We start from the raw sequence: 54,851 nt of genomic DNA, 5'->3' as shown, positions 1-54,851 counted from the left end.
GAGACCAGCTTCTCCTCGCTCTCCTCGGAGAGCTTCTTGGTCTCCTTGATCCCGGTGAGGATCTCGGAGTGGCTGGCCTTCACGTGCTCCAGCAGCTCGGACGAGAAGCGCGAGACGTCCTCGGCGGGAACCGAATCCAGGTGGCCCTGGGTACCGAGGAAGATCTCGATGACCTGGTCCTCGACCGCCAGCGGGCTGTACTGGGCCTGCTTGAGCAGCTCGACCAGGCGGACACCGCGGTCCAGCTGGGCCTTGGAGGCCGCATCCAGGTCCGAGGCGAAGGCCGCGAAGGCCTCCAGCTCGCGGTACTGCGACAGGTCCAGACGCAGTGAGCCGGCGACCTCTTTCATGGCCTTGATCTGCGCGGCGCCACCGACGCGGGACACCGACACACCGACGTTCACGGCCGGGCGCACACCCTGGTTGAACAGGTCGGACTCCAGGAAGCACTGACCGTCGGTGATCGAGATGACGTTGGTCGGGATGTAGGCCGAGATGTCGTTGGCCTTGGTCTCGATGATCGGCAGGCCCGTCATCGAACCACCGCCCAGCTCGTCGGAGAGCTTCGCGCAACGCTCCAGCAGACGCGAGTGCAGGTAGAAGACGTCACCGGGGTATGCCTCGCGGCCCGGCGGGCGACGCAGCAGCAGCGAGATGGCGCGGTAGGCCTCGGCCTGCTTGGTCAGGTCGTCGAAGACGATCAGCACGTGCTTGCCGTCGTACATCCAGTGCTGGCCGATGGCCGAGCCGGTGTACGGCGCCAGCCACTTGAAGCCGGCCGGATCGGAGGCGGGGGCCGCGACGATGGTGGTGTACTCCATCGCGCCGCCCTCTTCCAGCGCGCGCTTCACGCTGGCGATGGTGGTGCCCTTCTGGCCGACGGCGACGTACACGCAGCGCACCTGCTGCTTGGGGTCACCGGTCAGCCAGGCTTCGCGCTGGTTCAAGATGGTGTCGACGCAGACCGCGGTCTTGCCGGTCTTGCGGTCACCGATGATCAGCTGACGCTGTCCGCGGCCGATCGGGGTCATGGCGTCGATGGCCTTGATACCGGTCTGCAGCGGCTCGCCGACGCCCTGGCGCTGAACCACCGAAGGGGCCTGCAGCTCGAGTGCGCGCCGCTCGTCGGCGGCGATGTCACCCTGGCCGTCGATCGGCTGGCCGAGCGGGTTGACGACGCGACCGAGGAACGCGTCGCCGACCGGCACCGAGAGCACCTCGCCGGTCCGCTTGACCTGCTGGCCCTCTTCGATCTTCTCGAACTCACCCAGGATCACGGCGCCGACGCTGTGCTCGTCGAGGTTGAGCGCCACACCCAACACACCGCCCGGGAACTCGAGGAGCTCCTGGGTCATGACCGAGGGCAGGCCCTCGACGTGAGCGATGCCGTCACCGGCGTCGACGACGGTGCCGATCTCTTCGCGCTCGGTGTCGGCGGAAAACGAGGATACGTAGTCCTCGATGGCACCTTCGATATCAGCAGCCGAGATTGTCAACTCTGCCATGGTTTTTCGTCTTCCTACCTTGTTCTTGGGGTGGTTCTGGGGTTGCCAGCGCCGAGGTCAGTCCGGCAGCTGGGTGGCCGCTGCGGCCAGTCGTGACGAGATCGAGCCGTCGATCACTTCGTCTCCGACGGTGATCGACAGACCACCGAGCAGTTCCGGGTCGACGTGCAACTGCACCGACACCGGGTGTCCGTAGATGCGCGTGAGCACCTCCGACAGCCGGGTCCGCTGAGCATCGGTCAGGTCAGCCGCGGCGGTCACGTGAGCGACCACTTCACCGCGGCGGGCGACTGCGAGCTCGGCGAGGTCGATGACGGCCTCATCGGCACGCTCACCGCGCAGCAGCCCCACAGTCTGGGCCAGCAGCGCCGCAGCCGTCCCGTTTCCACTCGCGTTACCGCCGATCACCTTGTCGAGCAAGGCGATTCGACCGTCGACCGGCGCGGTGTAGTCACTGAGCAAGGCCGAGAGCTTGGGCTCGGCGTCGAGCAGGCGGCCGAACCGGAACAACTGGTCCTCCACCTCGTCGACCTCACCGCCGATCTCGGCGCGCTTGAGCAGCGCCAGACGAGCGGTGTGTTCAATCGCGTCGACCAGGTTCGATTCGGTCGACCAACGCTGCGAGACCGCGGTCCGCAGCACATCCAGGGTGGTGTTGCCGACCTGGCCCGACAGCAGGCGATCGACCAGCTCGACCTTGGCGGCGGCGTTGTCGGTCGGCTCGGCCAGATGCCTGGTGAGCACCGACTCCGACAGCAGCACCTTGGCCACCGAGGTCAGCTCCTCGGCCAGGGTGGTCAGGCCGTCGGCGTCCAGACCGCTTGCGATGGAGTCGAACTTGTCGACCACGACCGCCAGCGACTCGCGGCTGGCCGCGCGCAGCTTTGCCGTGGCGGCGGTGTCGATCACCACGGTCGACGGGGCCATCTGGTCCAGCTCGGCGAGGAACCGGTCGACGGTGGCCGCCTGCGCGGCCGGGTCGGCGACGTGCGCCCGGACCAGAGCGTCGGCCTTGGCCACCGACTCCGATCCGAGACCGGTCCGCAGCTGGCGGATGAGCTGCTGGCGCATCAGCTGAACCTGCTGAGCGCCCTGCGCCTTGATCCGCTCGGCCTCGGTGCCGGCCTGCTCGGCCAGCTGAGCGGTGATCCGCTCGGAGTCCTGCGAGGCCTCGTCGGTCACCTTGGTCGATTCGGCCTTGGCGTCGGCGAGTGCCTTGGCATGCATCTCATCGGCATCGGCGAGCTTCTTGGCCGCCTCGGCGCTCTCGGCGAGAGCGACCCGCACGGCTTCCTGCTGCTTCTGCATCAGGTTCCGCACCGGCGGCACCACCCACTTGATGATGATGAATGCGATGACGGCAAAGCCGATCAGCTGCCCGATAAATATCGACATCTACTGCGTCCCACCTGATTTCACGTCGACGCCCAAAATTCGGCTGGCCAGGGTCTGCGACAGCCCGTCCACCGACGACTCCAGCCCCGACCGCACCTCGGCGCTCTGGGCAGCAAGCTGCTCATCGGCCTGGCGCACTGTCGCGGCCACTTCGGTGCCGGCCTCGGCACGCTTGGCGTCGACCACCTCGCGACCCGCGGCGCGGGCCTCGTCACGGATTGCCGATGCCTGGGTACGAGCCCCGGCCATCGCCTCGTTGTAGTCGGCCTGTGCCGCGGCCACCTGCTCGGCCGACTTCCGATTGTCGGCGGCGGTCTTCGCCAGCATCGCTTCGCGCTCTGCCAGCACCTTGCCGACCGGTGGCACAACCCATTTCCAGATCACTGCCAGCGTGATCAAGAAAATGATCAGCACAGCGAAGAAGGTGCCGTTGGGGACCAGGAAGTTGCTCTGGCCCCCTCCGCCTTCCTCCGCTGCCTGGCCGGCAGCCAGGATCGTTGCGCTCAGTTCACCCATGCTGATGGACTACTGCAGGCCCGGGGTGGCGAAGACGAACAGCGCCATGAAGGCCAGGTTGATGAAGTACGCGGCCTCCACCAGACCGACGGTGATGAAGAACGGGGTGAACAGCCGGCCCTGGGCCTCGGGCTGCCGGGCGATACCCGAGATCAGCGCGTTACCCGCGATACCGTCACCGATACCGGCGCCGATGGCGCCGCCGCCCATGATCAAACCGCCACCGATCAGCGCGCCGGCCGTGATGAGGGCGTTGGGGTCGAGTTCCATTCCTTTTATCCTCCTTGATAACTGGTGGCTGTGCCGCCAGAGGTTCGTGTGATGCGGTTGTAGGGGTCAGATATGCGGATCAGTGGGCTTAATGATCATCGTGCTCGAGCTCCATCGACTGGCTGAAGTACAGGATCGTCAGCAGCGAGAAGATGAATGCCTGGATCAGGCCGACGAAGAGGTCGAAGGTCTTCCAGATCGCGTTCGGTGCCCACTGGATGTACCAGGGGAACATCGCGATCAGCGCGACCAGGATGCCGCCGGCGAAGATGTTGCCGAAAAGACGGAGGGCCAGCGAGATCGGCTTGGCGAGTTCCTCGACGATGTTGATCGGCATCAGCGCAGTGACGTGTCCCTTGAGCAACTGCTTCGGGTGGCCGAGGATGCCGCGACGCCAGATGCCGGCCGCGTGGTAGCAGACGAACACGAACAGGGCCAGGGCCAGAACGAAGTTGATGTCAGAGGCCGGCGGCTTGTACCACTCCGCAGCCGCGCCGTCAGCCCCGCCGTACTGGAGCGGAAGAACGGCGAGCCAGTTGGAGATCAGGATGAACGAGAACAGCGCCACAGCCAGGGGCAGCACGAACGGCGCGACCTTCATACCGATCGAGCTCTCGATCTGACTGCGCATCTGGATGGTCAGGGCCTCCCAGAACAGCTGCACCCCGCCGGGCACGCCGGTCGAGGTGACCTTGGCCCGCAGGACGAACGCCAGGGCGATCACGATCACCGCGGTGATCGCGGTGGCCAGGATGGTGTCACCGTTGAACGTCATCCCGAACAGCTCGAACACCATCGTGTGGTGGCCGACGTGGATGGCGGCGCCACCCTCTTCGGCAGCGAGCACGGTCGTCGTCTGAGTCATTTAAGTCAGCTCAACCCTTCGATTCCGTATCCAAGACATCCAGGCCGTTCGAGCGGATCTTCCGCAGCACGGGGATGCTGGTGCTCATCACCAGCAGAGCCTGGAAAATCGCCAGCCCGAACAGCACCGCGATGCCGCCCGAGGTTTTGAAGACAAATGCGATGGCGAGTGCGATCGCAGTGATGACCAGCAGCCGCGTCGCGGAGTTCACGGCCATCTTCTTCTTCAGGGGGTGGTCTTCGGCCGTGATCGCTTCGACGGCCCGGCGCACCAGCAGTGCGTTGACCAAGCCGAGGCCCAGGCCGACACCGAAGAAGACGCCGAAGAGAATGTGTCCGGTGAATCCGGCGGCCAGAATGGCCAGCGCGGTCAGTGCGACGCAAACAATCAGTAGACGCAGTGGCCGGAAAGCCACCGACGGGAACACCAACGGCGCGTTCTGCGCTGGTGTCGTCACTGATTCACCCCAATCCCGCTGTCACGAAACGCTGCACCCTCGGAGATGCCAACGGTTGCTGCCCCCTGGCAAAACCCTGTGTGCGCCCGACGAGAATATCGGAGGGCGGCGGGCGGGCTCGATGCACCCACGGGGTAGCTCCCTTTGTCGGTCGTTGATCGGCACCTGACGGTTCGTCGAACCGAGGGGCCGGGCCGGCAACCCGCGAGGTTTTTCGGGTTCTGGCAGCACCCTAACACATGGTAGGCACCCCTAAACGAGGCCTACTACTTTTTGTCGTACTTCGCTTCGTGCTCGTCTTCGGACACTCCGTTCCCGCGTTGCAACAGGGGTATCAGTGTCACCACGATGGCCACCACAATGGCGGCCGCGACGACCGCTCCGGTGTAGCGCGGATCGAAGAAAATCGTCGCTGCGGCGCCGAAAGCGATGATGCCCACCCACAGGTAGATCAGGAGCACGGCGCGGCGGTGGGAGTGCCCGATCTGCAGCAGGCGGTGATGCAGATGCATCTTGTCGGGACTGAGCGGACTGCGGCCGGCCCGGGTGCGACGCACGATGGCCAGCAACGTATCCAGCGCGGGCACCAGCATCACGGCGATCACCAGCAGGAACGGTGACATCAGCGCGAAGACATCGCGGGCGCCGTAGGCGTTCTGCGAGATCGGTCCGGCGGCCGTGGTCGACGCCGCACCCAGCATCAGGCCGATCAGCATCGACCCGGAGTCGCCCATGAAGATCTTGGCCCGGTGGAAGTTGTGCGGCAGGAAGCCCAGGCAGGCCCCGGCCAGAACCACCGAGATCACCGCGGGCGGATAGAACAGCACGTCGCCGCCGTGGTCACGCAGCAGTCCCACCGAGAACACACAGATGGCCAGGGCGGTGATGAGCCCGAGCCCGGCGGCCAGACCGTCGAGCCCGTCGACGAAGTTCATCGCGTTGACGATCGAGACCGTGAGTGCCAGCGTCAGCAGGATCGAGGACACCTGGTCGAGCACGATGGTGCCCACTCCCCCGAACGGGATGTAGAGCACGCTCCATGCCACGCCCATGGTGACCAGCACGCTGGCCGCGGTGATCTGCCCGGCGAATTTCGTCAGGGCGTCCAGACCCCACCGGTCGTCGATCAGCCCGATCGCCATGATCAGCCCGCCCGCCACCACGACCGCGGGCATGCCGGTGGAGTAGACGAAACCCCGTGTGAGTGCCGGCAATTGGGAGGCCAGCAGCACCGCGGCGGCCACTCCGATGTACATCGCCAGCCCACCCATCCGTGGGGTCGGCTGCACATGGACGTCGCGTTCGCGGGGGTAGGCGACCGCGCCGAGCCGAATGGCCAGCACGCGCACCCAGCCGGTGGCGAAGTAGGTGATGATCGCAGCGGTAAGGCCGACGAGCGCCAGCTCGCGCAGCGGTACACCGGCACCCTGGTCCGACAGGGCGAGAAGCCCGGCCTGACTCGCGGAGATCAATTGGTCGCCGGCCGTCATCACCGATGAACCGTACTGCAGCAAGCTGAGATCACTCCGTAGGTGTTGTTGTGAGCGTGGACGTTTCCACGCCGACGACCCTAGCGATGTCCGCTGCACTGATCGGGCCGGTCCGCAGGATGCGTGGCTGGGGGCCGGTGAGGTCGACGATGGTGGATGCGGCCTGCTGTTCGGCCGGGCCGCCGTCGAGATAGACCTCGACCTTGTCACCGAGTTGCTCGTGCGCCTGGGCTGCGGTCACCGCCGCGGGCCGGCCCGAGACATTGGCACTGGACTGCGCCATAGGCCCGACTTCCCGCAGCAATTCGATGGCCACCGGGTGCAGCGGCATCCGCAGCATGACGCTGCCGTTGGCGTCGCCGAGATCCCACTGCAGGGACGGTGCCTGCGTGACCACCAGGCTCAGTGCGCCCGGCCAAAATGCGCGGATCAATTCGCGCGCGGCCGGCGGCACCGAATAGACCAGCCCGTCGATGGTGTTCCACGACCCGACGAACACACCGACCGGCATGTTGCGGCCCCTGCCCTTGGCGGCCAGCAGCGCCCCCACGGCTTCCGAGTCGAACGCGTCGGCGCCGATACCGTAGACGGTGTCGGTCGGCATCACCACCAGCCGGCCGCCTTTGACCGCGCTGACCGCCGAGGCGATACCGCTCGCACGCTGATCGGCGTCGGTGCAATCGAAGATGGTCATGTCGGCTCCCCGGTCGGTGCGCGCATCAACTCAGCTTCTCCCAATCCGGGCCGCCGTGACAAAGCGGGGTCGTCCGGCGAGGTCACGGCGCGCGGTGACCTCGCCGAAGTGCCCGTCGTCGGCGAAAGCATCGACGACCAGCTCGGAGGTGGTGTCGTCGTGCTCGACACCGCAGGGCGCGCCTGCGCGCAGCCAGCGCGCGGCCAGCGCGACGATCGGCCGGATCACCGACATGCCGTCGGCGCCACCGAACAGCGCCTGTGCGGGATCGTGTTCGGCGACTTCGGGTTCCAGGACCGCGGCCTCGGGGATGTAGGGCGGGTTGGACACCAGCAGGTCCACCCGGTCATCGAGGTCGGGCAGCAGGCCGGGGGCGGTGACATCGGCGTCGATGATCTCCACACGCGTTCCTGCCGCGTTGCTGCGCGCGAATTCCAGGGCAGCGGGCGAGTTCTCCAGTGCCAGCACCCGGGCATCGGGCCACTGCGCGGCCAGCGCCAGAGCCAGAGCGCCCGAGCCTGTGCAGAGGTCCACGATCAGGGGGTTGGACGGAAGTCGTTGCTTGCAAGCCCACTCGAGCAGCGCCTCGGTCTCCGGCCGGGGAATGAACACACCGGGGCCGACCGAGAGTGTCAACGCACCGAACGGCGCGGTGCCGGTCAGGTGCTGCAGGGGAATCCGCCGGGACCGGGCGGCGACGAGTTCGTCATAGGCCCGTTCGAACCCGTCACCGGGGTCATCGAGGAACATCAGCCGACTGCGGTCGACGCCCGCGGCGTGGGCAGCCAGCAATTCGGCGTCGATGCGCGGGGAGGCCACGCCGGCGGCGGCCAGACGTGCCGTTGCGGCCTCGATCGCCTGCCGCACCGGGGTCATGACTGCTGCTGCAGCCGGGCCTGTTTGTCGGCGGCGCCCAGCGCGTCGAGCAGTGCGTCCATGTCCCCGTCCAGCACCTGGTCGAGATTGTGCGCCTTGAAGTTGATGCGGTGATCCGCGATCCGGTTCTCGGGAAAGTTGTATGTGCGGATCCGCTCGCTGCGATCGACCGTGCGGATCTGGCTGGCGCGATCGGCCGATGCGTCAGCCGACGCCTGTTCCTCCGCCAGAGCCTGCAGGCGGGCGGCGAGCACCACCATGGCGCGGGCCTTGTTCTGCAACTGCGAGCGTTCGTTCTGGCAGGTCACGACGATGCCCGTGGGCAGGTGGGTGATGCGCACCGCCGAGTCGGTGGTGTTCACGCCCTGGCCGCCCTTGCCCGAGGACCGGTACACGTCGATGCGCAGATCCGATTCGTCGATCTGTACCTGCTCGACGTCTTCCGGCTCGGGGTAGACCAGGACCCCGGCTGCGGAGGTGTGTACGCGACCCTGCGATTCGGTGACGGGCACCCGCTGCACGCGGTGGACGCCACCCTCGAACTTCATCCGCGACCACACCCCGTCGGCAGAGTCACCCTTGCTCGCGATGGTGATGGTGGCGTCCTTGTAGCCGCCCAGATCCGACCACGTCTCGTCGAGCACGGTGACCGTCCAGCCGCGCCGCTCGGCGTACCGGATGTACATGCGGGCCAGGTCGGCGGCGAACAGTGCCGACTCCTCCCCGCCTTCCCCGGACTTGACCTCCAGCACGATGTCATCGGCGTCGTGCGGGTCGCGGGGTGCCAGCTGATCGGTCAGCTGGGCGTCGAGTTCGGCGACCTTGGCGGTCAGCTCCTCCACCTCGGCGGCGAAGCTGGCGTCGTCGGCGGCGAGTTCGCGGGCGGCTTCCAGGTCACCACGAGCGGCCTCGAGCTTGCGGTAGGTACCCACGACGGGTGAGACCTGGGCGAAGCGGCGGCCCACCTTGCGGGCGGCGGAAGCGTCGGCGTGCAGGCTGGGGTCGGCGAGCTGGCGCTCCAGGTCGGCATGCTCAGCTAGCAGCGCCTCGATCGCAGGTGCGGTATCGGTCACGTCAGCCACATCCTTTCCACCTGTGCCGCCAACTCGTTCCTGGAAACGAGAACAGCGCCCAGATCTGACGCATATGCGACAGATCGGGCGCCGTTGACGTAGCTACTTGTCGGCTGCAGCCGTCTCGCCGGCAGGCTTGCGCTTGCCGTACCGCTTCTCGAAGCGGGCCACGCGGCCGCCGCTGTCGAGGATCTTCTGCTTGCCGGTGTAGAACGGGTGGCACTGCGAGCAGACCTCGACCACGATCTGGCCGCTCTGCTTGGTGCTACGGGTCTGGAAGGTATTGCCGCAACCACAGTGCACCGTGGTCTCGACATACTCAGGGTGAATGCCTGTTTTCATGGGTTCCTCTTCAATCGTTGGCCCGGGTCGCCCGAAATTCAGATGGACGTGAACCGGGACCGAGGGTCGGCGGTCCATTATGCCAGGTCAACCGCCAACCTCCTAAACGCGGCATGACCGGGGCCTATTCCCTGCGTCAGATTTGCGTGTAGACCGTTCCGTCGCGCTTCCACAGCACCCGGCCTGCCGGATCGGCTCCGAGGGCGACCAGTTCACGCTTGAGGATCTTGTTGGTCGCGGTGCTGGGCAGATCCTCGGCGATCCAGACGTAGCGGGGCCACGATTTCGGGGACAGATCCTGCTGCTGCGCCAGGAATGCGCCGAACTCGCCGGACGTGAGCGCCTGGCCGTCGCGCAACACGATGGCGGCCATCACCTGGTCGCCCACGAACTCGTCGGGCACCGGGTAGACCGCCACCCGGCTGATCACCGGCTGCCGCAACAGGATTCGTTCGATGGGAGCCGCGGTGATGTTCTCCCCGTCCACCCTCATCCAGTCCGCGGTACGCCCGGCCAGGTAGATCCAGCCGTCGGCGTCGCGGTAGGCCAGGTCGCCCGACCAGTACATGCCGTGCCGCAGTCGTTCATCGGTGGCGCCCTGATCGTTGTGGTAGCCGCGGAACATCCCGCTGCCGTTGGTGTTGACCAGCTCGCCGGTGGCGGCATCGCCGTTGACCAGGGCCCCGGTGCCGTCGAATTGTGCGACCTCGCACTCGGTGACGGTCTCGGGGTCGTAGATCGCCACGCCGGGGAATCCCTGGCCGACGCTGCCTGCGGGGGTGCCCTCGGAGCGGGTGATGATGATGGCCAGTTCCGTGGAACCGAAGCCGTCCCACACGCTGCACCCGAACCGGCGGCTGAATTCGTCGATGTCGCGGTCGGCCGCTTCGTTGCCGAAGGCCACGCGCAGCGTGTTGTCGTGATCGTCGGGTTGCTCGGCGGTGGCCAGGATGTAGGCCAGCGGCTTGCCGACGTAGTTCATGTACGTCGCGCCGTAGCGACGGACGTCCGGCAGGAAGCCGGACGCGGAGAACTGTGCCGGTGCCATGGCTGCGCCCGAACTGAGCGCTACGCCCCACCCCGCGTACACCCCGTTCGAGTGGAACAGCGGCATGGCCAGGTAGCAGGTGTCCGCCTCGGTGAGGTCGTAACGCTGCACCAGGGCCGCAGCCGAGAACAGCACGATGGAATGGGCGACCTCGACGGCCTTGGGCTCGCCGCTGGTGCCCGACGTGAAGATCATCATGAAGGTGTCGTCGGGCCCGACTTCGCGGTGCGGAGTGAGTTCCTGCGGCGACCAGGCAGTATCCGACACGTCGATGACGGTGACGCCCGGCAGGTCGGCGCCGTCGAGCAGTTGGCGATGCTGGTCGTCGACCAGGACGACCTGACATTCGACCCGGGCGATATCCCGGGCCAGCGCATCGCCGCGACGGGTGTTGTTGATGCCGCACAGCACGTAGCCGCCGAGCGCCGCGGCGGCCAGCGCGGTCAGCATGTCGGGGGTGTTGCCCAGGAGCGTGCCGACATGCAGTGGACGCCCCGGATCGGCCATCGCGATCAACGTGGCCGCCTGAGCCTTCGCGTCTGCGATGTGCTCGCGCCAGGTCCAGGTACGGTCGCCGTACTTGACGGCGACCGTGTCGCCCCCTTCGCGCTCGCGGAGCAACTGCTGCAGCGTTTCGGCCATCCGATGATTCCCCAAGGATTAGTGAACAGATTTAGAAAACTGTCTACCATGGTTGTGGCGCGAGGAGATACACCCTTGGCAGAATCATGTACCTAACACCGTCAGAAGACCAGGAGAAGCCACAGTTGACCAGCACCACGGCACCCCGCAGCGTGCGAGATCGACTGATAGACGCTGCCGAGGAATGCCTGCGGACCAAGGGCATTCGCGCGACCACGGTCTCGGAGGTGGCCGAGGCCGCCGGGGTGTCCCGCGGGTGGCTCTACCGGCACTTTCCCGACAAGGTGACGCTGCTGGGCGCGGTGATCGTCCGGCTCAACGACACGTTCTGGTCAGAGGCCCAGGCCATGCTCGAGCAGATCGACGGCCTGGATCGCCAGATCGCCTGGGGCGTCGGCAACGGTCTGCGGGCGTATGACGATCCCGGCGCGGTGTTGATGAAACTCCGTACCGACGAACCCGAGGAGTTCGCCGCGTGCGCGGGTGCCGGTGTGCAGGGCATGATCCCCGACCTGGCCGAATTCTGGTCTCCGTATCTGGCCGCGGCTCGCGACCGCGGCGAGGTCCGCGCCGACATCGACATCTCCGAGGCATCGGAATGGGTTGCGCGCGTGTTGATCTCGCTGGCGACCGTTCCGGGGAACACGTTGGATCCCAGCGACGGAGACGCGGTGCTCGCGCAGGTTCGACGCTATCTGATGCCCGGGCTGCGTCCGAGCTGACCCGGACCGTCAGGCTGTCCGGAGTCGTCGAACACGAAGTCGTCGAGCCGATCCAGCAGTTCACGCACCCAGGCTGACTGCGAACGGAAAACACCCCGCCACAAGTCCAGCAGGTGTTGGGCGTGCGGCGGAGCGTTGGGATCGGGCCACTGCGGTTTCATCGCATCGAGGTCGATGTCGATGGTCTCGGTGGTGTGCAGTCGCTCGACCAACAACGCACGCACCCGGTCCTTGGGCAGACTGCGCATGAGGGCGATCCCGGCACCGAACTCCTCGATGTCCGGGCTCACCAGCGCCGTTTGAAGGAGCCTGAAGAACTCGGTGTCGCCGGACGCGGTGATGCGGTAGACGACTCGGGCGGGGCCGCGGGGACTCGACTCTGAGCGGACCGCCCGGAGCTTGTCCTCACGCTCAAGTTGCTTGACGGCGTGATAGATGGACGGCGGCTTGATCGCCGTCCAGGTGTCCACCCGCCAGGACATCAGTTCTCGGTGGACGGCATAGCCGTGCGCCTCGGTATGCGCCCGCACCACACCGAGCACCAACAGGCGCACCGTCGACATTTATGTCACCTCAACTCATCCACTGTTCGATCTGCGCCAACGCGGTGAGTTCGGCTGCCAGTTGCCCACTTTCGTCGACGGTGAGCATCATGGCCGCCAGCTCGGCACGCGACGCATCGGCTTGGACCTGGTCCCCGAGCGCCACCGCGAGCTCAGCCCGGTCGGCCAGCGCCCGCGCCAGTTCGAGCCGCGGCGCACTGTCACGGTACCGGCGCAGGGCGGTGTCGAGCGCCCGCGCCGCCAATGCGTCGTCATCCTTGAAATCCCGGAAGATCCGCACGTTGTCATGCGCCTTGGCCAATCCGGACAGCTGCTTGGACCCTCCGTACTCGATGTCGGGTTCATCGAAGTCAATGACGACGAAACTGTTCCCGGACGGGTCGTAGACGCGAAATCGCGTCTGTCCCGGTCGCAACCGGGTGAGCCTCGGCAGTCCGGTCGCCGGCACCCGGCCACGGCGCCGACGCAACTCGTCGACGAAGCGGGCGTGCAGCGGCGCCACGTCATCGACCCATACGAGGAAGTTGCCGATGTGGTTCGTATCGGACTCAGCCGCACCGGCCCCGCTGAAGTGCACCTCTATTGCATCGAGCGTCAGCGACAGATACAGGTAGGGACGGTCTTGACGCTCCGTCAGCGTGAATCCCAGCGATTCGTAGAAGTCCACGGTGGCATCGGCATCAGAACAGGTCAGAACAGGGACGGTTTTAGCGGTGGCCATTCTGCCCACGCTACTCAACGTTGACTAGTGAGCTGGACCGAATACACATAAGGCCCCCGCCAAATGGCGAGGGCCTCACGTGTGGGGTCGATCGATTGTGCTTAGTCGACGTCCATCGAGCCAGGAGCGGTCTTGGAGACCTGCACCAGGAACTCGTAGTTGTTCTTCGTCTTGCGCAGCTGGCTCATCAGCAGGTCGATGGCCTGGTGGCTGTCGAGACCCGAGAGCACACGGCGCAGCTTGTGCACGATGGCGAACTCGTCGGGGCTGAGCAGCAGCTCGTCCTTGCGGGTGCCCGACGGGTTGACGTCGACCGCGGGGAACACCCGGCGCTCGGCGATCTTGCGGTCCAGCTTGAGCTCGGCGTTACCGGTGCCCTTGAACTCCTCGAAGATCACGGTGTCACCGGTGGAGCCGGTCTCGACCATCGCCGTGGCGATGATGGTCAGCGAGCCGCCGTGCTCGATGTTGCGGGCCGCGCCGAGGAACCGCTTCGGCGGGTACAGCGCGGTGGAGTCCACACCACCGGACAGGATGCGGCCCGAGGCCGGAGACGCGTTGTTGTACGCGCGGCCCAGCCGGGTGATCGAGTCCAGCAGCACGACGACGTCCTTGCCCTGCTCGACCAGGCGCTTGGCCCGCTCGATGGCCAGCTCGGCGGCCTGGGTGTGGTCTGACGGCGGACGGTCGAAGGTCGAGGCGATGACCTCACCCTTCACCGAACGCTGCATGTCGGTGACCTCTTCCGGACGCTCGTCGACGAGCACCACCATCAGGTGGCATTCCGGGTTGTTCTTGGTGATCGCGTTGGCGATGTCCTGCATGATCGTGGTCTTACCGGCCTTCGGCGGCGACACGATCAGGGCACGCTGTCCCTTACCGATCGGCATGATCAGGTCGATGACGCGGGTGGTCAGCCGTTCGGGCGTGGTCTCCAGGCGCAGCCGCTGGTTCGGGTACAGCGGGGTCAGCTTGGTGAAATCGGGCCGGTTCTTGGCCGCTTCGACCGGACCGCCGTTGACACTGTCCAGGCGCACCAGCGGGTTGAACTTCTGCCGCGGATTGTTGCCGCCGCTCTCACCACCCTCGCGAGGCACCCGGACCGCACCGGTGACCGCGTCGCCGCGGCGCAGACCGTTCTTGCGCACCATGTTCATCGACACGTAGACGTCGTTCGGCCCGGCCAGGTAGCCCGAGGTGCGGACGAAGGCGTAGTTGTCGAGGACGTCGAGGATGCCGGCGACCGGCTGGACGACGTCGTCCTCACGCAGCTCGGTCTCGTTACCGCCCTCGGCGCCACGCTCTCCGCGGCGGCGACGGTCACGGTCACGGAACCGGCGGCCGCGGCGGCCCTGGCGTCCATCGCCATCGCCGTCGTCGTCGTTGTTGCCCGACGAGTTACCGCCGCGGTTCTGCTGGTTGTCCTGCTGATCGGACTGGTCGCGGCCCTGACCCTTGTCCTGCTTCTGGTCGCGGTCCTGCTTCTGGTCGCGCTTGTCGTCCTGCTTGTTGTCGGCCTTGTTCTCGCCTTCGGACTGCTCGCGCTTCTCGCGTCGTTCCTGACGCTCACGCTTGTCCTGCTTGGCAGGCTTTTCCTGCTGCTCGGCGGCGGGCTCCTTGGTGTCGGCCTCGGCTGCGGCTTCCGCCTTCGTCTCGCCCTTCACGGCCTCGTTGCCCGCGTCGTCCTGAGCGGCGTCGGCGACCGGGGCGCCGGCCTGGCGCGAGGAACCCCGGCGCTCACGGCGACGGGCCGCAGGCTGCTCAGCGGCCTCGGCGCCGGCGTCCGGCTGGGCGTCGGCGGGAGCGTTCTTGGGGGCCTCAGTGGCTCCGTTGGAGTCGCCACGATGGGCGCGAATAGCTGCGATCAATTCACTCTTACGCAAACCGGACGCGCCTTCAACACCGATTTCCTTGGCCAGCGCACGCAGCTCAGGCAGCACCATGGTCGACAGCGACGCAGGTCGGGCGCTCGAAGCGCGCCGCGCGGTGTCCGATCCGGGCGCAGAGGCAGCAGCCGGCGCCGCGGTGTCAGCGGTCGCAGTGCTTTCAGATGTCACGGCGTTCGGTAAATCCCCAGCGCCATTGGCGCTGTCAGCCGTGAAGAGGTCCGTATCTGTCACGGATTTCCTTTCTTTCCCTCGCTCATCAGGTCGTGCGAGGGTTCCCCAAAGGTCGATGCGCGTTCAGCTGAACCGCTGAGCGCGTAGCTCACACCGTCGCCTGCGCAACGGCGATCGCCAGGATTCGCCGAGATGGCGAACCGTCAGTCCACGAGTAGAACACAAGAAGATTGGGTGGTCGTCCTGGTGTCGACGCAGGCAGAGACCCTGCGAGTGCTGGACGAGAGCGAGAATAACTCGCTTTGGTGAAGTAATCAAGCAACGTCAGCGCTGGGCGTGTGGTGCTTGTCTCTTCTTGTGTCGCTCATCATCAGTTCCTGGCGGCCACACCCGACGTCCAGCGGACGCCCGATCCGACCGTCATCTCCCTGACGGTGAACCCATTGGCAGTGCCGTAATCCACGGCCTCATCAGGCAATCCCACCGCCGAACTCATTCCCAGAACCGTAGGACCGGCCCCGGACAGCACTGCTGCCACTCCACAACGCCGCAGGAGTTGCAGGTATTCCGCGGAGGCCGGCATCGAGGCGGCGCGTTGTGGCTGATGCAACACGTCCTGCGTGGCGGCCATCAGCAGATCCGGACGCTCGCTCAACGCCACGACGAGCAGGGCTGCGCGGCTGAGATTGAATCGCGCATCGGCGTGACTGACCTGCTCGGGCAGCACGGCGCGGGTCTCCGCGGTGGACGACCGCTGCTGCGGAACCGCGGGAAACAGCCGGACGTCCGGGTGAACCCGAATCGGCGCCGCGCGGTAGCGCGGCCTCCCGTCGTCATCGGTCTCGGTCCACGAGACCACTGCCCCGCCCAGCACCGCCGCCGCGGCGTTGTCCGGATGACCCTCGAACTCACTTGACAGCTGAATCAGCTGCTCTTCGCTCATCGGATCCGAACCAGCCTGCGCCACAAGGCCATTGACCACAGCCAGCCCTCCGACGACCGCGGCGGCCGACGATCCGAGACCGCGCGAGTGCGGAATCTCGTTGCGGCAGCGCACGATCAGCCCGGCAGCACGATGGCCGGTGGCCTGCAGCCCCGCCTCGATGGCCCGCACCACGAGATGCGTCGCATCGAGCGGCACCTGGCCTGCACCCTCACCCTCGATCTCCAGCTGAAGGCCGGATTCGGTTGTCTCGACGATGATCTCGTCGTACAGGCTCAGCGCCAAGCCCAGGCTGTCGAAGCCCGGGCCGAGGTTGGCGCTGGATGCCGCGACGACAGCAGTGGCCGTGAGTCCGGCGGGAAGGGTGTTGTTCACCAGGCTCAGACCAGTCCGAGCTTGGCGACGACGGCTACCGGGTCGACCGGCACCGCGGTGACGGTGGGCATGTCCTTGAGTGCGGTGTCGGGATCCTTGAGGCCGTTGCCGGTGACTGTGCAGACCACCGTCGAGCCACGCTTGACCCAGCCGTCCTCGATCGACTTGAGCAGACCTGCCACGCTGGCCGCCGAAGCGGGCTCGACGAACACGCCTTCGCTGCGGGCGACCAGGCGGTACGCCGCCAGGATCTCCTCGTCGGTGGCCGCGAGGAACCGGCCCTTGGACTGCTGCTGGGCCTCGACGGCTCCGGACCACGAGGCCGGCGAACCGATCCGGATGGCGGTGGCGATGGTCTCGGGCTCCTTGACCGGCTCACCCAGCACCAGCGGGGCAGCCCCGGCGGCCTGGGTCCCGAGCATGCGCGGAAGCCGGTCCGACAGACCGTCGCGGTGGTACTCGGTGTAACCCTTCCAGTACGCGGTGATGTTGCCTGCGTTGCCCACCGGCAGCGAGTGCACGTCGGGGGCTGCGCCCAGGGCGTCGACGATCTCGAACGCGGCGGTCTTCTGTCCCTCGATGCGGTACGGGTTGACAGAGTTCACCAGGGCGATGGTCGGAAAGTCCGCGGTGATCTTGCGGGCCAGTTCCAGGCAGTCGTCGAAGTTGCCGTCGACCTGAATGATCTTGGCGCCGTACATGACGGCCTGCGCCAGCTTGCCCATCGCGATCTTGCCCTGCGGGATCAGCACCGCACAGGTGATGCCCGCCTGGGCGGCGTAGGCCGCCGCCGACGCCGAGGTGTTGCCGGTGGAGGCGCAGAGCACGGCCTGCTGCCCGCGGGCCAGCGACTCGGTGACCGCCACGGTCATGCCGCGGTCCTTGAAGGATCCGGTCGGGTTGAGCCCCTCGACCTTGAGATGCACCGTGCAGCCGGTGAGTTCGCTCAGGCGCTTGGCGTGGATGAGTGGTGTGCCGCCTTCGAGCAAGGTGATCGGCGTCCAGTTGTCGCCGACCGGCAGCCGATCGCGGTAGGCCTCGATCAATCCCGGCCAGGGCCGGTGCACCGGCCCTGCGCTGGTCTTTCCTTGCGTCCCGGGGTTCATGCGTTCGTTCCTTCCATACGCAGCACGCTGTTGATGGTCTGCACCACGTCGAGATCGGCGAGCGCCTCAACGGTTTCCGAGAGTGCGGCATCGGTGGCCTGGTGGGTGACCACCACGATGCGCGCACCGCACGGCTGTCCGTCCTCGTCGACCATGCCCTCCTGGCGGACCTCGGCGATGCTGACCTCACGCTTGGCGAATTCGGCTGCCACGGCGGACAACACGCCGGGCCGATCCGAGACGTTCATGTTCACGTAGTAGCGGGTGGGGATGAAGCCGATCGGGGCGATCGGGAGCTTCGCGTACTTGGATTCACGCGGGCCACGGCCACCCTGGACCCGGTTGCGCGCGGCCATCACGACATCGCCCATCACGGCCGACGCGGTCGGTGCTCCCCGGCCCCCTGGCCGTAGAACATCAGCCGACCGGCCGCCTCGGCTTCGACCACCACGGCATTGAAGGCACCGTTGACGGCGGCCAGCGGGTGCGTCAACGGCACCAGTGCGGGGTAGACGCGCGCCGAAACCCGCTGTTTGCCTTCGTCACTGGTCAGCCGCTCGCAGATGGCCAGCAGTTTGATGGTGCAACCCAGTGCACGGGCCGACTCGAAGTCGGCCGCGCTCACCTTCGTGATGCCTTCGCGGTAGACGTCGTCGGCGGTCACCCTGGTGTGGAAGGCGATCGAAGCCAGGATCGCCGCCTTGGCCGCGGCGTCATAGCCCTCGACATCGGCGGTGGGATCGGCCTCGGCGTAGCCGAGCGCACTAGCGTCGGCCAGGGCCGAGTTGTAATCGGCTCCGGTGCTGTCCATCTCGGACAGGATGTAGTTGGTGGTGCCGTTGACGATGCCGGCCACCCGCAGCACGGTGTCACCGGCCAGCGACTGGGTGAGCGGACGGATGACGGGAATGGCACCGGCCACTGCGGCCTCGAAATACAGGTCGACGCGCGCCTTTTCGGCGGCCTGCGCCAGTTCACCGGTGGACTGCGCCATCAGCGCCTTGTTGGCGGTGACCACCGACTTGCCCTGCTCGAGCGCGGCCAGGATGGCCTTGCGGGCCGGCTTCACCGGGCCCATCAGCTCCACCACGATGTCGACGTCGTCGCGCGACACCAGTTCGACGATGTCGTCGGTGAGCAGCTCCTTGGGCACTCCACGGTCACCGGAGACCTTGCGCACGCCGATGCCCCGGACCTCGAGCGGCGCGCCGATGCGGGCCGCGAGGTCGGTGGCGCTCTCGTTGATGATGCGCACCACTTCGCTGCCGACGTTGCCCAGCCCCAGTACCGCTACGCCGATGGGCTTCTCACTCATTGACCACTCACCTCCAGGCTCAAAAGATCCTCGACAGTCTCCCGGCGGAGCACCAACCGCGTCTTACCGTCCTTCACCGCCACCACGGCAGGTCGGCACAGCAGGTTGTACCGGCTCGACATCGAGTAGCAGTAGGCGCCGGTCGCGGCGACTGCCAGCAGATCACCCGGCGCGATGTCATCGGAGACCCAGGTGTCGCGGACCACGATGTCACCGGTCTCGCAGTGCTTTCCGACGATGCGTGCCAGGGCCGCGGACGCGCCGCTGACCCGGGACACCAGGCGCGCGTCGTACTCGGCGTCGTACAGCGCGGGGCGGATGTTGTCGCTCATCCCGCCGTCGACACTCACGTAGCGCCGCTGTGCGGTGGCACTGACCGCGACGTCCTTGACCGTGCCGACCTCGTAAAGGGTGATCGTGCCCGGCCCCGCGATGGCCCGGCCCGGCTCCACCACGAGCTTCGGCGTCGGCAGACCGACGGCCTCGGACTCGCTGCGCACGATGGCCAGCAGCTTGTCGGCCAGCTCCTTCATCGGCGGCGGGTCATCTTGCGGCACATAGGAAATACCCAGACCGCCGCCGAGGTCGATGATCGACATCTGCGACGTCTTCTCGACACCGAATTCGGAAACGACGTCCCGCAGCAGGCCGATCACCCGGTGGGCGGCCAGTTCGAAGCCGGCCACGTCGAAGATCTGGCTGCCGACATGGCAGTGCAGACCGACCAGGCGCAGGTTGTCGGTGGCGAACACCTTGCGCACCCCGTCCATCGCCGCACCGCTGGCCAGCGACAGGCCGAACTTCTGGTCCTCGTGCGCGGTCGAGATGAACTCGTGGGTGTGCGCCTCCACGCCAGGGGTCACCCGGACCAGCACGTCCTGGACGATGCCCGCCGCTCCGGCGACTTCGTCCAGGCGCTCGATCTCGATCAGCGAATCGACCACCACATGGCCGACCCCGGCCTTGACGGCGGTGGTCAGCTCGGTGACAGATTTGTTGTTGCCGTGCAACGTGATCCGTTCCGGCGGGAAGTCCGCGTGCAACGCGACGGCGAGCTCTCCCCCGGTGGCGACGTCGAGCGAGAGACCTTCCTGGTTGACCCAGCGCGCAATCTCGCTGCACAGGAACGCCTTGGCCGCGTAGTGCACGTGATCGCCACCGCCGAAGGCCGCGGCGATCTCGCGGCAGCGCGATCGGAAGTCGTCCTCGTCGATCACGAACAGCGGGGTGCCGTACTCGGCCGCCAGCTCGGTGACCGGCACTCCCGCGATCGACACGACGCCGTCGGCGCCGCGAACCAGGTTGCGCGGCCACACATTCGGCGCCAGCAGCAGGATCTCGTCGGGAGACTGAGGCTTCACTGGTGCGCCGGCGTGGTGGATCTCATCGGCATGCCGGGGCCCGGCGGGGTGCGCGTTCACATCCGCTCCGGGGCGCTGACACCGAGGATGGCCAGCCCGTTGGCGATCACCTGGCGGGTGGCCTCGCACAGCGCCAACCGCGCGGAGTTCAGCTCCCCTGGGCTTTCATCGCCCTGCGGCAGCACGCGGCAGGCGTCGTAGAACCGGTGGTAGTCGCCGGCCAGGTCTTCCAGGTACCGGCATACCCGGTGCGGCTCACGCAGCGCGGCAGCGGCCTTGAGCACCCGGGGGAACTCACCCAGGTTGCGGATCAGGATGCCCTCTTTCTCGTGGGACAGCAGATCCAGGTGCGCGGTATCGGCGGTGACGCCGAGGTCGGCCGCGTTGCGGGCCAGCGCCGACAGCCGGGCGTGCGCGTATTGCACGTAGTAGACCGGGTTTTCGCTCGACGCGCTGGACCACAGCGCCAGGTCGATGTCGATCGAGGTGTCCACCGAGGAGCGGATGAGTGAGTACCGGGCGGCGTCGACGCCGATGGCCTCCACCAGGTCGTCGAGCGTGATGACGGTGCCGGCACGCTTGCTCATCCGGACCGGCTGGCCGTCACGGACCAGGTTGACCATCTGGCCGATCAGCACCTCGACGGTGTCCGGGTTGTCGCCGAGCGCCGCGGCGGCGGCCTTCAGGCGGGCGATGTACCCGTGGTGGTCGGCACCGAGCATGTAGATGCACAGGTCGAATCCGCGCTGGCGCTTGTCCAGGTAGTAGGCGAGGTCACCGGCGATGTAGGCCGCGTTGCCGTCGCTCTTGATGACGACGCGGTCCTTGTCGTCGCCGAATTCTGTGGTGCGCAACCAGGTTGCGCCGTCCTTCTCGTAGATGTTGCCGGTCTCGCGCAGCTTGGCGATGGCCTGGTCGACGCGGCCGGAGGTGTGCATCGAGTCTTCGTGGGTGTACACGTCGAAGTCGGTACCGAACTCGTGCAGCGATTCCTTGATATGGGTGAACATCAGGTCCACACCGATCGCGCGGAAGGTTTCCTGTTGCTCGTCGGCGGGCAGGCTCATCACATCGGGCCGCTTGGCCAGCACGGACGCGGCGATGTCGTTGATGTAGGTACCGGCGTAGCCGTCCTCCGGCGCCGGCTCCCCCTTGGCGGCAGCCACCAATGAGCGGGCGAACCGGTCGATCTGGGCGCCGTGGTCGTTGAAGTAGTACTCCCGGGTGACGTCGGCGCCCTGCGTGGTCAGCAGCCGGCCCAGCGCGTCGCCGACCGCGGCCCAGCGGGTGCCGCCGATGTGGATCGGTCCGGTCGGGTTGGCCGAGACGAACTCCAGGTTGACCTTCTCGGCCAGTTCGGTGGAGTTGCCGTACGCCGCGCCCGCGTCGAGCACGTTGGTGACGATGACACCCTGCGCGGAGGCCTCGATGCGCAGGTTGACGAAGCCGGGTCCGGCGACCTCGGCGGCGGCGATGCCGTCGGCCGCAGCCAGCGCGGTGGCCAGCCAGCCGGCCAGCTCGCGCGGATTGACCCCGACCTTCTTACCGAGCTGCAGCGCGAGGTTGGTCGCGTAATCGCCGTGCTCAAGGTTGCGCGGACGCTCGACCGTGACGGTGTCGGGCAACGCGGCGGTGTCCAGGTCGTGTTCGGTCAGCACTGCGGCGGCAGTAGCCTTGAGCAGCTCTGCAAGGTCGGCGGGGGTCACGAGGGTCCATCCTATGGTCTGGGGTCCCCGCGCCCCGAATCCGTATTCGCTCTTCCATGCGCTACGCTATGCAAGCCCAATCGGCGCAGCTGATCTTCAGCCCGCGCCCCCGTAGCTCAGGGGATAGAGCGTCTGCCTCCGGAGCAGAAGGCCGCAGGTTCGAATCCTGCCGGGGGCACTCTTCAAAATTCACTCTACCTGCGTAAACGGGTCACTCGGATGTGTTGATTCCCTTCGCCCAGGCCCACGCGGTCAGCCGCCACTCGGCGTCGGTTTCGCGTAGCGCGATAGTGAAAACCGCCTCGGTCTGGGTCACCTTCTGACCTTTGAGGTCGAACGTCATCGTCGCCGGGACGACGACATATCCGGATTCCCCGGTGACGTTCACGTGCCGCGGCTCGTCGAGGGTGATGTGGTAGTCCGTCGCGCCGAGGTGCTCTCCCTCCGCGAGGACGTCGCGCCACCAGTCCTGGGTGGCGGTCAGTCCCTGCCAGACATGCGGCGCCATCCCGTCGAGAATCTGCATCGGATCGGCGCAGGTTGCCGACATCGTGTCGACATCGCCCCGGTTCAAGGCGTCGACGTATCGGCGGACCGCCGCCATCGGGTCATTCGACTCAGGCATACTCAAACTCTATAGAATATTTTCTATAGAGTTTGAGGAAAGGTTGCTGCAGTGATCACCTTGTCCGCCGAAGAGCAGGCCATCGTCAGTACCGTCCGCGACTTCGTCGACAAGCAGGTGCGGCCCGTGGTCCGCGAACTCGAGCACGCCAACACCTATCCCGAAGATCTCATCGAGGCGATGAAGGAAATGGGGATCTTCGGGCTCGCGATCCCGGAACCCTACGGCTTCGCCGCGGTTTCGATGCCGTGCTACGCACAGGTCACCGAGGAACTCGCGCGCGGCTGGATGAGCCTGGCCGGCGCAATGGGTGGGCACACCGTGGTCTCCAAGCTCCTGTTGCAGTTCGGTACCGAGGAGCAGAAGCAGAAATACCTCCCCCGGATGGCCACCGGCGAACTCCGCGCGACGATGGCGCTCACCGAACCCGGCGGCGGTTCCGACCTGCAGGCGATGCGCACGGTCGCAACCAAGAATGCGTCCGGCTATCTGATCAACGGGTCGAAGACCTGGATCAGCAACGCCCGCATGGCCGGGCTCGTCGCCCTGTTGTGCAAGACCGATCCGGCCGCGACCCCAGCGCACAAGGGGGTCTCGATCCTGTTGGTCGAGAAAGTCCCAGGCTTCACGGTGTCCAAAGACCTGCCGAAGCTGGGATACAAGGGTGTCGAGAGCTGTGAGATCAATTTCGATGACTGCCAAGTGGATTCGGATGCACTGCTGGGCGGTGTCGAAGGGCGTGGCTTCGCGCAGATGATGAAGGGACTCGAGGTCGGCCGGATCCAGGTCGCCGCCCGGGCAACCGGCGTGGCCCGGGCCGCCTTCGATGACGCACTGCAGTACGCACAGGACCGGGAGAGCTTCGGGGTGCCGATCTGGCAGCACCAGTCGGTCGGCAACATGCTCGCCGACATGGGCACCAAGCTCTACGCAGCCCGCAGCCTCCTGCTCGATGCGGCCGAGCGGATCGACGTCGGCGGACGCTGCGACATGGAGGCCGGCATGGCCAAGTTGTTCGCCTCCGAGACGGCGATGGAGATCGCGCTGAACGCGGTGCGGATCCACGGCGGCTACGGATACTCCACCGAGTACGACGTCGAGCGCTACTTCCGCGACGCGCCACTGATGATCGTGGGTGAGGGCACCAACGAGATCCAGCGCGGCGTGATCGCCAAGCAGTTGGTCAAACGCGGCGGACTCGACATCTGAGGCGTGCCATGACAGGAAACTCCAAGAGACGCACACCGATGCGGCTGTCCGACGTCGCCTCGGCCCACGTGCGCGAACTCATCGTCTCAGGGCAGCTGCATTCCGGAGAGTTCATCCGACCGGAGACGGTCGCCGACGAACTCGGGATCAGCGCCACCCCGGCGCGCGAAGGCCTGCTCCAACTCCAGACCGAGGGCTTTCTGTCCGTGGAACCTCGGCGCGGTTTCATGGTGACCGCGCTGTCCAGCGACGACATCCGCGACATCTATGACGCCCAGGCACTGTTGGGTGGTGAGCTCACTGCCCGCGCCGCTGCGACGATCACACCTGCGGCCGTCGATGAACTCGAACGTATCCAGGACGCGCTCGAACGCGCCGCTGCTGCCGACGATTTCGACGAAGAGGAGCGTCTCAACCATCAGTTCCACGCCCTGATCTACCAACTGAGCGGGTCACGCAAGATGCGCTGGCTGATCAAGACCACGCTGGCGTACGCACCCCGCAAGTTCTTCGCCGCCGTGGAAGGGTGGCCCGACGCCTCGGCCCAGGATCACCGCGCGGTCATCGAGCACCTGCGAACCAATGATCCCGAGAAAGCCCGTGCCGCGATGGCCCGGCACATCCGCAATGCCGGCGCGCTGCTTGCCGAGCACCTGGCGCATGGCGACGCCTCCGACTGACCGCCACTTCACCTGGCCGTGCGATTTTGGCAAACGAATGTCAGATCCACACCCGCGGAAAAAAGCCTTCAGCAAACTGTGCCAAAGGTATACAGTTGCTCCAACGTTTCGGCATCCATCAGGGGGGACAACAGCATGCAGAAGTTCGTCGCAGCGGCGGTGGCCGCCGGAGCCTTGAGCGCCGGACTCGCGCTCGCCGCGCCGGCCGCAGCGGCACCGAACTGCTCGGACATCGTCGACAAGATCAACAGCGAGGACGGCTACACGCCGACCAGCGGTGAGAAGTGGTCGTGCGCCACCGAGATTCAGGCGAACAAGTGGGCTACCTTCCCGGGCAGCATCACCGGCAAGTGGGGCAGCTTCCCCGCCGATACCGCTGACAAGTGGGCCAATGCGCCCGGTGAGGTCGCCAAGAAGTGGAACGATTTCCCCAAGAACCTGAAGGACAAGTGGACCGGAGGCGGTGACGAAGCGGAGTAACCCTCCGAACACCGCCTCACATCAGTGGTGATCCGTTTACAGCGGGTCACCACTGATCTGTTTACCGGCTCCCTTCGTCTCCCACGCCGAGCGCGGCCAGCAGCGCCTCGCGATGCGCGACGAACTCCGGGTTGCGGTAGGTGCGAGCCCCCGGCGTCTGAAAATCCAGGTGACGATCGACGACGAACGATCCGCCGTCGAGGACGAGGACCCGGTCGGCCAGGGTGACGGCCTCGTCGACGTCGTGGGTCACCAGCAGCACCCCGGGCTCGTACTTCGCGCAGAGCTCCTTGAGCAGGTGGTGCATCCGAACCCGGGTGAGGGCGTCGAGCGCGCCGAAGGGTTCGTCGGCCAGCAGCAGCGCGGGGTCACGCACCAGTGACCGGGCCAGCGCCACCCGTTGTTGTTCACCGCCGGAAAGCTCGTACGGCCAGGCCTGTTCGCGTCCGGCCAGGCCGACGTCGGCGAGCACGGTGCTCGCGCGTTGCTTGACCTCGCGGCCGGACAAACCGAGCGCGACGTTGTCGAGCACCCGCGCCCACGGCAGCAGCCGGGAGTCCTGGAACACGACCGACACGTCACGCGCGACGAACAGGTCCCCATCGCCGGCCACCCCGTGGTCCAGCCCGGCCAGAGCACGCAGCAGTGTGCTCTTACCGGAGCCGCTGCGTCCCAGCAGGGCCACGAACTCGCCCTTGCGGATGGTGAGGTCCACCGAATCGAGAATCTTTGTGCCGCTGAATGATCGACTCAAGTTCCGGACCACGGCGACTTCCTCGGTCAGGTTCCCAGTGCGCGCCGCCACGACAGGGCTCTCCTCTCGACAGCCCGGACCGCGTAGTCGCCGGTGAGACCGAACACCGCGTAGACCAACAAGCCGACCACCACGACGTCGAGCTGGCCGTACAGCCGGGCCTGGGTCATCAGGTAGCCGATGCCGCTGGTCGCATTGACCTGCTCGACAACCACCAGCGCAGTCCACGAGATGGTGACCGCGAGCCGCAGCCCGGTGAAGAAACCGGGCAGCGCACCGGGAATGGCCACCTTGCGGATGAACTGACTCCGGGAAAGGCCAACGGTTTCAGCAAGTTCCACGTGGCGTAGGTCGACGCCCTTGAGCTGTGCGGTGGTGTTGATGTAGACGGGAATCAGCACGCTGGTGGCGATGATGATGATCTTCATGGTGTCGCCGATGCCGAACCAGATGATCGCCAGCGGAATGATGGCGAGGGTCGGCACCGCACGCTTGACCTGGATCGGCCCGTCGACGATGGCCTCGCCGATCCGGCTGAGCCCCGAGATCAACGCGAGCACCAGCCCCAGTGCCACGCCGATGGCCAGAGAGATCGACGCCAGCTTGAGTGAGGCGAGGATGTTCGTGGGCAACCGGCCGTCCGACCACATCTCGCCGATCGTGTGCACGATGTCCAGCGGGTGCGGCAGGGTACGTGGATCGAGGATGCCCAGTTGTGAGGTGACGATCCAAATCGCCACCAGCAGAAGCGGTCCGATGGCCAACGACGCCGGGATGGCGCGTCCGGGCCCCAGCCTGCGGCGGCGTTCACTTCCCGACCGGTGCTCCAGGTTCGGATAATCCTGACGTCCGGCGGCTCCCGCTCCCGCCGTCACCTTCGAAGCGGGCGCCGTCTGGACGGTGGTCACTGCTTGCCCGTGGACGTCGCGTCGAGGTCGGCGAACCGGGAATCGAATTCGTCCTTGGCGTGCAGCTCTTTCCCGGAGAACGCTCCTGCCTGCTGAAGTAGGTCGATGGTCTCCTGCTGGGTGTTGATCAGCTCATCGGTGAATCCCGGCACCGAGGACTTTCCGTCGGCCGCGGCGATGGCCTTGGCGTCCTCGGGGCTGACCTTCTGGTCCTTGATCAGGTACTCGTCGATCCAGGTCTGCTTGTTGTCGTTGAGCCACTGTTCGGCGCGGTACCAGGCGATCACGAATTCGCGGATGGCGGCCGCACGAGCCGGGTCGGACAGTGCCTCCCGGCTGGCGTAGACGTAGTACAGGCCGGGATAGGCGCCTGGGGCGTTGGGGATTTCGATGCTCCCCTCCCCCTGCGTGGAAGCGAGATAGCGAACGCGGTCCGGTTGCTTGAGCACCGCGGCGTTGACCTGCTCGGCCCGCAAGCCGTCGGCAAACTCGGCCAGACCCAGATTGATCGGCTGAACGTCCTTGATGGTCAGTCCGACGGACTTCAGGTTGCGCAGCACGACCGCCTGTTGCGCGGTGCCCTCGTTGATCGCGATCTTCTTGCCTGCCAGGTCTTTCAGCGAGGTGATACCCGAGCCCGGTGAGGTGGCCAGCACCAGTCCGTTCCCGTCGTACTTCACGGCCCCGACGATGGGCACCCCGGCGTCCGAATACTGCGCGAGGATCGGCGGGACATCGCCGACCCGGCCCAGTTGCGCATTGCCCGACCGGATCGCCTCCAGGCGCAGCGGTCCGCTGCTGAAGTTGGCGTAGGTCACGTCGGCGCTCAGCCGGTCCTGCTCACCGGAGAGTTTGAACAATGTCTTGAGCCGGTTCGCGTCGTCGGCGACCACGAGGCTGGTCCCCTTCGGGACCGCCACCGGAATCGGTGCGTCGGAGGACAGTCCGCCGCCTTGGGTCCCGGATCCCGGCGACTGGCAACCGGCCACCAGGCCCGCGACCAGGCCGGCAGCCACGATCATCCGGGTCAAGCGGGTCAACGGATTACGCATATCGGGTTCCTGTCAGCTCGCGGCCGACACGGGAGCGTCCGCGCCGGTGGTGAAACGGTTGGCCGGGCGGTCCAAACCGAGATGGTCACGGAGGGTGGTGCCGGTGTATTCCGCACGGAAGATGCCGCGGCGCTGCAACTCTGGGACGACGTGGTCGACGAACTCGGTCAGTGAGGACGGCAGTGCAGGCGGGATGAGGTTGAAACCATCGGCGGCGCCGGTGGTGAACCATTCCTCGATGGTGTCGGCGACCTGGTCGGGTGTGCCCGCGAACAACCGATGTCCCCGACCGCTGCTGAGCCGCAGCAAAAGCTCACGGACAGTGAGGCTGTCGGTCTCGACCAACCGCTTCACCAGGGCGAGCCGGCTCTTGATGAACGTGTCGCCCGGATCCTCGGCCGGGAAGCTCAGTTTCCGGTCGAGATCGTCCTTGGTGACCGCGAATCCGACGATGGCACTCAGCTGTTCGAGCCCGTAGTCGGGCACGGTGAGTTCTTCGAACTCCCGTTGCCGTTCGCGCGCCTCCGCTTCGGTGCCACCGATGATCGTCGACAGGCCGGGGAGAATGTGCACCTGGTCCGGGTTGCGACCAAAACGCCGGATACGGGCCTTGACGTCGCGGTAGAAGTCGCGGGCCTCGTCCAATGTGGGCTGCGCGGTGAAGATGGCCTCGGCATACCTGGCCGCGAGATCCTTACCGGGCTCGGACGACCCGGCCTGGAACAGCACCGGGTGGCCCTGCGGGGAGCGTGGCACCTCCAGCGGCCCGGCCACGTCGAAATGCGGACCGGAGTGGTTGACCGCGTGGATCTTGGCCGGATCCACGAACCGTGGCGCGACCTTGTCACCGACGATGGCATCGTCTTCCCAGCTGTCCCACAACTTGAGCGCGACCTGCAGGAATTCGTCGGCGCGCTGGTACCGAGCCACCGGGTCCGGGTGGTTCGGCACCCCGAAGTTGGCCGCGGCCGAGGCATTGGCCGTCGTCACCACGTTCCAGCCGGCCCGGCCCCGGCTCACGTGGTCGAGTGTGGCGAACCGCCGCGCCAGACCGTACGGGTCGTTGTAGGTGGTGGATGCCGTCGCGATCAGACCGACGCTGCTGGTCGCCCCGGCCAGCGCCGCGACCAGGGTGATCGGGTCGAGGGCGTCGAACGGACGAAACTCGGTCTGGTCCTTGAGCACCGGATGGTCGGCGAAGAACACCGCGTCGAGCTTGCCGCGCTCGGCTATGCGGGCCAGTTCGATGTAGTGGGCGATATCGGTGATGCCCGACAGATCGGTTTCGGGAAGGCGCCACGCCGCTTCGTGCTGGCCGATGTTGCGCAGGAATGCGTTGAGGTGCAACTGCCTTGCAGGCGCAGCCATGGCGACGAGCTCCTTTGGTCGGTGAACCGGGCTGCGTCTATTTCAGGGGGCGGGCTGTGCTGCGAGAACAGTTAGGATCAGCGAAATTTCAGCTAACCCGTAGACAGCACACGAGCGTGCGGCATAGTGCCGCACGCTCGTGAGTGAGGTTGGTGCCGTCGGTCGGACGTTCAGCCCAGGCCGGTCCATTTCTTCAGAACCTTGCCCGGGAAGCCTCCCCACTTCTCGGCGGTCTTGCCGGGGAACGTCGCCCACTTCTCGGCGGTCTTGCCAGGGAAACCCGTCCACTTCTCGGCGGTCTCACCCGGGAACTTGGTCCACTTGTCGACGACGGGAATGTCGGGCAGATCAACCCCGCCGGTCAAGGATTTCTCGGCGGCGTCGGTGATGGCATCGGTGACCGACGAAGACACGCGGTCACACGGCGAGCACCCGACGGTGCTGTTGCCCTTGGAATCGGCCGACGCCGGCGCGGACAGCGCCACCGCGGCGCCGACGGCCCCCGCGGCGAGGGTCGTGGCGATCAAACTCTTCTGGATCATAGGGTCCCCAACTGTCGTGTCCGGCGCCGTCTGACGACGACGCCGATTTGACACGCTAGTCCCAGAACCGGGTGGGTGCCGTGCCATGTCATGCACTCGAGATGGTTTGCTGTAGCTGGCCGAAGCCTGCGTGACCCCCGACCGCGGCCCACCCCGCCCCGGCCGACAGGCCACCCAAGCCGAACGGCAGGTAACCACCGGGTGAACAAGCCCGCGGCGTGGCCTTCCACATGTGTTTTTCCGATGCTCCGGAGCGCCACCGGCACCGCTCCCCGATGCCGGCGGCACCGGGAAACCCGTCGCACTTTCGAGACCCAGACTACGTCGCAGGTCCTGGAATGATCTTGCTCACTTTTTGCTGGAACGGTCCGGGTGGGACCGCTCAGCCGAAGACCTTCGCCACCTCGGCCACCCGGCGCAACTGGTCGATGTCAGAGCTCGTCGGAATCAGGTGCACCTCGTCGGTGCCGATGTCCTCGAACTTGCCGAGCACCTCGACCAGTTCCTCTTCGGTGCCCGCCCACCCGGTCATGGGAGCCATGGCGTCGACGTATTCGGCCGGGATCCAGTTCATGTACCGGCGCAGGTGCCGGTGCACCTGGGCGCGGGCCTCCTCGGGCTTCCCGAGCGCGAACCAGAACGAGGTGGCCAGATGGGGCTTGGGTTTGCCGGCCTCGGCCCAGGCGGTGCGGGCGATGTCGAACAACTCGGCCTGGCGGGCCAGATCCAGATCCAGTGTCGTGCCGGCCACGCCGTCGGCCCAGACCGCGGCGTCACGGATGGTCTTGGGTCCGATGGAACCGATCTGCAGCGGCGGCCCGCCGGCCTGAACCGGTGGCGGCCCGACCGGAAGCACCGATTCGGTCACCTTCTCCCCGGCCCAGACCCGCTTCATCACCGCGACCCGCTCGGCCATTCCCCGCCGGGTCTGGGACGCCGGGTCGGCTCCGACCGCGTGATAGTCCTCGTGGCGGCCGCCGACACCGATGCCCACGGTCAACCGCCCGCCGCTGAGCAGATCGCCGGTCGCCAGGCCCTTGGCCAGCATCACCGGATCGTGCAGCTGCGGCACCACCACCGTGGTCACCAGCCGCACCCGATCGGTCCACGCCGCCAGTGCACCCAGCAGCGTCAAGCTGTCGGGATTGTCGAAGGCGATGCGCTCACCCCAGCACAGCGAAGAAAACGGACCTCCGTCGATGACATGCGCCCAGGACCGCAGCGTCGTCGCATCCAACCGAGGTTCCATGACCGGCATCGTCATCCCCACGCGCACCCAGGGATTCTGTCACGTCCAGGTGGCAGCATGAACCCCATGGCCATCAGCACGTCCTCGGTCGCCCATGTGCGGCTCACTGTCACCGATATCGAACGGTCCCGGCAGTTCTACGAGAGCGTTTTCGGCTGGCCGATCCTGATCGAACTGCCGCAGGACGCCGACGCCACCACCCGCGCCCGGCTCGGTTTCCTGTACGGCGGCGTCATCTACGACGCCGGCGCAACGCTGATCGGCCTGCGCCCGGTAGGGCGCGACATGTTCGACGAGAACCGAACGGGGCTGGACCACTTGGCCTTCCGGCTCAGGAGCCTCGAAGAATTGAACGACGCCGTGCAACACCTCGACGATCTGGGCATCGAGCACGAACCCGTCAAAGACATCGGCCCATCCCACATCCTGGAGTTCCGCGACCCCGACAACATCGCCCTGGAACTCACCGCCCCGAAGTAGCTCCCCGACCCGGGGGATATCCCCCACCGGGGTCTGGGGAAAACGCTGTGTCGCGTGGCCGCGCAACTTCGTAGGTTGAAGGCATGGTCGCAACAAGCGAAACCGTCCTGCCCGCCCCGGCCGAGCCGGCTTCTGAGTCCGTGACGACACCACGCAACATCGGCCTCGTGCCGACCGCGTCGATGATCACCGGTGCCGCGGTGGCACTGGTGTGGTTCTGGATTCCGTTGTCCATCATGGTCATCGGGGTCTCCTCGATTCCTTCGGTGATCGGATTCCTGCTCTCCGGCGTGGTCTTCATCTACCTGATGCGCGGTGTCGAGTGGGTCGAGCGAACGCGCAGCGAAGCCGTGTTCGGCCTCGGTATCGGGGTTCCGCCGCGCCAGCTGTCACCTCACACGGGGTTTCAGGGCTGGGCCCATCAGCTGTGGCTGGACATCAGCGGTACCCGGTTCTGGAAGGGCGTCTGCCACAACTACCTGCGGATGACCTATGACATGCTGGCCACCGGCCTCGCGTTCGCCCTGCTCGCCTTCGCGTTCGTGGGCCCGGCCGCAGCCGTCGCGGTCCGCCAGAGCGACAACGATGCCGGTCTGATCTTCCTGTCGCCACCGATCGCCCTGCTGCTGGCGTTCGTCGCCGTCGTCGCTGCGGTAGCGATCCTGATCCTCGCCCCGGCCATGGACGCCGCGATCGACCGATGGCTGTTGTCCCCCTCGTCCACCGCCGCGCTGGAGTACCAAGTGAACGCGCTCGCCGATGCGCGAAAGGGCGCGGTGTCCTCCGCGCAGACCGAACGTCACCGCATCGAGCGCGATCTGCACGACAGCGTGCAGCCCCGACTGGTCTCTCTGGCGATGACGATCGGGCTGGCCCAGACGAAGCTGGACTCGGATCCACCCGCCGCCAAAGCGCTGATCGCCGAAGCGCACGACGATGCCAAGAGCGCACTGGTGGAACTACGCAACGTGGTGCGCGGAATCGCCCCGACGATCCTGTCGGATCGAGGACTCGATGCGGCGCTGTCATCGGTGGTGCAGCGCACCGAGACCTCCGGAGTCCCAACCACATTGCACATCGAGCTACCGCGCAGGTTGCCCGATGAGGTGGAATCCGTGGCCTACTTCGTGGTCGCCGAGGCATTGACCAACATCGCCAAACACGCCAGAGCAACGCAGGCCGTGGTCACCGTCCGGTTGGACGACACCGCCAACGTGCTGCACGTTTCGGTGTTCGACGACGGTCAGGGCGGTGCGGTCCTCGACGCCGGCGAGAACGCCACGGGCCTGCGCGGGCTGGACGAACGGGTACGTGCCGCGGGGGGAACCTTCGCGGTGTCCAGCCCGGCCACAGGTCCGACGATCGTCACGGCGGTGCTGCCATGCGGATCGTGATCGCCGAGGACTCGGCACTGCTGCGGGCAGGTATCGAACGGATCCTGGCCGACGCCGGGCACGAGATCGTCGCCGGGGTGCCCGATGCCACCAATCTGCTGCGCCTGGTCAACGAACACCATCCGGACCTGGCCATCCTCGACGTCCGGATGCCGCCGACATTCACCGACGAGGGCATCCGGGCCGCGGCGCTTCTGCGCAGCCAGAACCCCGAGTCCCCCGTGCTGGTGCTCTCCCACTATGTCGAAGAGCGCTATGCGGCCGATTTGATCGCCTCGGAAACACGAGGATTCGGCTACCTGCTCAAGGACCGGGTGGCCGATGTGCCTGCGTTCCTCGATGCGGTCGCCGTGGTGGGCGGCGGGGGCACGGTGCTCGATCCCGAGGTGGTGTCACAGATCTTGGTACGTTCGGCCCGCCGAAGCGCCCTGAACCAATTGACCCCACGCGAGCGCGACGTTCTGCAGCTGATGGCCGAGGGCAAGACGAACTCGGCGATCGCTGCCGCACTGCACATCTCGGTCGGCTCGGCCGAGAAGCACATCGCCTCGATCTTCACGAAATTCGACCTCGCTCCCGACGAGAGCGAGAACCGCCGCGTGCTGGCGGTGCTGCGCTACCTCGAGACCTAGACCGAACACCCCTACCGGGAAGGACTTTCATCGTGACAATCATCGCCGCTCCGCCACCGGTCAATCCGCCGCCCCAGTTGAACCCGGGCGGCCGCACCACATTCCGCCTCGTCCTGATCGTCTCGGCCACGCTGCTGGTCGCCGGTTCGGTGGCCGCACTCGGCGTGGCCTCCTGGGCCGTGAGCACCGTCCGGGTCGTCACCGACCATCAGGGGTTGCCGGCGACGATGCGATCGCTGGTGATCGACACGGCACAGATCCCCGTCGCCATCCGCATCACGGCTGACCGCGAAACCCGGGAAGCCACAGCGGATCTGCGCCTGGTGAACACCACTCACAGCGGCGCACACCGGCTGCAGGTGACCACCGACGGCGACGGCACCCGGATCGCCATCGCGGGCCATCCCTCCCCCATGCTGGAGTGGGCCCGTGGCGGAGAGATCACCATCGCCGTGCCGCCCGAGCAGGCCCGCCGGCTGACGGTACGCACCGAGCAGGAGATGGGCTCGGTGATCGCGCAGGCCGACGTGGACCAGTTGATCGCCCGGGTGTCCGACGGGGCGATCATCCTGCGCGGCGCGGCCCGCCGCGTCGAGGCCCACACAGTCGACGGCGAGATCGTCTCGCGCGACCCGATCGCGGTCACCGAAGAGTTCAGCGCCACCACATCCGACGGGGACATCACCGTCGACTTCCGCGATGCCGCCCCGCGTCGCGTCGACGCGGTGAGCCGCAACGGCGACGTGGTGATCGGGCTACCGGAGCGAGGACCGTATCTGGTGCACGCACAGTCCGGGGCGTCGACCGAGGTCCGCGTGGTCGAGACGAACGATTCCGACGTCGCTGCCGCCGAGGTCACGGTCCGCTCGGAAGATGGCGACGTGGTCGTGGAGCGTGTGGGCCCGGGGCGCGGCCGGGGCTAGGCCGGGGCCAAGCCCGTCATGATCTCGGCCACCGTCCCGGTCCGGGCCTGACGCCATCCGGTACCGGCCCACACGTTGGTGGCCTGCGGATCACCCGCAGCCGCCGAGGCCTTCCGCACCGGGCTGGTCAGGTAATGGATCTCGGGGTAGCCCAGCGGGGCCTGCGCATCGTGCTCGACGATGAAGCGATTGCGCAGCCCGCGGGCGTAGCGGCCGGAAAATGCCCGGGTGACAACGGTTTCGGTGAACTCGGGACTTTGCAGCGCGGCACGGTGGACCGGGCTGCTGCCGGCTTCGTCGGCCAGCAGGAACGCGGTACCGAGTTGGACGGCCACCGCGCCGGCGGCCAGCACACCCGCCACGTCGCCGGCGCTGACCAATCCGCCCGCCGCCACGACGGGAACGTCCACCGCGGCCAGCACCTCGGCCAGCAACTCCTCCAGCGGTTGCGATGCGGGCGCTGCGGCCGGGTCGAACGTGCCCCGGTGCCCACCCGCGGAGGGCCCCTGCACGGCGAGCACATCGACGCCGCGACCCACCGCCAACCGCGCTTCGTCCAGCGTCGTCACAGTCCCCACGGTGCTGATGCCGGCGCCGCGGAGCCGGGAGATCTCCGCCCCGCTGGGCAATCCGAAGGTGAACGAGACCACCTCGGGCCGTAGATCGAATACCGCATCCAGCTTGGCGGCCCACGCGTCGTCGTCGTAGCGCGGGTCACCCAGGGCCACGCCGTAGCGCTGCGCCTCACCGGCCAATTGCGCGGCGTAGGCCTGGATCTGTTCGGGCGTACCCGCACTGGGTTGGGGCGCGAAGAGATTCACGCCCAGCGGTCCGGTGGTCAAACCGCGCGCGGCGGTGACTCTTTCGGCAAGGCCGTCGGCGGTCAGATAGCCGGCCGCGAGGAATCCCAGCCCACCGGCATTGCTCCCCGCCGCGGCCAGTTCCGGGGTCGAGGGGCCACCGGCCATCGGCGCCACGACCACCGGACGCCGCAGCCCGCGAATATCGAATGTGCCCATCACCGCACCGCCTTCCCGAACAACAGCACGTCCTGTGGTTCGTCACTGATATTGGGGAACATCGCGTACCGCGCGAGCCTTCCCTCCAGTGACAGACCACACCGCCGCAGCACCCCGGCAGAGCCCGCGTTGTCGGCATGGCAGTACGCCGTGACCCGGTACACCGTGGGATCGGACTGCAGATCGGCCAGCATCAACGAAACCGCTTCCGACATCAGGCCGCGCCCCCACCACTGCCGGGCCAGGCAGTAGCCGAGTTCCACCGCGTACGGCTGCGGGCGTCGCCGCGCGCACAGCCCGGCCACCTCGCCGTCGGCTTCGATCAGCCAGGTCTGCTCGTCACCGACGTTGAACAGAGTGGTGATGACGCGGCGCGTTTCGGTGACGCCGGAATGGGGGCGCCAGGACAGGTACCGCGTCACCTCGGGATCGGAGGCGACACGGGTGTACAGGGCCTCGGCATCGTCGACGACCGGCGGGCGTAGCCGCACCTGTGGCCCGGCCAGGATCTGGGTGTTGGGCATGACCCCATCCTGCACCGTCGCGGGCGCGCCGGGCCGACACGGCACCTCGCGATGTCGCCCGTCAGCCTCACCGGTGCTGCCATTTGTCGCATGACAATGTCGTCGAATCCGCAGTGGTGCAGAACAATTGCCTACCAACGGCACTCGCCGGCGCCGGAAATTGGTGCACGGTCAGCGCGCGGCGTCGACTTAAGATGGGGACGTGGGGTTGACACTGGGGGTAGATCCGACCGCGTTGCAGGTCGCAGCGACCGATATTCATCAGGTGGGAGCCGACATTCCCGAACTCACGGTCAGCTCGGCGTTGGGTAGCACGGGCGCAGCGTTGTCCACGCTGGCCACCGGCGAGGCCTGTCAGCGGGCAGCGACGGTGGTCGAATCGGCCTGTCACCGCTTGTCGGGCGAGCTCACCGAGTTGTCCACGAAGTTGCGCACCGCGGCCCAGATGTACACCGACGCCGACGGTCAATCGGGTGCCGCCCTCGACAAGACGATGCATCGGTGACCGTCACCGTTTCCGCGGTCCAGAATTCACATCCCGAGCAGCTGACGGAAGCCGCACAACACGCGGGGCAGTCGGCGGCTCGGGTCGATCAGCAGGTCGCGGCGCTTCGCGCGAGTCTCGCCCGATTGGGGGCAAGCTGGCGCGGCGACGCTTACGGAGCTGCGTCCGCCACCACCGAACAACGTATCGCCGAGCACGTGAAAATGGCCGAGACCCTGCACCGGATGGAGTCGGTGCTTGCCGGCGGAGGCAGTCAGCTGGCCGCCTCGCGTACCAACGTGGTGACGCTGGTCGATCAGCTCAAGAACCAGGGCTGGCAGGTGGCGGATGACGGCACGGTGTCGATCCGCCCCGGCAGCGCCCTGGAGCAGTTCGCAAAACTCAACCCGGTCAATGGGATACGACTCCAGACGCTCGCTGCTGATGCCTCGGTCCGGATGAAGACCATGCTCGCCGAGTTCGACACTCAGGATCGCGTGCTTGCCAAGGCGATCCAGGCAGCAAGTTCCGATGTCAGCGGCCCGGGCGATGTCGGTGGTCCGGGCGATGAGGCCGGTGATCCGGCGAAGCGCAAATGGACCGACGAGGACTTGTTTCCGCACGACCCGACGGCCGCCGATATCCAGCAGGACCAGATCGGTGACTGCTATCTCGATTCGACGTTGGGCGCCGTCGCCAACGCCAACCCGCAGAAGATCAAGGACCGCATCAAATACGACGACGGCTCGGGCAATTTCGACGTCACGCTGTGGGACGGCCACGAGTGGAAACACATCACCGTCACGCAAGACGACATCAACACCAACATCGACAAGCACGGCGCCAGCCGACTCGACAACGGTGATCCCAACGCCCCGCTGTGGCCGGCCGTCATGGAGTCGGCGTACGCGAAGCTCAAGGCTCCGGGGGCCAATATGAACGACGCGCTCGACACGATCGGCAAGGGCGGTCAGACCAAGGACGCCTTGGAAGCGGTGACCGGCAACCGTGGCGACACCTTGGTTCCCGCAGATGCCTGGCGCACCGGCGAGCACATCGACTCCAGGATCACCGAGGCACTGGCCAACCATCAGCCGGTCACCCTGTCCACCGGCTCAGACGCTGGGCCGCTGGTGCACAATCACGCATATATCGTCGAGAGCATCAGTGGCACCGGTAACGACGCCACGGTGACCCTGCGCAACCCATGGGAATCCAATCCGAACGGAGGAGGGCCGCTGATCACCATCCCGATGAGCGTCTTGATGGGATCCGGAACCCCGAGGTGGGGCGACCACCCGGTCAGCGGCATCAACATAGGCAACATGTGATGAGGGCACCGATGATCGTCTGGGTTTTGGTCGTGTTGGTCGTCGTCGCCGTCACGGGCGGCGGCTATGTCTTCTATCAGTACCGGGCCGCGCAGAAGTCGGAGCTCGCCGACATCCCGCCCTACATGATGACCCAGCAGTCGTATCCGATCGATTCGGTGCCGCCGGCGGCACGGACAGCGGCCGAGGACGCGCTGCGGACCTTCGTCGCCGGCATCGAGCCGGACTTCACTCTCGTCGGGGAGCGGTTCTTCGCGGCCAAGGGACATGTCATCGGAGATGCACTGCGGCACAGCGTAAACGACCATCTCACCGAGGTATCGAGCTACCAGCTGGACAGTCAGGGCGACAGCTCGAACTTCTACATGGTGTGGCGGCGCGGCGGCCGACTACAGCGCCTGTTCTCCGATCACCGGATCGTGGCGGCCGTATTGGACGCGCCGGTGGAGTCGGGCACCGCCGACGGGCAGATCTACATCTACGGGTACTTCGAGTTGGCGCCGCGCTGACGTGAACGTGCCGCCTCGCACCGTTGCCGGGGCCACCGTACAGCGGTTTACTGGACTGATATGGCAATCACCTTCAACCACTTAATGGGCAGATACCCCCGCAATGGGTTGCGACGTGTCGCGCCTGCTAGTCGTGCACCACACGCCGTCACCACACTGCCGGGAGATGTTCGAGGCAGTCTTGCCTGGCTGCGGCCGACCTGAGATTGAGGACGCCGAGGCCAGCCCAAGAAGGTGGACCTGGAGCGGTGTTGGGAACGGGGGCACGGTTGCCGGGCGAGTCATGCTCCAATAGCGAGATTCCGGACTCAGTCCCAGCCCCATTTCTCCACGAGCGATGGATCTATGTCCGTTTCCAGTAGGGTCGCGTGCTGTTCTAGGTCGTGCGCGATGTTGCATTCATGCGCGTCAGCGTCAAAAGGCACCCCGAGGTGCGAATGGCAGTCATCAACCAGGCTGCACAGTTGGTTCAGAATCATCTCACTGGCGGTCAGGACATCGTGTTCGGTACTCAACTTGGGCTCGCGATACACACGCCGAACGCCAAGCTGTTCTCCGATAAATGGCCGATCGGCACGAACGAACATCGAAGCGGAACCGCTGTTCGCGACGCGATCGATCAGGATATGACTGGGCTCGTCAGTTTTGAGTTCGGTGCTGAGCGCGAGTTTTAGGCGACGGTATGCGAAGAGTCCAACCTCAACCTGGCTGGAGCGAATCAGGCTTCCCTGATGGATTACGAAGTTGCGGGCAACATTGAACTGGGAGAATAATTCGTCAGCCAGTACGCGACCCACACGCTCGCGACGCCACGCGTTCTCGCCTTCCTTTTCCATGTCCAGTCGTACCATCTCCAGCGCAGATTTCGAACTGGCAAGGAACGCGTTTGCGGAGTATCTGAACGGAGCAGGGTGATGATAGGCGGCGATCATCTGATGGAGCTGGAAGTGACATTCAAATAGACGGTCATGCGTCAGCACAAGCGGGCATGATCGCAGGTTAGTCTCTGAATCGTCGTCTGCTGTCACCAGGCCACGTTAGCGTTGGTCCGACTTTCGAGATGCAGGGGTCAACCGAGCGCGCGCCCTTTAGCACTTATCGGTCGGATACCTCGCTATTACTGGCGGGCGACCGTGAGAACCCCAACCTTGTTCAGGTTCCTCGGACACCGAAATACAGGGTCAGATCGGGGTGAGATTCCCCTCGTATCCAGCATGCGTTTCCACTGGTAGACCTTTGTTTAGGTGTCATCGACCAAAGGAGAAGTCCCTATGACAGATTCGTTCCGCCGAGTGCCGTATGCGCCCGACCCGAATGCCGAGCCGTATCACGCGGCTCACTCACACGCGCAGAGCAAGGGCTCGAACCATCCCGCCAAGTTCGCGTGGTGGTACGTGGACAACTACGCGGGCAAGCTGAACGTGCCAGACGCCTGGCAGCGCGCAGCCGAGGAGGTGAAGGCAACCTAGTGGCACGGCTGGCTCATCGTCCATCACACCCCGTCGCCGCACTGCCAGGAGATGTTCGAGGTGGTCGTGGCTGGGGCGACCGACCGGACATCGAAATGAGGCGTGCTGGAACCTCGACGCGACCCGTCGCTGCGACACCGATGGAAACGTGAGGACTGGGCAGTCTTAGCCGCCGGTCATCAGGTTGCCGCCTGCACCGCCCAGTGCCCCGATTGCCACCTGGGACAGCGCGCCGGTCAGCCAGAGCCCCACCTGCTTAGCGCGGCTCCGCTCCTCGTCGGGGCGCGACTCGTCGGCGGCAGCGGCTTGGAATGCGGCGATCAGCCGTTCGACTTGGCTCTCAGGTGTCGGCCACTGCCCGGCGACTCGTAGGGCGGCACTGGTCGGCTTGCCGACCCAGAGGATATCGCTGCTGCTGCCCGTCCCTTGGCCCTCCTCGAAGTAGGGCTCGGTGTACAGGGCACGGAGCGCGCGCTGGACCGTCTCCTCATCGAAGCCGGTGCTCGCCTCGATCTCTGATGGGCGCGGCGGCTCCCCGTTTTCCTCGTATAGCTCGACGGCGGCTTTGAGTACGGGCAAATCGCGCGACTCCCAGGTGACTGGCATGTGCAGCAGTATGCAGGAGCCCACCGACGGCCCCACAGGTTTGGCGCGGACGGGGGTCAGTTGGTTGGCTGGCCACCCGAGGACGGTTCGCCCTCCACAGCCTCGGCGGTATCGGTGCTGACGCCGAGTGCTTGATGCGGCGATTTCCAGACCTCGGGGTCGAATGCCGACGGCCCGACGGTGGTCAGGTCGCTCGGCACTGGTGCACCAACATCGGATACCCGCACGATCACCGGCTCATCGACCGTCGTAGTTGTCACCACCACGTCATCACTCAACACGTTGGGATCGACCGTCAGCAGCCCTTTTTCGATGAGCCCGTCAATCATGATCTGGGTGAAGATCACGCGGTCACAGATGCGTGCAATGCCGGGAGCGGCGGCGTAGTAGCGCTGGTTGATATCGAGGTCACGGATCACAGGCGACCGCCGCGCCTTCGCGTGGATTACGTCGCCGTACAGCCAGGCGTACATCAGTTTGCGGTCGGTGATTCTGCCGTTGGGCGTCTCCACCCAATACGCCTGCGCCTCGAGGTTGGCATCGACAACCTGGGCCCAATACTGACGCCACCAGGCTGGGTCGATTTCCTCGTTGAGTGTGTCGGTCCCGACAAGCTCTTCAAGGGCATCGAGCGCCTTCGCGTAGTAGATGGGCTCCCCGCTCAAGATCAGCGGGCGCACCCGACTCGCCAGCGACTCCAACGCCTCCTCGCTTGGGTACTCGACCCGTTTGCGGTAGGTCTCCTCGCCAGTCTTGGTGTTGACGGTCACCAAGATGGTGGTCTCCCCCGCGTGCAGCTTCCTCATTAGTTCGGCCTGTTCACGGATCAGGGAGTGCGCGATGACACGCCGCGACCGGAGGATGAACCCTTCGATGACGGATTGCGGAGTCGGGTTGGACGCCATGACCGCACTCTAGGGCCGTCCACCGACATCGGTGGCGTTCGGCGAAAACTGCGCCTCCGTGCGCTACGCACGCGCACGAACGGCACCGGGTTGGTGTGGTTGGACCCGCAGCCGGTTACGGTGCGCCACAGCGCCATACAGCCGCGAAACGCTCCTGGCTACGAGTGATGCGGGCAGTCGCCGCCCTCTAGCGCCGCCTTCATGGCCGGATCGGTGGCGTGGAGCGACGGCACCCACTGCCCACACTCGTCGCAGTCGGTCATCCCGCCGAGGGCGACCACGCCGTGGTGGTGCAGCACCGCCAGGCGGTCGGTCACGTGGCGCACCGCGTACCCGGCCTCGATGTCGGTCAGCGGTTGCGGTGGTGCGGCCAGGATCGCGCGCAGCTCGGCGCGGGCGGCACGGGCCGCTCGGCCGTCGGGGTCGGCGTAGACGCAGCCCCGCACCCGGCAGGCCGGGCGGTCAAAGGCCGGGCGGCAGCGGCGTAATGCGGTGGCGGTCATGAGGTCCGTCGATTCACGTTGCGCGCCCAGGGATTGAGCTGGCGAACCTGGCCGCCGGTGTGGCTGCCCAGGCTCGCGCTCAACGGCGTAGCGATGGTGACCTGAGCACCGGCGGCGTGGACCAGCACGTCGTGCGCCACCACGACGGCGGCCAGTGAGTCGGGCTGGTGCTGCCCGGCCTGCCAGGACACCGCCGCCTGCTCCAGCGCGGGCAGGTGCCCGGCGATGCGGGCCGTGCCCACCTCCAAGCCCTGCAACAGCGCCGCCGAGCGCGCCATGGCGTCACCGCCACCGCGACCGGACCCCTTGGGCGGCCAGGAGGTAACGCGCACCGGGTGGCCCAGCCGCGCACGTTTCAACGCCTCGGTGACCACGCGGGTGTACGTCTCGCGCGCGGCGAAGCCCTCGACGGCGATTTCGGACGCGCCCACATCCCCGGCCAGCTGCACCGCCTCGCGCGCCCACTGGTCGCTGGTCATCGGTGCGGACTTGTCCGCAATGACGGCCACCACGCCCTCGGCGGTGATGCTGGCCGCGACCAGGCCGCAGCTGTCGCCGCTGCCGCTATCGCTGGGGTCCACGCCCACCACGGTCTTGATGGGTGCCAGAGGTGCCGCTGGCAGCCGCCAGGTGTCCAGCCAGGCCGACTTGATCAAGCCGCCCTCCGGTGTGCTCGGCACACCGAGGTACATGGCGGCCCACACCCGTTCACCGACACCGCGCCGGATTTCGGCGAAGTCCTCTGCGGTGCGCCCGATAGCCGACACCATGGCCGTGCCGGTGTGCTCCCGTTCCAGCGCGTCAGGAACGCCGGCAGTCGATACCGCAGGGATGTTGATGTGGACCCACCGGCTGCCGGGCTCGGCCAGCAGCGACCCGGCGATGTCGTCCTCATGCCATCGGGTCAGCACCACGATGGCGCTGCCGCCGGGCATCAGGCGGGTGAGCAACGAGGCGCGGAACTCGTTGACCAGCCGCCGCCGGTACGCCGCAGAGTCAGCCTCCTGGGCACCCTTCACCGGGTCATCCACGATCAGCAGGTCCGAGCCGAACCCCGTGGCGCTGGACAGGATTCCACCGGCGAGCATTCCCCCGCGGTGGCCCTCGACGCGCCAGCGCCCGACCGCCTTCTTGTCGGCGGCCAGTGCGATGCCCACCAGCTCGGGGTTGTCGGCCACCAGGCGGCGCGCAGCCGCGGAATGTTCCTCGGCCAGGTCATCGCCGTAGGACTTAACGATGACCTCGGTGTCGGGGTTGCGCATCAGAGCCCACACCGGCAGCACTTGGGAGACCAGCACCGACTTGCCGGTGCGCGGTGGCGTCGTCAACACCACGCGGGCGTTGGGCTCCTCCACTGCCCGCGCGAGCTCGTCGCTGATGAGTTGGATGGTCGGGGTCACGTGGTAACCCGGGATCAGCATGGTGGCCAGCTCGGCCGGGCTGGTTGGCCGTCGCCGGGCGCGCCGGGTGGCCAGCACGCCCGCGGCGGTCAGGGTGGCCAGGTGATCGGCGGTCATCACAGCGCCCGAAAGTCGCGCGGGCGGCGTTCGGGGCCAGGCGCATTCGCGCCGTGCTCCAGCGAGACGTAGTTCATGCCGCCGATCTTGACGACGTATACGGCACGGCTCTCGAACAGCCGGGTCAGTGCGCGGGTGTGCTGCCACCACAGCCCCGGCAACCCGGGGCGAATGGAGCGCCATGCCACCAGCTCGGTGCCGGTCGGGGTCAGGGCGGCCAGTATGGCGCTGTCAATTTCGTGGTCAGGGGCCTCGACGGGTGCAGCGGTGGTCATGGTGTCTCCTCGGTCGGTGTCGTTGGTATCGGTTGGTGTGGAACCGGATTGGTATGCACCGCCCTGCCGAGGCTCAGGGCGATGCGGTGGCGGGCTAGAAGCGCATGAGCGGCACCGTCCCGCCGATGGTGAACGAACCCGGTGCGCTGCCGCTGCGGATCACCGCCAGGCCATGGGCGGCGTTCTCCTCGGTCAGGCCGAGCGCGGCTAGCACGTGCTCGTGGTGGATTTCGCCCAGCTTGAACAGCTGGCCCGCCAAGCGAATCACCGACGGCCAGCAGCGTTCCAGCAAGTTGGTCAGGTTCGGGTCCACCGCGTGATGTCCCCCACCCGCCTCCATCAGCTTGCGGTCCTCCGGTGACGCAGCGGCCAGTGTGGCCGCCAGGTCGTGGTGCGTCGGACGGCCACCAACCCGCCACCGCGCATCCGACCACGGGCCTGCGTAGCCCACCGAGGCGTTGCGGTCAGGGCTCATGGAGGCGAACGCGGTCCGACCCTGGAGGGGCACCACCTTGCCGGGCCGGGTCACGAAGGCGTTGCGCACCCGGCCGCCCATCAGCGCCGCGGTGACCGCGTGGGCCGACTCGTGTACGCCGCCGTCCAGTTCGGCGAGCTCGGCGGCAGTGGCCTTAGCGGCGACGTCAAGTCGGGTGATGACGCGCGGCGTCGCGGTGGTGGTGCTCATCGGGTGCCCTGCTGTGCACGGCCTGTCCGCGCTTGTGCCGGTGGCCGATTGGCCTCGGCAATGTGAGCACGGGCGGGGGTCGGCGCTGGGTAGCTGCCTTCCGGCACCCCTTGAGGTGTCGGGTGGCCGTCACGAGCGGTCGCCATGGTGATCCCTTCTGGTTGTTGGTGATCGGTGAATCGGTAGCCGTGGTGGTGACGCGGCCCGCAGCCAGTCCGTCACCACCAGCGGCAGCCGTCTTTACGGGCCGATGGCTACAGCCCCGATAGTGGCCTCGTAGGCCACCACCAGCGAGCGTTCGGCCACCGCCGCGAACAGGTTGTGTTCCAGCTTCTTGGTCTCGCGCACCACCGCCTGGTCGCGCCACCCGTACGTCGGGCTGGTGGCCACCAGGGCCTCGCCCAGGCCGTCGGTGTACCCACCACCGAACACCCACGTGTGCCCGAGCGGGGTGGTCAGCTTGGCACCGTTGTAGCGCACCAGGTTTGCCTGCGATGCCGCCGCCGCCAGCCCCGCGCTGGCGTGGATGTAACCGAGGGTGCTGGTGACGGCCAGCTTGGCCTCCAGCGCGCCCACAGCGGCCACAATGTCGGCCACCGCGGTGGGTGTGCCCGCGTCATCCAGTAGCCGGTCGGCGAACTCGCGCTCGACTGCGATCTGTTCGCGCAGCCGTAGGGTCTGGGCCACCCGGGCGCGTACCTCGGCCTGGCTCGGTTCGGTCAGGTCGCATTCGTCATAGGCCCACACGGTGATGGGCTGGAACGTGTCCAGGATTGCCGGGCGCACACCGTCCTTCACGTCGGCCTCGGTCAGGTCATCCGGCGAAGCGCACCAATCGGCAGCCCACACACCGAAAGCCGCGTCACCGCCGAAGTTGTGCACCCACATGTCCACCCCGGCCAGCAGGAACCGCGACGGCTCCCCCTCGGCGGTTTCGGTCCAGCTGGTGGCCGCGTAGAGGGCCTGCGGTGACGGGTTGAGCAGCGGTGCCTCGAACTGCACTGGCAGCGGCCCGCTCTCGGTGGTCAGGGTGCCCAGCCGGGGCGTCGCGCTGTTGGTCGCCGGAATGCTGGTGACGCGGGCGGGATCGCCGATCAGTGTTCCGAGGGTCATCGTCGTGCCTCCTTGGTAGTGCTGTCCTTGGGCCAGCCGAACACTGGCCGTGTGCGCTGTGGTGGCCGGTGGAGCCCGATAGCCACCTCCACGCAGCCCGAGCAGCGCCAGGCGTGGTGTGAGCCCTTCCAGGTGCGGCTGGGACCGCCACAGTCAGGGCAGGTGCCTGGTGTGCTGCGCCGGGCGAACTCGCTCACCGCTCAGACCGCCCCGAGCTTGGCCAGGACGCGCTGCTGGCGCTCAGCGTCGGCCTTGGCTTTCAGATGGGCGTTGAACTCAGCCATGGACGGAAGGGACTGGCGGGCACGCGCCTTCGGCACCCGGCGCGTCAGGTCCAGCACCGCCCCGTCCAAGGCGCGCAACGCCCGCTCGATGCGTTCGGAGGCAGATGGGTTGCCTCGCAAGGCATCAGCACGCGGGGGCTGTGCACGGCCCAGCAGTGCGGCCAGGTCACCGGAGTAGGGCGCGACCCACTCGGCCAGCATCGTGGCCCAGCCGCCCGACACGATCTGCTCGTCGGTGATGGCCGGTGCCTGCGGGCGCACCGCCAGGTCGGCGGCCAGCTGACGGGTACGGGCAGCGTCGGCGGCGTGCCGGTCGCCCGCGATCATCCCGACCGCGGTGCTCAGCACCTCGTGCACCGCATCGGCCACCGCCTCTACATCGCTGCGCAGCGCCAGCGGATTGGCCAGGCTGGACACCTCCTGAGCGGCGGGCCCACAGACCGCGGTCACCTCGGCCGCCAGGTTGAACGTGCCCGCGAGGTGCACCGGCAGACGCTTGCGTCGCCGCTCGCGCTGCTCGGCCTGGCTCGCTCGAGCCTTGGGTGCCTTGGCGATAACGGGGGCCAGCGGTGGCACCGGCGGCAGACCTGGACGGGCGTTGAGCCGCTTCATCGGGTCACCCCCTGGCGCAGCTGGGAAACGAGGCGGTCAACGCCCGGGACGGACAGCTCCCCGGCGTCGCGCTCGATGGCCTTGCGGGCGCGGTGATATGCGAGGCCCTGGCGGCATTCGATGACGCGGGGGTCGGTCTCGGGTGCGCCGCGGGCCTTGAGGCTGGCCAGCAGCGCCGACCAGCTCGACGCCGACCGGCTGGCCGGGTCCACGGTGGTTGCGGGTGTGCTCATGGCCGTAACCGTACGGCCGAACGGTGCAACGCTTCGGGGTCCAACGCACGTGCGGCGTTTCGCCAATGCCGCCACTGTGACGTGTTGTGCTGCAACAGGTTTAGCAAGGTAACCCGGTGGCTGGCAGTGGCCTCGGTGGTCGATCATGGCCGCTACCAGGGCAGTTAGCTAGGGCAATACCGCCGTGTTGCCGTGTTGTGGTGCACGGCAATGTATTGAGCCCACTGCGCGCATGCCCAGCGCATCGGATGATTCACTGCCCCTGTGGCAGAAACCGAGGAGGAGCGCACCCCGCCGTCACGATGGCTAGCCAAGTGGGTGCGCGAGGAGAAGTTTTGGCAGGACATAACGACGCGCACACTGTCCGCCTTGATTGTGGTGTTGCTGGGTTACGTCTACGCGATCCTCGCGGGCTACGTTGGCGCGCCCAACGTGCCGCGCCTGGTAGCGGCCGCAGTACTGGTCACTTTGACCGCCGCATTGTCAATTGCCTACACCGTGTACGCGGTACGCAGTTGGAAGAACCCGGGCAGTTGGCCATTGCCATTGGGAAAAGTGGTGGCGTTTTTAGCGCCCTACGCTGTGTTGCTCGCGGTTGTCGCCCTTGCCGCCGCCTACTGGCTGCTGCAATCCATGTGAAGTTGAGCGGGCGTCATCGCGCGGCCTCCTTGTCAGCCAGCGTGCGGTACAGCGTGGCCCGACTGACGCCGAGGGTCTGGGCGATCACCGGCACCGACTCGCCGCTGGCGCGCATCCGCTCAGCCAGGGCGAGCTGGTCGGCGTCGAGCTTCTTGGGCCGACCGATGTTGCCGCCGCGCGCCTTTCGCGCCGCCTTCGCCGCCGCCACACGCTCGCGCTGTAGCTCCAGCTCCAGCTCGGCCAGGCTGGCGAGCACACCGGCCACCATGCGCCCGGTGGCGTTGGAGGTGTCAATGCCCTCGCGCAGGCTGCGCAGCACGATGCCGCGCTGGCCGAGGTCGCGGATGGTGGTCATGACCTCGGCGGCGTTGCGGCCCAGGCGATCAATGCCGGTCACCACGATGGTGTCGCCCTCGCGGGCGTAGTCCAGCAGGCCAGCCAGGCCCGGCCGCTGCTCGCGGGTGGAGGTGCCGGTGAGCTTGTCGCTGTACATGCGGTCGGCGTGCACGCCAGCGGCGGCCAGGGCGTCGTGCTGCTGGTCCAGGGATTGGTGCCCGGTACTCACGCGGGCGTATCCGAGCAACTGGCCGGTGGTGGAGGTCGTAGCGGTCATGTGGCGGTGTCCTGTCTCAAAAATTGCCGTATATGAATAAAGATACGCGACAACTTTTAAGACAGACACCCAGGCGCGACGCCTTGAACTGGAGCGGCTACAGCTTGCGTCTCAGAACCAAAGTTCTGAGACAGCCCCTATTGGCCGGGCAGACCGCGACCGCGCGCCAGCACGGTGCCGCCGAACCGAGGGCCACGCTCGGCGGTGTGGGCGGCGCACCCACAGCCAGGGGCGGCGTGGGGTGCCGGGGCCGTGTCAGCCGCCAGCTCCCCCGCCTCGGCGTCGGCATCAGCTGGCACGGCGTCGTTTTCGGCGCTGTGCGGCTCCAGGGCCGCCGAATCGGCCTCGGTCACGACATCGGCACCCGCTGGCGGCTCTGCGCCGCCCTGGCCGTCCACAGCGGTGGAATCGGTAGCGGCATCGGCACCCTCGCGGCGGCGTTGAACGACGGCCCATTCGGACAGCTCATCGGTCGGGATGCCGCCCGCCGCGATCATCTGGCGCGCGATGTGCAGCTGTAGGGCGAACAGCGGATCGTCGGGCCCGACCACGGTGCCCATCAGCTCCTTGCACGCCGCAGCCAGCTGCACATCGAGCTGCGCCGGGTCCAGGCGGCCCTCGGCGGCGTCGCGCGCAATCGAGGCCGCCGCCTTCACTACATCCTCGGGTGTGCTGATCGCTGTCATGCCGGGACTACCTCCGCTTCGATGATGGCGTTGGCAGGCAACGCCTGTTGTGGTGGCCGCTGGGCGACCAGAGCCAGCAGCTCGGCCTCCATGCGGTCAATGATGGCCACCGCGTCGGTGGTCACGTTCACGTCCACCTGCTGGCGCTCGGGCGCGTAGACGCCCGCCAGCTTGGCGCGTTCGGACACGATGCCGCGCAGCTCCTTGCTGTACCGCAGCGCGGTGTCGTCGTCGCCGTTCTGGAGCGCGAGCAGGTACCGCGTGAAGTCATTGCGCTGCAATAGTTGCAGCGCCGTGTCGTGCTTGGCGCGGGCCTGCTCAACAGTTTCGGGCGGCGTGCGGTCGTGCAGCCGCTTCACCGCCTGGCTGGCCGCCTGGCGGCTGCGGTAGCCGAGAGCGTCGGCAATCTCCTGCCACGTGGCACCTGTGGCGCTCATACGCGCGGCCTGCTCGGCGCGGTGGCGGCTGTCCAGTCGGTTGGTCACGTCAACATCCTGTCAACGGACAGTGCAGGCGGTGCGCTGCCGCGCCGTCTCCACAGCTCTACCGCCACACCAACGTTCGGCCCTCGTTGGTGGCCAGCAAAACGGTGGGACGTGGGACGGTGGGACACCCCCGGTGTCGCGTGCGCCGTCCCACCGACCGTCACGCACAATGCCGCCATCGCTCTGACCAGTACTTTTATGTTTGTGATGTGGATCGTATAGAGCGCGCGCGCGAGGGGGTCCGTGGGACGCGTCCCACCGTCCCACGCCTTACGGGGTGGGACGGGTGGGCGCAAACACCCCACGCCAACTGACGCGATCACACCTTCACCACGGTGTCGGCGTCCTTGTCGTAAACGATCGCGCCGTTGTGCGCCAGCCGGTCCCGCGCGAGGTCGGCCAGTGCCCGCTTGGTGCTGCGGAACTTGTGGCGTATCCCGTTACGCCCGCTCCACTTCATCGGCTCACCCGCGCCTTCGAGGTGGCGCACGATGTCCGCGCCGAGGTCATCCAGGGCGGTGTCACGGTCGGCCACTGCCGCGGCGGTGGCCACCTGCTCGCTGATGCGTGCCTCGGCCTGGCGCTCGCGCTCGCTGCTCTCGCGTTCCCACCGCCATTCCATGGCGGCGTGGTGTAGCCGAGCTGAGGTATCCAGCACCACCTCGGCAAGCGCCACGTCCTCGGCGTGGATTTCGGTGCGCCCCGGGTCGCACAGGACCACCAGCAAGGCCGCACAGCGCGCAGCCAGTGCCGGGCGGTGCGCCTGCAACGGGTCGCTGTCGCTGGTGCCCTCACCGCGGGCGCGTGCCAACGCTTCTCGCCGCGCACGGGCGCGCAGCTCGGCGTCATAGTGCAGCACGCCGACCGGCATCTTGACCTCCAGCGCACCGGGCTCCTCCCCCGCCTCGTCGGGGATGGCCGGGTCGGTGGCCGAGAAGTACACGAACCGCTGCGGGGTGCCGTACTCCAGCTGTTCGGGCGTGGACAGCGCCGCCACCGCCTCCAGCTGGAACCCCACGCATAGGCCCAGGGTGTAGTCGCGCACCTGCCGCGTGCGGTCCGCAGAGGCGTTCTGCTGGCCCAGCACCGCGCCGGTCCACCCCACCCGCAGCGTCGGGCCGATGTCCTGGCCGCGCTTGTTGTCCAAGATCCCGGCCACCAGCGCCGCGCCCTCATCGCAGTAGAACAGCACCTTGCGCCGGACCTGTTCGCGGCGCTTGTTTTTGGGGTCGAGCAGGTCCACCACGGTGCCCATGTACGCCTCCGCGACGCCGGGACCGGACCCCACGGGCAGCTCAGGCGGGCACTCGTCGCTGGCCGCCAACAGCCCCGCCGTCATGGGGTCGGGGAACACGAGGTCGAGCAGGTCAGCCGATGCCTGGTAGGCCGAGGACTTGCCGGTGCCCGCCGACCCGACCAGCCCGGCAAACATGTTGAGCGGCAACGGACGCTTGACGCCGGTGTTGACGCGCACCGAGGGGTCCAGGTTCGCCGACAGCCGCGCCAGCACCGAGCCGAGCACCGCATCAGCCGAGTTCACGCCGTGGTGGGCGTACCGGCGAATCTGGCTCAGCACCGGGTGCGCCTCCCAGAAGTCCTCGGGCAGGTTCAGGCTGGCGGGGCTCTCGTGGCCCGGCACGTCGGCGGCCTCGCCGAACGCGAACTCCGACGTAGCGGCGTGCAGGTCCAGCGCGCTCATGGTGGCTCCCATGTCGTTGTTGAAGTGGATGGCCGCCACAGCACGCAACCGGGTCAAGTGCGCCCCGTGCGTGGCCACCACAGCGTCAAACGGCTCGATGTCGTGATCGGTCCACACGTGCAGGCACGGGTCCGCGGAATCGGCCACCGCACAGCCCGGTTCGTGGGCTGTGGCGCTCTTGGCGCTGGCGTGCAGGCCCGGCGCGGTCCAGGTGTCGCACCCGCAGCTGTCGGCCTTGCCGGTGGCGGTCCACCCCGTGCCGCCGAGGATGTCGGCCCACGTCACCGACGCGCCCCACGTGGTCACGGCGTCACCGCTGGCGCTGGCGTGCTGCTGGCGCAACGCGGCTCGCTCGGCGCGGGCCTGGCCCTCGGTGGTGATGTAATCCAGCAGCCAGCGGGGCACCTCGTGCACCTCGCCCGTGGCCGCGTAGGCCCCTTCTTCCCGCACGCTGGGCGGCATCAGCACGTACCGGCCAGCACCCCACAGCACCGCGTAGCCGCCGTCAGGGTCGGTAATCGCGCCCAGATTGGTTGGCAGCTCTACGTCGTCGGGCACGGCGAAGTAGTAATGCCCGCCATCCTTGTGCACCATCTCGCCGTCGGCGTTGGCCTGGCCCGGCGAGCGCACAGTGGGCTCGGTGCCGGTCGGTGCGCCCGCCCGGGCAAGGAATGCGGCCAGCTGGTCGGCGGTGTCGCAGTCCACCACGACCAGGCGGCTGCGCCCAACGGACAGCGCCACATTCACCGGCACGCCTTCGGGGTGCTGATCGGCGAATATGCGGGTGTACTCGTCCAGGTAGCCACCTAGCACCGCGGTGTCGGTGGTCGCCAGATGCACACCGGCCGCTGATTTCACCTTGGCCCAGTTGCGATTACCGGCGTCCTTGGCGGCAGCCTGGGCGGCGGCGTCATCAGCGGACCGCACACGCGAGGTGCGCATGTCGGCAGGCATCTTGCTGGCGGGGTAGACCAGCAGCGGCGCGCAGCGCGCCTCGGTGAGCGAGTGCAGGTATCCACGCACGCCGTCGTGGTCGGTGGCCTCGGGTGCGTGGGCCAGCAGCGCCGTCAACGACGCCGCCCGTGTGCCCACGGGATTGATAGTCTTCACTTGTCTCGGTTCCTTTTGGTCGAGGTAATCGGGTGTCGTTGGTGGCGGGCCACCGGGGACCATCGCGTCGAGGCCATCGCGCGCCCCCGGTTGGCCCGCCTTACGTCTATGGCGGCATCGGATCGGTTGGCCCTTGGCCTATTTGATCGGCTCGGGGTGCACGGTCTTGGGCCGTCATGCGGCACCTGCCGATACGCGGGCGGTGTTGGCCAGGGCCAGAAGCAATTCACCGGCGCGGCGTAGGTCGTCGGCACTGAACTTCGCCACCTGGGCGGCCACCCAGTCGGGGTCGGTACCGGCGACGGTGTTGGTGGCCGGGGTGCCCGAGACGTTGCGGGCGCGCAGCCAGGCATCCACCTCGTCGGGTAGGAACTTGACCCGACGCGACAAGCGGTGGGCGGGTAGGCCCTCCTCCTTCATGAGGCGGCGCACGGTGGGGATGGTTAGGCCCAGGCGTTCAGCGACGCCGGGGTAATCGAGATAGGGCGTTGTGGGGGCGGGCATTTGCGGAACTCCGGTATCGGTGTGTTCCGCACGCTCCCCCGAGCCTGGCCACCTTCGCCCTGGCCATCAGGGTCCGCGTGCGCGGGGCACCTTGCGGTGCCGCCAGCGCGGCTAACGGGTTACCGGGTGTCGCCCGGCGCGGCCTCTAGGTCAGCCACACCGCACGTCCAGCCGGTGCGTACCGGGCTCTTGCGAAGGTCATCGTTGCCCGGTGCGTGAGGCCAAAGGTACACGCCGAGGTGCGATTGAGCGTTGGTTGAACGTGTGTTGGCGTGTCGCTAATGCCGCCGTATGACCGTATTGTGCAACGGATTCCGGTCGAGCTTGGTGGCTACGAGGTCGCCGTGGTGGACACCAGAGCGCGACGCGGGGTGACGGTGATGCCCTCCTCCTTGTTCCCGTTCCACCGCCCGCGGCCCTTGCCGACCGGCGCGACCGTGACCACCAGCACGGCGCGGATGAACTCGCGCTTCTGCTCCAGCGGCAGCGCGCGCCACGCCTTCACCGCGTCGGGGGCGGTGGCCAGCTCGCGCACGACCGGGTCGGTGAACACCGGCACCACGGCGGCCTCCAGCTCTGCGATGCGTTCACCCAGCCGGGTGGCCACCCGCGCGCCGACTTCGGCGGGCATGGACAGGTCGGCCATGCGGTCCTCAACGGCCTGCAACTGACCCTTGAGGTCGGCCAGCTCGGCCTTGGCCGCCGCCGTGGCGTCGGGTTGATCGGGTGCCGTGGCCAACGCCGCCAGCGCCTCGGGGGAGGTCAGGATGCCTTCGATGACCGCCAGCACCGCCTTGTCCACCACGGCCAGCGACCGGGCGGCGTGGCGGTGGCGGCAGGTGTAGACCACCGACCGCGAACCATCGGCCAGCTTGCCGCCGGTGTGCCGCCACATCGGCTCCTCGCACCGTGCGCAGGCGGCGATGCCCGACAACAGGTGTCGCGGCCCTGGGCCGCGCGGGGCTGAACGTCGGGCGGCGAACATGGCCACCAGGTCGGCGTGCTGGTCCTCAGTGAGGATCGGCTCCCAGGTGCCAGGGCCGGTTACCTCGCCGCGGTGTGTGCGCAGCCCGGCACTGGTCGGGTTGGTCAGCACGCGGCGCAGCTGCACGTCCGACCACTTCTGGTCTGGGTCTTGGGCGGCGATCCACGCCAGCACCGACTTGAACGAGTGCCCGTCGAGCATCCGGCGCGCGGCCTCGGCCACCAGCGGGGCACGGACAGGATCAGGCTCGCGGCCAACCGATTTCCCAGTCTGCGGGTCGCGCACGATGCGGTAGCCATAGCTCAGTTTGCCGTGAGGTTTGCCCGCGGCCAGGTTGGCGCGGTGCGCGCGCTGGATTCGCTTGCGGGCATCCTCGGCTTCGCGTTCGGCGATAAGCGCGTCCAGGCCGGTGGTGAAACGGTCGTCACCGTCGTCCAGGTCAAAGAGCTTGCCTGAGTACGACAGCATGACGCCGCGGTCGGTGCACAGCCGCCGAAGGTCCACGTAGTGGTCCAAGCTGCGACCAGCCCGCGACGGCTCCCACACCACGAGCACATCCCCCGGCCGCAGCACCTGGCCCAGGCGTGCGTACTGGGGGCGGTCTTTGGTGGCGAAACGGGTTGCGCTGCGGTCGTTGTCGGTCAGCACGTCGGCCACCGGCCAGCCCCGGCGCTCGCACTCGGCGCGGCACTCGGTCTCTTGTTCCGCGACCGAGCGGCCCTTGGCCTTGTCACTTGATACCCGCGTGTAGACCACGGCGCGCTGAATATGCTGGTCAGCGGAGGTTCTCATGAATGGCAATTTACCAACGTTTAACCACACCATCGTCGCCGCCAAGGACCGGCAGGTCTCAGCCGAGTTCTTCACCGAGTTGTTCGGCCTGCCGGGCCCGCAGGAGTTCGGTCCGTTTCTGGCCGTGACGATCAATCACGGAGTGAGCCTCGATTACGCCCAGGTCGATGCCGACGAGGAAGTCCGGCCCCAGCACTACGCATTCCTGGTGTCCGAGGACGAGTTCGACTCGATCTACGGCAAGATCCGTGACCGCGGCATGCAGCACTGGGCCGATCCGCACGGCCGGCACCCGAGCGAGATCAACCACAACGACGGCGGCCGCGGGGTGTACTTCCAGGATCCGTCCGGGCACTACCTGGAGATCATTACCCGCCCGTACGGGGGCTGAGTACCCGACCGGCGAGTATCCCGGTTCCCGCGCCCCGCAGCCGGGGCACCATGGCCGCCCGGTTACCCAGTACCGAGATCAACTCGGCTGCCCGGGCCTCGACCAACGGACCGCCATCACCGTGCGCCCAATCCGCGTCGGTCGCCACCAGTCGCAACCCACGGCTGTTCCGGTAGGCCGGCACGAATGGATTGGGAAGACTCACCTGGGCGGCGAGCACCGCGACGAGGACATCGGTCGGGATTCGTGGTTCGACATCCAGGGCATAGAGGATGTCGAGCTCATGGGTGACGTGATCACCGATCAGAAGCCGGGCCGGAAAGTACCGACCGATTCCGGCCGGACGGTCCGTGAGCGTGCGCAGTTCCGCCAACAGCCGGTCAGGGCTGCGGGCGGCGGCGCATGCCCGTGCCAGGGCGGTGTTGGCAGCGTCGAATCCGCCGCCGCGGTACATGTGCGCGGCGAGGGAGCCCATGCCGCAGCTGTAGCCGACCACCAGGTGCGCGAGCACCTCGTGGTTGGTCCACTCGGAGCACA

Annotated in this window: 59 protein-coding genes, 1 tRNA gene and 3 pseudogenes (2 of these 63 cut by a window edge); 17 read left to right on the top strand and 46 right to left on the bottom strand. The window is 67.1% G+C overall.

The window, feature by feature from the left end:
- The 12 genes from atpA to fadD1 form a co-directional block, all read right to left on the bottom strand.
- Positions 1 to 1,505, bottom strand: partial view of a F0F1 ATP synthase subunit alpha gene (gene atpA, locus ACNQR1_RS12975; RefSeq protein ID WP_418046553.1) — the 5' portion only. 145 nt of this gene lie to the left of the window's left edge; the window shows 1,505 of its 1,650 coding nt (coding positions 1-1,505); it begins with the start codon at positions 1,503 to 1,505; the stop codon falls past the left edge of the window.
- 57 nt (positions 1,506 to 1,562) lie between these two features.
- Positions 1,563 to 2,900, bottom strand: coding sequence for a F0F1 ATP synthase subunit B/delta (locus ACNQR1_RS12970; protein WP_418046551.1), 1,338 nt, complete (start codon positions 2,898 to 2,900; stop codon positions 1,563 to 1,565).
- Positions 2,901 to 3,416 carry a F0F1 ATP synthase subunit B gene (locus ACNQR1_RS12965; RefSeq protein WP_418046549.1) on the bottom strand — a complete coding sequence of 172 codons (516 nt, stop codon included), beginning with the start codon at positions 3,414 to 3,416 and terminating at the stop codon, positions 2,901 to 2,903. It lies immediately after the preceding gene.
- Between the two features lie 9 nt (positions 3,417 to 3,425).
- Positions 3,426 to 3,686, bottom strand: coding sequence for a F0F1 ATP synthase subunit C (locus ACNQR1_RS12960; RefSeq protein WP_003888102.1), 261 nt, complete (start codon positions 3,684 to 3,686; stop codon positions 3,426 to 3,428).
- An 88-nt stretch (positions 3,687 to 3,774) separates the two neighbouring features.
- Positions 3,775 to 4,551, bottom strand: a complete 777-nt coding sequence (gene atpB, locus ACNQR1_RS12955; protein WP_418046547.1) for a F0F1 ATP synthase subunit A — start codon at positions 4,549 to 4,551, stop codon at positions 3,775 to 3,777.
- Between the two features lie 10 nt (positions 4,552 to 4,561).
- A complete protein-coding gene (locus ACNQR1_RS12950; RefSeq protein WP_418046545.1) occupies positions 4,562 to 5,008 on the bottom strand; it encodes an ATP synthase subunit I in 447 nt (148 codons plus the stop codon).
- Between the two features lie 266 nt (positions 5,009 to 5,274).
- A complete protein-coding gene (rfe, locus tag ACNQR1_RS12945; protein WP_418050355.1) occupies positions 5,275 to 6,498 on the bottom strand; it encodes a UDP-N-acetylglucosamine--decaprenyl-phosphate N-acetylglucosaminephosphotransferase in 1,224 nt (407 codons plus the stop codon).
- Between the two features lie 31 nt (positions 6,499 to 6,529).
- Positions 6,530 to 7,192, bottom strand: coding sequence for an L-threonylcarbamoyladenylate synthase (locus ACNQR1_RS12940; RefSeq protein ID WP_418046543.1), 663 nt, complete (start codon positions 7,190 to 7,192; stop codon positions 6,530 to 6,532).
- 30 nt (positions 7,193 to 7,222) lie between these two features.
- A complete protein-coding gene (gene prmC, locus ACNQR1_RS12935) occupies positions 7,223 to 8,068 on the bottom strand; it encodes a peptide chain release factor N(5)-glutamine methyltransferase (protein ID WP_418046541.1) in 846 nt (281 codons plus the stop codon).
- Complete coding sequence (gene prfA / locus ACNQR1_RS12930) at positions 8,065 to 9,141, bottom strand: peptide chain release factor 1 (RefSeq protein ID WP_418046539.1); 1,077 nt, start codon at positions 9,139 to 9,141, stop codon at positions 8,065 to 8,067. The genes prmC and prfA overlap by 4 nt, the downstream gene beginning before the upstream one ends.
- Positions 9,142 to 9,243: 102 nt before the next feature.
- Positions 9,244 to 9,483, bottom strand: a complete 240-nt coding sequence (rpmE, locus tag ACNQR1_RS12925) for a 50S ribosomal protein L31 (protein WP_036448410.1) — start codon at positions 9,481 to 9,483, stop codon at positions 9,244 to 9,246.
- Positions 9,484 to 9,619: 136 nt separating this feature from the next.
- On the bottom strand, positions 9,620 to 11,173 hold the full coding sequence (fadD1, locus tag ACNQR1_RS12920; RefSeq protein WP_418046537.1) for a fatty-acid--CoA ligase FadD1: 1,554 nt from the start codon (positions 11,171 to 11,173) through the stop codon (positions 9,620 to 9,622).
- Positions 11,174 to 11,259: 86 nt separating this feature from the next.
- On the opposite strand from fadD1, the gene ACNQR1_RS12915 reads away from it, so the two are divergent.
- Positions 11,260 to 11,895 (top strand): TetR/AcrR family transcriptional regulator, encoded by a 636-nt coding sequence (locus ACNQR1_RS12915; protein ID WP_418046535.1) that lies wholly within the window; start codon positions 11,260 to 11,262, stop codon positions 11,893 to 11,895.
- Here the strand turns inward: ACNQR1_RS12915 and ACNQR1_RS12910 are convergent.
- From ACNQR1_RS12910 to argS, 8 genes and pseudogenes are all read right to left on the bottom strand, one after another.
- On the bottom strand, positions 11,865 to 12,458 hold the full coding sequence (locus ACNQR1_RS12910; RefSeq protein ID WP_418046533.1) for a PadR family transcriptional regulator: 594 nt from the start codon (positions 12,456 to 12,458) through the stop codon (positions 11,865 to 11,867). The genes ACNQR1_RS12915 and ACNQR1_RS12910 overlap by 31 nt on opposite strands.
- A 10-nt stretch (positions 12,459 to 12,468) precedes the next feature.
- The gene (locus tag ACNQR1_RS12905; RefSeq protein WP_418046531.1) at positions 12,469 to 13,179 is read right to left on the bottom strand and encodes a VOC family protein; all 711 of its coding nucleotides are present in this window, start codon (positions 13,177 to 13,179) and stop codon (positions 12,469 to 12,471) included.
- Positions 13,180 to 13,280: 101 nt separating this feature from the next.
- Positions 13,281 to 15,299, bottom strand: a complete 2,019-nt coding sequence (rho, locus tag ACNQR1_RS12900) for a transcription termination factor Rho (protein ID WP_418046529.1) — start codon at positions 15,297 to 15,299, stop codon at positions 13,281 to 13,283.
- Positions 15,300 to 15,609: 310 nt separating this feature from the next.
- Positions 15,610 to 16,557, bottom strand: coding sequence for a homoserine kinase (gene thrB, locus ACNQR1_RS12895; RefSeq protein WP_418046527.1), 948 nt, complete (start codon positions 16,555 to 16,557; stop codon positions 15,610 to 15,612).
- A gap of 5 nt (positions 16,558 to 16,562) precedes the next feature.
- Positions 16,563 to 17,663, bottom strand: coding sequence for a threonine synthase (gene thrC / locus ACNQR1_RS12890; RefSeq protein WP_418046525.1), 1,101 nt, complete (start codon positions 17,661 to 17,663; stop codon positions 16,563 to 16,565).
- Positions 17,660 to 18,978, bottom strand: a pseudogene (locus tag ACNQR1_RS12885) (homoserine dehydrogenase). The gene thrC and the pseudogene ACNQR1_RS12885 overlap by 4 nt, the downstream one beginning before the upstream one ends.
- The gene (gene lysA, locus ACNQR1_RS12880) at positions 18,975 to 20,339 is read right to left on the bottom strand and encodes a diaminopimelate decarboxylase (protein WP_418050354.1); all 1,365 of its coding nucleotides are present in this window, start codon (positions 20,337 to 20,339) and stop codon (positions 18,975 to 18,977) included. Before lysA ends, ACNQR1_RS12885 begins: the two are co-directional and overlap by 4 nt.
- 56 nt (positions 20,340 to 20,395) lie before the next feature.
- Positions 20,396 to 22,045 carry an arginine--tRNA ligase gene (argS, locus tag ACNQR1_RS12875; protein WP_418046523.1) on the bottom strand — a complete coding sequence of 550 codons (1,650 nt, stop codon included), beginning with the start codon at positions 22,043 to 22,045 and terminating at the stop codon, positions 20,396 to 20,398.
- 105 nt (positions 22,046 to 22,150) lie between these two features.
- Here argS and ACNQR1_RS12870 point away from each other — a divergent pair.
- A tRNA-Arg gene (locus ACNQR1_RS12870) sits at positions 22,151 to 22,223 on the top strand.
- Positions 22,224 to 22,256: 33 nt separating this feature from the next.
- Here ACNQR1_RS12870 and ACNQR1_RS12865 read toward each other — a convergent pair.
- Positions 22,257 to 22,670 carry a YybH family protein gene (locus ACNQR1_RS12865; RefSeq protein ID WP_418046521.1) on the bottom strand — a complete coding sequence of 138 codons (414 nt, stop codon included), beginning with the start codon at positions 22,668 to 22,670 and terminating at the stop codon, positions 22,257 to 22,259.
- Positions 22,671 to 22,721: 51 nt separating this feature from the next.
- On the opposite strand from ACNQR1_RS12865, the gene ACNQR1_RS12860 reads away from it, so the two are divergent.
- The 3 genes from ACNQR1_RS12860 to ACNQR1_RS12850 all read left to right on the top strand — a co-directional run bounded on the left by ACNQR1_RS12860 (position 22,722) and on the right by ACNQR1_RS12850 (position 25,039).
- The gene (locus ACNQR1_RS12860; RefSeq protein WP_418046519.1) at positions 22,722 to 23,879 is read left to right on the top strand and encodes an acyl-CoA dehydrogenase family protein; all 1,158 of its coding nucleotides are present in this window, start codon (positions 22,722 to 22,724) and stop codon (positions 23,877 to 23,879) included.
- A gap of 8 nt (positions 23,880 to 23,887) precedes the next feature.
- Positions 23,888 to 24,559, top strand: coding sequence for a GntR family transcriptional regulator (locus tag ACNQR1_RS12855; protein WP_418046517.1), 672 nt, complete (start codon positions 23,888 to 23,890; stop codon positions 24,557 to 24,559).
- Between the two features lie 135 nt (positions 24,560 to 24,694).
- Entirely contained in the window at positions 24,695 to 25,039 is a 345-nt protein-coding gene (locus ACNQR1_RS12850) for a hypothetical protein (RefSeq protein WP_418046515.1), read from the top strand.
- Between the two features lie 61 nt (positions 25,040 to 25,100).
- Here the strand turns inward: ACNQR1_RS12850 and ACNQR1_RS12845 are convergent, their stop codons facing one another.
- The 6 genes from ACNQR1_RS12845 to ACNQR1_RS12820 form a co-directional block, all read right to left on the bottom strand.
- The gene (locus tag ACNQR1_RS12845; protein ID WP_418046513.1) at positions 25,101 to 25,844 is read right to left on the bottom strand and encodes an ABC transporter ATP-binding protein; all 744 of its coding nucleotides are present in this window, start codon (positions 25,842 to 25,844) and stop codon (positions 25,101 to 25,103) included.
- Positions 25,820 to 26,701 (bottom strand): ABC transporter permease, encoded by an 882-nt coding sequence (locus tag ACNQR1_RS12840; RefSeq protein ID WP_418046511.1) that lies wholly within the window; start codon positions 26,699 to 26,701, stop codon positions 25,820 to 25,822. Before ACNQR1_RS12840 ends, ACNQR1_RS12845 begins: the two co-directional genes overlap by 25 nt.
- Complete coding sequence (locus ACNQR1_RS12835; protein WP_418046509.1) at positions 26,698 to 27,753, bottom strand: ABC transporter substrate-binding protein; 1,056 nt, start codon at positions 27,751 to 27,753, stop codon at positions 26,698 to 26,700. Before ACNQR1_RS12835 ends, ACNQR1_RS12840 begins: the two co-directional genes overlap by 4 nt.
- Positions 27,754 to 27,765: 12 nt before the next feature.
- On the bottom strand, positions 27,766 to 29,121 hold the full coding sequence (locus ACNQR1_RS12830) for an LLM class flavin-dependent oxidoreductase (RefSeq protein WP_418046507.1): 1,356 nt from the start codon (positions 29,119 to 29,121) through the stop codon (positions 27,766 to 27,768).
- A 170-nt stretch (positions 29,122 to 29,291) separates the two neighbouring features.
- A complete protein-coding gene (locus ACNQR1_RS12825) occupies positions 29,292 to 29,663 on the bottom strand; it encodes a hypothetical protein (protein ID WP_090428564.1) in 372 nt (123 codons plus the stop codon).
- A gap of 382 nt (positions 29,664 to 30,045) precedes the next feature.
- Positions 30,046 to 30,927, bottom strand: coding sequence for an LLM class flavin-dependent oxidoreductase (locus tag ACNQR1_RS12820; RefSeq protein ID WP_418050353.1), 882 nt, complete (start codon positions 30,925 to 30,927; stop codon positions 30,046 to 30,048).
- Positions 30,928 to 30,978: 51 nt separating this feature from the next.
- Between ACNQR1_RS12820 and ACNQR1_RS12815 the strand changes: the two genes are divergently transcribed.
- The 4 genes from ACNQR1_RS12815 to ACNQR1_RS12800 all read left to right on the top strand — a co-directional run bounded on the left by ACNQR1_RS12815 (position 30,979) and on the right by ACNQR1_RS12800 (position 34,341).
- On the top strand, positions 30,979 to 31,392 hold the full coding sequence (locus ACNQR1_RS12815; RefSeq protein WP_418046505.1) for a VOC family protein: 414 nt from the start codon (positions 30,979 to 30,981) through the stop codon (positions 31,390 to 31,392).
- A gap of 83 nt (positions 31,393 to 31,475) precedes the next feature.
- Positions 31,476 to 32,786, top strand: a complete 1,311-nt coding sequence (locus tag ACNQR1_RS12810) for a sensor histidine kinase (RefSeq protein ID WP_418046503.1) — start codon at positions 31,476 to 31,478, stop codon at positions 32,784 to 32,786.
- Positions 32,774 to 33,418: a response regulator transcription factor gene (locus ACNQR1_RS12805; protein ID WP_418046501.1), complete on the top strand. Its 645-nt coding sequence runs from the start codon at positions 32,774 to 32,776 to the stop codon at positions 33,416 to 33,418. The genes ACNQR1_RS12810 and ACNQR1_RS12805 overlap by 13 nt, the downstream gene beginning before the upstream one ends.
- 32 nt (positions 33,419 to 33,450) lie before the next feature.
- A complete protein-coding gene (locus ACNQR1_RS12800) occupies positions 33,451 to 34,341 on the top strand; it encodes a DUF4097 family beta strand repeat-containing protein (protein ID WP_418046499.1) in 891 nt (296 codons plus the stop codon).
- Here the strand turns inward: ACNQR1_RS12800 and ACNQR1_RS12795 are convergent.
- Positions 34,338 to 35,360 (bottom strand): nitronate monooxygenase, encoded by a 1,023-nt coding sequence (locus tag ACNQR1_RS12795; RefSeq protein WP_418046497.1) that lies wholly within the window; start codon positions 35,358 to 35,360, stop codon positions 34,338 to 34,340. The two genes, ACNQR1_RS12800 and ACNQR1_RS12795, sit on opposite strands and share 4 nt — an antisense overlap.
- Positions 35,360 to 35,884 (bottom strand): GNAT family N-acetyltransferase, encoded by a 525-nt coding sequence (locus ACNQR1_RS12790; protein WP_418046495.1) that lies wholly within the window; start codon positions 35,882 to 35,884, stop codon positions 35,360 to 35,362. The genes ACNQR1_RS12795 and ACNQR1_RS12790 overlap by 1 nt, the downstream gene beginning before the upstream one ends.
- A gap of 202 nt (positions 35,885 to 36,086) precedes the next feature.
- On the opposite strand from ACNQR1_RS12790, the gene ACNQR1_RS12785 reads away from it, so the two are divergent.
- The 4 genes and pseudogenes from ACNQR1_RS12785 to ACNQR1_RS12770 all read left to right on the top strand — a co-directional run.
- A complete protein-coding gene (locus ACNQR1_RS12785; protein ID WP_418046493.1) occupies positions 36,087 to 36,389 on the top strand; it encodes a type VII secretion target in 303 nt (100 codons plus the stop codon).
- Positions 36,386 to 37,699, top strand: coding sequence for a C2 family cysteine protease (locus ACNQR1_RS12780; protein ID WP_418046491.1), 1,314 nt, complete (start codon positions 36,386 to 36,388; stop codon positions 37,697 to 37,699). The genes ACNQR1_RS12785 and ACNQR1_RS12780 overlap by 4 nt, the downstream gene beginning before the upstream one ends.
- Before the next feature lie 11 nt (positions 37,700 to 37,710).
- The gene (locus tag ACNQR1_RS12775; RefSeq protein WP_418046489.1) at positions 37,711 to 38,208 is read left to right on the top strand and encodes a hypothetical protein; all 498 of its coding nucleotides are present in this window, start codon (positions 37,711 to 37,713) and stop codon (positions 38,206 to 38,208) included.
- A gap of 115 nt (positions 38,209 to 38,323) precedes the next feature.
- A pseudogene (locus ACNQR1_RS12770) lies at positions 38,324 to 38,440 on the top strand (flavodoxin family protein); the annotation flags it as partial.
- 76 nt (positions 38,441 to 38,516) lie between these two features.
- On the opposite strand, the gene ACNQR1_RS12765 reads toward ACNQR1_RS12770, so the two are convergent.
- Positions 38,517 to 39,236, bottom strand: a complete 720-nt coding sequence (locus tag ACNQR1_RS12765) for a hypothetical protein (RefSeq protein WP_418046487.1) — start codon at positions 39,234 to 39,236, stop codon at positions 38,517 to 38,519.
- A gap of 243 nt (positions 39,237 to 39,479) precedes the next feature.
- Between ACNQR1_RS12765 and ACNQR1_RS12760 the strand changes: the two genes are divergently transcribed.
- Positions 39,480 to 39,677 carry a hypothetical protein gene (locus ACNQR1_RS12760; protein ID WP_418046485.1) on the top strand — a complete coding sequence of 66 codons (198 nt, stop codon included), beginning with the start codon at positions 39,480 to 39,482 and terminating at the stop codon, positions 39,675 to 39,677.
- A gap of 15 nt (positions 39,678 to 39,692) precedes the next feature.
- Positions 39,693 to 39,761 (top strand): annotated as a pseudogene (locus ACNQR1_RS12755) (flavodoxin family protein); the annotation flags it as partial.
- Between the two features lie 81 nt (positions 39,762 to 39,842).
- Here ACNQR1_RS12755 and ACNQR1_RS12750 read toward each other — a convergent pair.
- The 9 genes from ACNQR1_RS12750 to ACNQR1_RS12710 form a co-directional block, all read right to left on the bottom strand.
- Positions 39,843 to 40,283 carry a hypothetical protein gene (locus ACNQR1_RS12750; protein WP_418046483.1) on the bottom strand — a complete coding sequence of 147 codons (441 nt, stop codon included), beginning with the start codon at positions 40,281 to 40,283 and terminating at the stop codon, positions 39,843 to 39,845.
- Between the two features lie 56 nt (positions 40,284 to 40,339).
- Positions 40,340 to 41,053 (bottom strand): hypothetical protein, encoded by a 714-nt coding sequence (locus ACNQR1_RS12745; RefSeq protein ID WP_418046481.1) that lies wholly within the window; start codon positions 41,051 to 41,053, stop codon positions 40,340 to 40,342.
- Between the two features lie 293 nt (positions 41,054 to 41,346).
- Complete coding sequence (locus tag ACNQR1_RS12740; RefSeq protein ID WP_418046479.1) at positions 41,347 to 41,691, bottom strand: hypothetical protein; 345 nt, start codon at positions 41,689 to 41,691, stop codon at positions 41,347 to 41,349.
- A complete protein-coding gene (locus tag ACNQR1_RS12735; protein WP_418046477.1) occupies positions 41,688 to 43,208 on the bottom strand; it encodes a terminase large subunit domain-containing protein in 1,521 nt (506 codons plus the stop codon). The genes ACNQR1_RS12740 and ACNQR1_RS12735 overlap by 4 nt, the downstream gene beginning before the upstream one ends.
- Positions 43,208 to 43,483 (bottom strand): hypothetical protein, encoded by a 276-nt coding sequence (locus ACNQR1_RS12730; RefSeq protein WP_418046475.1) that lies wholly within the window; start codon positions 43,481 to 43,483, stop codon positions 43,208 to 43,210. Before ACNQR1_RS12730 ends, ACNQR1_RS12735 begins: the two co-directional genes overlap by 1 nt.
- Before the next feature lie 94 nt (positions 43,484 to 43,577).
- Positions 43,578 to 44,168 carry a hypothetical protein gene (locus ACNQR1_RS12725; RefSeq protein ID WP_418046473.1) on the bottom strand — a complete coding sequence of 197 codons (591 nt, stop codon included), beginning with the start codon at positions 44,166 to 44,168 and terminating at the stop codon, positions 43,578 to 43,580.
- A 240-nt stretch (positions 44,169 to 44,408) separates the two neighbouring features.
- Positions 44,409 to 45,281, bottom strand: coding sequence for a hypothetical protein (locus tag ACNQR1_RS12720; RefSeq protein ID WP_418046471.1), 873 nt, complete (start codon positions 45,279 to 45,281; stop codon positions 44,409 to 44,411).
- Between the two features lie 200 nt (positions 45,282 to 45,481).
- Positions 45,482 to 46,177 carry a hypothetical protein gene (locus tag ACNQR1_RS12715; protein WP_418046469.1) on the bottom strand — a complete coding sequence of 232 codons (696 nt, stop codon included), beginning with the start codon at positions 46,175 to 46,177 and terminating at the stop codon, positions 45,482 to 45,484.
- On the bottom strand, positions 46,174 to 46,410 hold the full coding sequence (locus ACNQR1_RS12710; RefSeq protein ID WP_418046467.1) for a hypothetical protein: 237 nt from the start codon (positions 46,408 to 46,410) through the stop codon (positions 46,174 to 46,176). The genes ACNQR1_RS12715 and ACNQR1_RS12710 overlap by 4 nt, the downstream gene beginning before the upstream one ends.
- Positions 46,411 to 46,674: 264 nt before the next feature.
- On the opposite strand from ACNQR1_RS12710, the gene ACNQR1_RS12705 reads away from it, so the two are divergent.
- Positions 46,675 to 47,049, top strand: a complete 375-nt coding sequence (locus ACNQR1_RS12705) for a hypothetical protein (RefSeq protein ID WP_418046465.1) — start codon at positions 46,675 to 46,677, stop codon at positions 47,047 to 47,049.
- Positions 47,050 to 47,062: 13 nt separating this feature from the next.
- Here the strand turns inward: ACNQR1_RS12705 and ACNQR1_RS12700 are convergent, their stop codons facing one another.
- From ACNQR1_RS12700 to ACNQR1_RS12675, 6 genes are all read right to left on the bottom strand, one after another.
- Positions 47,063 to 47,662 carry a recombinase family protein gene (locus ACNQR1_RS12700; protein WP_418046463.1) on the bottom strand — a complete coding sequence of 200 codons (600 nt, stop codon included), beginning with the start codon at positions 47,660 to 47,662 and terminating at the stop codon, positions 47,063 to 47,065.
- 137 nt (positions 47,663 to 47,799) lie between these two features.
- Positions 47,800 to 48,348 carry a hypothetical protein gene (locus tag ACNQR1_RS12695; RefSeq protein ID WP_064848287.1) on the bottom strand — a complete coding sequence of 183 codons (549 nt, stop codon included), beginning with the start codon at positions 48,346 to 48,348 and terminating at the stop codon, positions 47,800 to 47,802.
- The gene (locus tag ACNQR1_RS12690) at positions 48,345 to 48,833 is read right to left on the bottom strand and encodes an AraC family transcriptional regulator (RefSeq protein ID WP_081281887.1); all 489 of its coding nucleotides are present in this window, start codon (positions 48,831 to 48,833) and stop codon (positions 48,345 to 48,347) included. The genes ACNQR1_RS12695 and ACNQR1_RS12690 overlap by 4 nt, the downstream gene beginning before the upstream one ends.
- A gap of 319 nt (positions 48,834 to 49,152) precedes the next feature.
- Positions 49,153 to 51,624: a bifunctional DNA primase/polymerase gene (locus ACNQR1_RS12685; RefSeq protein WP_418046460.1), complete on the bottom strand. Its 2,472-nt coding sequence runs from the start codon at positions 51,622 to 51,624 to the stop codon at positions 49,153 to 49,155.
- 192 nt (positions 51,625 to 51,816) lie between these two features.
- Entirely contained in the window at positions 51,817 to 52,146 is a 330-nt protein-coding gene (locus tag ACNQR1_RS12680) for a helix-turn-helix transcriptional regulator (RefSeq protein ID WP_418046458.1), read from the bottom strand.
- 331 nt (positions 52,147 to 52,477) lie between these two features.
- Complete coding sequence (locus tag ACNQR1_RS12675; RefSeq protein ID WP_418046456.1) at positions 52,478 to 53,923, bottom strand: recombinase family protein; 1,446 nt, start codon at positions 53,921 to 53,923, stop codon at positions 52,478 to 52,480.
- On the opposite strand from ACNQR1_RS12675, the gene ACNQR1_RS12670 reads away from it, so the two are divergent.
- On the top strand, positions 53,922 to 54,314 hold the full coding sequence (locus tag ACNQR1_RS12670) for a VOC family protein (protein WP_418046454.1): 393 nt from the start codon (positions 53,922 to 53,924) through the stop codon (positions 54,312 to 54,314). The genes ACNQR1_RS12675 and ACNQR1_RS12670 overlap by 2 nt on opposite strands.
- Here ACNQR1_RS12670 and ACNQR1_RS12665 read toward each other — a convergent pair.
- On the bottom strand, positions 54,292 to 54,851 hold the 3' portion of the coding sequence (locus tag ACNQR1_RS12665) for a maleylpyruvate isomerase family mycothiol-dependent enzyme (protein WP_418046452.1). Its footprint extends 91 nt past the window's final position; 560 of the gene's 651 nt are visible here — the last part of the coding sequence; the start codon falls outside the window, past its right edge — the gene reads right to left on this strand; it ends in the stop codon at positions 54,292 to 54,294. The genes ACNQR1_RS12670 and ACNQR1_RS12665 overlap by 23 nt on opposite strands.

It is taken from the genome of Mycobacterium sp. 48b (assembly GCF_048282725.1).
Lineage (GTDB): Bacteria > Actinomycetota > Actinomycetes > Mycobacteriales > Mycobacteriaceae > Mycobacterium.
This window is presented reverse-complemented; position numbering and strand designations above follow the sequence as displayed.

Excerpts from the sequence above, each read along its gene's own strand:
- ACNQR1_RS12750 (WP_418046483.1), bottom strand. The coding sequence starts at position 40,283 with ATGCCAGTCACCTGGGAGTCGCGCGATTTGCCCGTACTCAAAGCCGCC.
- ACNQR1_RS12825 (WP_090428564.1), bottom strand. The coding sequence starts at position 29,663 with ATGATCCAGAAGAGTTTGATCGCCACGACCCTCGCCGCGGGGGCCGTC.
- ACNQR1_RS12775 (WP_418046489.1), top strand. The coding sequence starts at position 37,711 with ATGATCGTCTGGGTTTTGGTCGTGTTGGTCGTCGTCGCCGTCACGGGC.
- rpmE (WP_036448410.1), bottom strand. The coding sequence starts at position 9,483 with ATGAAAACAGGCATTCACCCTGAGTATGTCGAGACCACGGTGCACTGT.
- fadD1 (WP_418046537.1), bottom strand. The coding sequence starts at position 11,173 with ATGGCCGAAACGCTGCAGCAGTTGCTCCGCGAGCGCGAAGGGGGCGAC.
- ACNQR1_RS12680 (WP_418046458.1), bottom strand. The coding sequence starts at position 52,146 with ATGCCCGCCCCCACAACGCCCTATCTCGATTACCCCGGCGTCGCTGAA.
- ACNQR1_RS12940 (WP_418046543.1), bottom strand. The coding sequence starts at position 7,192 with ATGACCATCTTCGATTGCACCGACGCCGATCAGCGTGCGAGCGGTATC.
- ACNQR1_RS12675 (WP_418046456.1), bottom strand. The coding sequence starts at position 53,923 with ATGAGAACCTCCGCTGACCAGCATATTCAGCGCGCCGTGGTCTACACG.
- ACNQR1_RS12905 (WP_418046531.1), bottom strand. The coding sequence starts at position 13,179 with ATGGCCACCGCTAAAACCGTCCCTGTTCTGACCTGTTCTGATGCCGAT.
- ACNQR1_RS12965 (WP_418046549.1), bottom strand. The coding sequence starts at position 3,416 with ATGGGTGAACTGAGCGCAACGATCCTGGCTGCCGGCCAGGCAGCGGAG.
- atpB (WP_418046547.1), bottom strand. The coding sequence starts at position 4,551 with ATGACTCAGACGACGACCGTGCTCGCTGCCGAAGAGGGTGGCGCCGCC.
- ACNQR1_RS12910 (WP_418046533.1), bottom strand. The coding sequence starts at position 12,458 with ATGTCGACGGTGCGCCTGTTGGTGCTCGGTGTGGTGCGGGCGCATACC.
- ACNQR1_RS12820 (WP_418050353.1), bottom strand. The coding sequence starts at position 30,927 with ATGACGATGCCGGTCATGGAACCTCGGTTGGATGCGACGACGCTGCGG.
- ACNQR1_RS12835 (WP_418046509.1), bottom strand. The coding sequence starts at position 27,753 with ATGCGTAATCCGTTGACCCGCTTGACCCGGATGATCGTGGCTGCCGGC.
- ACNQR1_RS12715 (WP_418046469.1), bottom strand. The coding sequence starts at position 46,177 with ATGAAGCGGCTCAACGCCCGTCCAGGTCTGCCGCCGGTGCCACCGCTG.
- ACNQR1_RS12725 (WP_418046473.1), bottom strand. The coding sequence starts at position 44,168 with ATGAGCACCACCACCGCGACGCCGCGCGTCATCACCCGACTTGACGTC.
- ACNQR1_RS12850 (WP_418046515.1), top strand. The coding sequence starts at position 24,695 with ATGCAGAAGTTCGTCGCAGCGGCGGTGGCCGCCGGAGCCTTGAGCGCC.
- ACNQR1_RS12830 (WP_418046507.1), bottom strand. The coding sequence starts at position 29,121 with ATGGCTGCGCCTGCAAGGCAGTTGCACCTCAACGCATTCCTGCGCAAC.
- ACNQR1_RS12695 (WP_064848287.1), bottom strand. The coding sequence starts at position 48,348 with ATGACAGCGATCAGCACACCCGAGGATGTAGTGAAGGCGGCGGCCTCG.
- ACNQR1_RS12970 (WP_418046551.1), bottom strand. The coding sequence starts at position 2,900 with ATGTCGATATTTATCGGGCAGCTGATCGGCTTTGCCGTCATCGCATTC.
- ACNQR1_RS12855 (WP_418046517.1), top strand. The coding sequence starts at position 23,888 with ATGACAGGAAACTCCAAGAGACGCACACCGATGCGGCTGTCCGACGTC.
- ACNQR1_RS12670 (WP_418046454.1), top strand. The coding sequence starts at position 53,922 with ATGAATGGCAATTTACCAACGTTTAACCACACCATCGTCGCCGCCAAG.
- ACNQR1_RS12815 (WP_418046505.1), top strand. The coding sequence starts at position 30,979 with ATGGCCATCAGCACGTCCTCGGTCGCCCATGTGCGGCTCACTGTCACC.
- ACNQR1_RS12865 (WP_418046521.1), bottom strand. The coding sequence starts at position 22,670 with ATGCCTGAGTCGAATGACCCGATGGCGGCGGTCCGCCGATACGTCGAC.
- ACNQR1_RS12805 (WP_418046501.1), top strand. The coding sequence starts at position 32,774 with ATGCGGATCGTGATCGCCGAGGACTCGGCACTGCTGCGGGCAGGTATC.
- prmC (WP_418046541.1), bottom strand. The coding sequence starts at position 8,068 with ATGACCCCGGTGCGGCAGGCGATCGAGGCCGCAACGGCACGTCTGGCC.
- ACNQR1_RS12735 (WP_418046477.1), bottom strand. The coding sequence starts at position 43,208 with ATGACCGCCGATCACCTGGCCACCCTGACCGCCGCGGGCGTGCTGGCC.
- thrC (WP_418046525.1), bottom strand. The coding sequence starts at position 17,663 with ATGAACCCCGGGACGCAAGGAAAGACCAGCGCAGGGCCGGTGCACCGG.
- ACNQR1_RS12915 (WP_418046535.1), top strand. The coding sequence starts at position 11,260 with ATGTACCTAACACCGTCAGAAGACCAGGAGAAGCCACAGTTGACCAGC.
- rfe (WP_418050355.1), bottom strand. The coding sequence starts at position 6,498 with ATGACGGCCGGCGACCAATTGATCTCCGCGAGTCAGGCCGGGCTTCTC.
- ACNQR1_RS12810 (WP_418046503.1), top strand. The coding sequence starts at position 31,476 with ATGGTCGCAACAAGCGAAACCGTCCTGCCCGCCCCGGCCGAGCCGGCT.
- ACNQR1_RS12790 (WP_418046495.1), bottom strand. The coding sequence starts at position 35,884 with ATGCCCAACACCCAGATCCTGGCCGGGCCACAGGTGCGGCTACGCCCG.
- ACNQR1_RS12700 (WP_418046463.1), bottom strand. The coding sequence starts at position 47,662 with ATGACCGCTACGACCTCCACCACCGGCCAGTTGCTCGGATACGCCCGC.
- ACNQR1_RS12760 (WP_418046485.1), top strand. The coding sequence starts at position 39,480 with ATGACAGATTCGTTCCGCCGAGTGCCGTATGCGCCCGACCCGAATGCC.
- ACNQR1_RS12730 (WP_418046475.1), bottom strand. The coding sequence starts at position 43,483 with ATGACCACCGCTGCACCCGTCGAGGCCCCTGACCACGAAATTGACAGC.
- ACNQR1_RS12740 (WP_418046479.1), bottom strand. The coding sequence starts at position 41,691 with ATGACCGCCACCGCATTACGCCGCTGCCGCCCGGCCTTTGACCGCCCG.
- ACNQR1_RS12720 (WP_418046471.1), bottom strand. The coding sequence starts at position 45,281 with ATGACCCTCGGAACACTGATCGGCGATCCCGCCCGCGTCACCAGCATT.
- ACNQR1_RS12710 (WP_418046467.1), bottom strand. The coding sequence starts at position 46,410 with ATGAGCACACCCGCAACCACCGTGGACCCGGCCAGCCGGTCGGCGTCG.
- ACNQR1_RS12960 (WP_003888102.1), bottom strand. The coding sequence starts at position 3,686 with ATGGAACTCGACCCCAACGCCCTCATCACGGCCGGCGCGCTGATCGGT.
- ACNQR1_RS12795 (WP_418046497.1), bottom strand. The coding sequence starts at position 35,360 with ATGGGCACATTCGATATTCGCGGGCTGCGGCGTCCGGTGGTCGTGGCG.